The following is a 55647-nucleotide window of genomic DNA, read 5'->3' on the forward strand; positions in this document are numbered from 1 at the left end:
AACGTCAACGGCATCGAGGTCATCTACAACCACGTGATCCTGGTGCTCAAGGGCGTGTCGTTGCAGGTGCCCGAAGGCCAGGTGGTGGCGCTGCTGGGTGGCAACGGCGCGGGCAAGACGACGACGCTGCGTGCGGTGTCGAACCTGCTCGCGGGTGAGCGCGGCGAGGTCACCAAGGGCAGCATCGACCTGCGCGGCGAGCGCATCGAGAAGCTCAGCACCTCGGCGATGGTCGAGCGCGGCGTGATCCAGGTGATGGAGGGGCGGCACTGCTTTGCCCACCTGACGATCGAGGAAAACCTGCTGACCGGCGGCTACACGCGGCGCGACGGCAAGGCCGCGGTGGCCGAGACGCTGGAGAAGGTCTACACCTACTTTCCGCGGCTGAAGACGCGGCGCGGTTCGCAGGCGGCCTACACCTCGGGCGGCGAACAGCAGATGTGCGCGATCGGTCGCGCGCTGATGGCCAACCCGAAGATGGTGCTGCTGGACGAACCGTCGATGGGGCTGGCGCCGCAGATCGTCGAAGAGGTGTTCGAGATCGTGCGCGACCTGAACCAGCGCGAGAAGGTCACCTTTCTGCTGGCCGAGCAGAACACCAACATCGCGCTGAAGTACGCCGACTACGGCTACATCCTCGAGAACGGCCGCATCGTGATGGACGGCGAGGCCAAGGCGCTGCGCGAGAACGAGGACGTCAAGGAGTTCTACCTCGGCATGGGCGGCGGCGACCGCAAGAGCTTCCGCGACGTGAAAAGCTACAAGCGCCGCAAGAGGTGGCTGGCGTGATGGCCCACCCCCGAAGCGCCTTCGGCGCCTCCCCCTCAAGGGGGCGCCACTGGCGGACCGGCAAAGCCGGATCCGCGGTGGCCGCTTGGGGGCGTGGCGGCTGGCGCCGCACGCGCTCAATACATGGGGAGCGTTTTGATGAGCAATGACGATTTCGGTTTTGCGCCGCCGGCCTTCAAGCCGGCCGAGGCATTGGTGTCGCTGAAGCGTTCGTTGCGCGACCTGCGCACGCTGACCGAGCGCGGTGACGGCTTCGAACTGAAGGGCGCGCAGGTGCTGGCGTTGAGCGCCGGCGAGACGGCGATCGATGCCAAGCTGGCCAAGCGCCCGTCGCGCCAGGTGCCCGAGTGGGACCGCTTCGCGCTCGACAGCAGCGCGGCGGTGCGCAAGTTCAGCGACGAGGTGAAGAAGCGCCTGGCGCGCTGGACCGAGGAGGAACGATGAGCGATGCCTACTACGACCCGCTCGAGACCCGGCCGGCGGCGCAGCGCGAAGCGGCGCTGATGGCCGCGCTGCCGGGCCGGGTGGCGCATGCCCAAGCCCGCACCGACGCGTTCGCCGAGCTGCTGCACGGCATTGATGCGAGCGCCATCAACAGCCGCGCGGCGCTGGCGACGCTGCCGGTGATCCGCAAGGGCGAGTTGCTGGAGCGCCAGCAGCGCGACCGCGCCGACCCGGCCAGGCGCGACCCGTTCGGTGGCTTCTCGGCCATCGGCTGGCGTGGGCTGGTGCGCTCGCAGGGTGCGAAGCGGGTCTTCCAGTCGCCGGGGCCGATCTATGAGCCCGAGGGCGAAGCGGCCGACTATTGGCGCATGGCGCGCTCGATCCACGCCGCCGGTTTTCGCGCCGGCGACCTGGTGCACTGCAGCTTCAGCTACCACCTGACCCCCGCCGGCGCGATGATGGAATCGGGCGCCCACGCGGTCGGCTGCACAGTGTTTGCCGGCGGCATCGGCAACACCGAGCTGCAGTTGCAGGCGGTGGCAGAGCTGAGGCCGCACGGCTACATCGGCACACCCAGCTTCCTGCGCATCCTGCTCGAGAAGGCGGCCGAGACCGGCGTGTCGACCGCGTCGATCACCAAGGCGATGCTGGGCGGCGAAGCGTTCCCACCGTCGCTGCGGGCCTGGTTCCAGGAGCGTGGCATCGAGGCCTACCAGAGCTACGCGACCGCCGACCTCGGCCTGATCGCCTACGAGACCACGGCCCGCGAAGGCCTGGTGATCGACGAAGGCGTGATCGTCGAGATCGTGCGCCCCGGCACCGGTGACCCGGTGCCCGACGGCGAGGTCGGCGAGGTCGTCGTGACCACGCTGAACCCCGACTACCCGCTGGTACGTTTCGGCACCGGCGACCTGTCGGCGATCCTGCCCGGGCCCTGCCCGACCGGGCGCAGCAACGCGCGCATCCGCGGCTGGCTGGGGCGTGCCGACCAAACGGCCAAAGTCCGCGGCATGTTCGTCCACCCAGGCCAGGTGGCCGAGGTGCTGCGCCGCCACCCCGAGGCTGGCCGCGGCCGGCTGGTCGTCGAAGGCGAAATGGCCAACGACCGCATGACGCTGAAGGTCGAGATCGGCCAAGCGCCCGATGGCCTGGCCGCCCGGCTGGCCGAGACGATGCGCGACGTGACCAAGCTGCGCGGCGAGGTGCAGTTCGTCGCCCCCGGCGGCCTGCCCAATGATGGCAAGGTCATTGAGGACGCGCGCAAGTACGACTGAGGCCGATCTGACATCGTTGGGGCCGCCGTGAGCCGCCGCGCGCCGGTCTCCCCATGGAGGGTCGGGCCTCTTCGGGAGGCCCGGCAAGGCCCGGGCGGCATCACTAGACTGCCGCGATGAAAATCGATTTCGTCTCCGATGTGGCCTGCCCGTGGTGCGCCGTGGGCCTGAATTCGCTCGAACTGGCGCTGGCCAAGATCGGCCCAGACATCCCGGTCGACCTGCATTTCCACCCGTTCGAGCTGAACCCGCAGATGGGCCCCGAGGGCGAGGACGCAGCCGAGCACCTGTCGCGCAAGTACGGCCTGACGGCAGAGCAGCTGGACCGCAACCGGGCCGGCATCCGCGAGCGCGGCGCGGCGGTCGGGTTTCAGTTCGGTGACCGGTCCCGCGTCTGGAACACCTTCGACGCGCACCGGCTGATCCACTGGGCCGGGCTCGAGGGCAAGCAGCGCGAGATGAAGCACGCGCTGCTGAAGGCCTACCACGGCCGCAACGACAACCCCGGCGCGCTGGAGGTGCTGTTGCGCGCCGCCGGCGAGGTCGGGCTCGATGTCGAGCGTGCGCGCGAGGTGATCGAGTCGGGTCGCTATGCCGACGAGGTGCGGGCCGAAGAGCGCCGCTGGCAAGAGCTCGGCATCCACTCGGTGCCGTCGGTCATCGTCAACGACCGCCACCTGATCCAGGGCGGGCAACCGCCCGAGGTGTTCGAGCAGGCGCTGCGGCAGTTGGCGCAAGCCGCGGGCTGACGCGCAAGCCCGTCGCCGGCGGCCGGTTGCGCGTCAGCCCGCAGGGCTTCGACGCGCTCGGCCCGACGGGTTTGTTGCCGTCACCCGTCTTGCCCGGTCGGCTTGGCGATCGCGCCTTCGATCGACGGCCAGACGATGGCCTGCGCAACGATCACGTTTTGCCCATTGAACGTGGCCGACGGTGAGCCATACAGCTTGTAGCCCATCCCCAGCGCTTCGCTGACGCGGCGGCAGAAGCTCGCATCGTCAGGGCCGGTGAGCAGGCGGTAGGTGGGCAGGTTGTCGGGGGGCAGAGAAGAGGTCATGTGGGTGTCCTGAGTCGAAAGCGGCCACGGGTGGCCAATGGAAGCAGCCTCAACTGACCCACAGCCCTTGCTGATCGGTGACATGCCAACCGGCTGCCGTCTTGCGCGCCTGAATCAGCGCGCCGGCCCCGCAGAGGGGGCCGCACGTGATGCTGACAAAGAAGACCGCTTCGTCGAACTGCGGGTTGTAGCCGACTGCCGACAATCGCACCAGCGACTGGGCCGCCTTGAACCGTTGATCGAACTTCTTCCAGCGGCTGTCGAATGGCCCACGGTTCGCAAAGATCTCGTCGATGTCGCTGGCCTGCGGCTGGATCACATGAAGCCGGGCATCGAGCATGGTCAGGGCGAGGGCAATCGCCGTGGACTGAGCGAGTTTGCTCACCAGGTCGGCGGCCGCCAGCCGGTCGAGCCCCTGCATGATCTGCAAGACCTCTTCGACCGACGCGGGCATGTGGCTGCCGCGCTCGACGACCAGCGACTCAGGATGCACCACCAGCGTGACCGTGCGACCCGCGTCTTCGGCTTTGTCGCTGGACTGCACGATTGTGTTCAAGAAGGCCACGTAAACGGCTGCATCGTCCGGCCCGGCCGCGGGCTGTGCGCCGGCCCCCGGCACGATCGAGGCCAGCAGCGCCCCGTTCAACAGTTGACGTCGAGAAATCATGACCATGCCCCTGCCCTTCTTCCGCTACAGCTCATGCGCATAGACGATGAAGCCGCGATGCTCGGCCACCTGATCGTAAAGCGCGCGGCCGGGTGTGTTGGTGAGTTGGGTCTGCCAGTACACGCGCGAGCTGCCGGCGGCGCGGGCGGCGGTGTAGACCGCGTCGATCAGGCGGCGGCCGATGCCGCGGCCGCGGCAGGTCTCGTCGGTGAACAGGTCCTGCAGATAGCAGACGTCGTTCAGCCGGGTGGTGCTGCGGTGGTACAGGTAGTGCGCCAGGCCGACGACTCGGCCGGCCTGATCGGCCACCAGCGCATGCACCGGCTCGGCGGGGTCGAACAGGCGCGCCCAGGTGGCCGCGGTGATCGCCTCGGGCAGCGCTGTCGCGCCGGCGCGGCCGTAGAAGGCGTTGTAGCCGTCCCAGAGCCGGCGCCAGTCGGCCTGGTCGGTGGGCGCGAGCGGTCGAATCGAGGGGGCGACGGGCATCGCGGCAGTCTGCCAGACGCCGGGCGATGCCATCGCCCCCGCATGGTTGGTGCGGCTTACTGCGGCACGAACTTGAACGAGCGGATCACCATCTCGACCGACTGCCCGTCGGTCGGTGCCTGGCCCTTGAACAGCCACAGGTTCATGTGCACCGGCAAGGGATTCTGCGGGATGCGGCGCTGGGCATTGGCCGGCGCGAAGGCCTTCTTGCGGAACAGCCCCGTGTTGTCGCCGATGTCGTGCAGGCCGTTCAGGCTGGCATAGCGCACGCTGTCGGCAGACCAGGTGAAGCGGTGGGTCGACAGGTCGCTGTTCAGCGAGACCTCGAAGGTCGTCGACAAGGGCTTCGGGCCCACCACGGCGGGGTAGATGGTCCAGTTGCCGTTGGGCCACGACGCGTTGCCCCAGCGCGCGAACTCGATGTCGATCTCGTTGGTGCCGTCGGGGCCGATGTCGGGCGTGGTGTAGTTGAACAGGCCCAGCACCAGATTGCGGTCCATCTGGTCGGGCCGGCCCTGGACCTGGAACTGGTAGGTGCCGAAGCCCAGCGACTTGGTCATCGTGACCTCGGCGCAGGCCCAGTGACCGTCGAGCTTGGTCACGCGCAGGTGCATGGCCCCGTTGGCATCGACCCAGACGTTGCGCGCATCCCAGCTGTTGGGGCCGGGGCCGCCGCCGCCCTGGCGCACTTCCCAGGTGTAGCCCGAGAACTGCACGGTGGCCGCCGCGGCCACGGTCGGGCCGGCCAGCGCGGCAAGGATCAACAAGCCCAGCGCCGACCGGCGCGGCGCGTTTGACAAGGCATTCATCGAACGGTCTCCTCCTGCACGGCAGGTGTGTGTGCGCCGGCCAGCCTAGCGCGGGCCATGCGAAAGCGCTTGCACAAAACCCCCGCTGGCGCGTAAACGGCGCCACTCAGTGGTGACCGGATGTTTACGCCGGGCACCGGGGCGGTCAGCGCTCGACGATGACGAAGTGCTTGCGCATGCGCTCGACCACTTCGAACGAGCCCTTGAAGTTCGGCGGCAGGAACACCGCCTGGCCCGGGCCGAAGCTCTCGACGCGGCCGGCGGCGTCGTGCACGCGGCAAAGGCCGTCGAGCACGATGAAGTACTCGTGCTCGCGCGGGCCGAACTCGATCTTCCACTGGCCCGGGTCGCACTCCCAGATGCCGGTGGCCAGGCCTTCGGCGGCGTTGTCGTAGAGCACCCAGGTGCGGCGCTCGGGGTCGCCCACTTCGCGCCGCTCGGGGCGCGGGTGGTCGATCTCGGGCGCTGCGGCCGGGGCGGGGTCAAAGCGGATGACGGCGGGCGTGGCTTGGCTCATTTGAGGCAGCGCAAAGGCGGCTGGAAAACTGCGTGAAGGCCGTCATTCTCGCCACTTCAGGGCCCACCCTTACGTAGTTCCCGAGATGGCGCGCCGAACGGCCCCGCTAGCATGGGCCACCCTGCGATGACTCCTCCGGAGAGACGCCCATGAAACGCTTCGCCCTCACCCTCGTCGCCGCCACCCTGGCCGGCACCGCATTCGCCGAATACCCCGAAAAGCCGGTGACCATCGTCGTGCCGTTCGCGGCCGGCGGCCCGACCGACAAGGTGGCCCGCGACCTGGCCGAGGCGCTGCGCAAGCCGATGGGCGGCCAGGCCATCGTGATCGAGAACGTCGGCGGTGCCGGCGGCACGCTGGGCGCCACCAAGGTGGCCAAGGCCGCGCCCGATGGCTACACGCTGCTGCTGCACCACATCGGCATGGCCACTTCGCCGGCGCTGTACCGCACGATGCAGTACAAGACGCTCGAAGACTTCGAATACCTGGGCCTGATCAACGAAGTGCCGATGACGCTGATCGGCAAGACCGGCCTGCCGGCGGCCAACTACGCCGAGCTGTCGAAGTGGCTCGACGCGAACAAGGGCAAGATCAACCTGGCCAACGCCGGCCTGGGCTCGGCCTCGCACCTGTGCGGCCTGCTGCTGCAGCAAAGCCTGAAGATCGACATGACGACCGTGCCGTACAAGGGCACCGCGCCGGCCATGACCGACCTGCTGGGCGGCCAGGTCGACATCATGTGCGACCAGACCACCAACACGACGACGCAGATCGAAAGCGGCAAGGTCAAGGCCTTTGCGGTGACGACGACCAAGCGCCTGACGACCCCGGCGCTGGCCAAGCTGCCGACGCTGGACGAATCGGGCCTGAAGGGCTTCAACGTGACGATCTGGCACGGCCTGTACGCCCCCAAGGGCACCCCCAAGCCGGTGCTCGACAAGGTCAACGCCGCGCTGAAGGCCGCGCTGAAAGACGCCGAGTTCGACAAGCGCGAAGAGGCGCTGGGCGCGGTGATCGTGACCGACGCCCGCGTCAACCCGGTCGAGCACAAGAAGTTCGTCGAGGCCGAGATCAACAAGTGGGGCCCCGTCATCAAGGCCGCGGGCCAATACGCAGACTGAGGCGCCAGACCGACGCTGAGATTCCTGGGCGGCGGCCGACCATCGGCGGCCGTTCCCTCCAAGAGGCCATTCGGGGGAGTGGCCTCTTTTTTATTTCGCGATCAACAGCAGCAGCGAACGCGCCTCGATGCCGTAGACCGTGCCCTCGCCGCCGATGAAGGCCTCGCTGCCTGGCACGGCGAAGGTGTTGGCGCCGTCGTTCCAGGTCGCCGTGTCGGTCACGCGGTACCAGCTCTTGCCGGCACCCGGCCAGGGCAGCGTGAAGTTGACCTGCCCCGACCAGCCGTTGTAGCCGACGTAGAGCGCGCTCGCGCTGTCGCCGAATTCGCTGCCGTCCAGCCGCCAGACGATCGCATGGTTGCTCGAACTGTTGAAGTACGCGGCATCGGCCACGCCGCCGTCGGGCTTGAACCAGCGCAGTTGCTCCATCACGTTGCCGTTGTTGTCGACCGACGAATAGAAGTTCGCCGGGCGCAGCGCCGGGTGCGCCTTGCGGAAGGCGATCAGTCGCGTCGCAAAGGTCTTCTGGTTGGTCGCGTTGGTGTCGAGCGCCCAGTTGAGCCAGTTGGCCGATGAGTCGAGGTTGTAGGGGTTGTTGTTGCCGTTGACGCTGCGCAGCATCTCGTCGCCGCCAGTGATCATCGGCACGCCACCGCTGAGCATCATGAAGGCCAGGCCGGTGCGCACGGCGCGGCGCTGCGCGTAGGCGTCGCCGCCCTGGTCCCAGCTGTTGTTGTTGTCTTCGCCGCCGTCGGATGGGCCGTACGGCCAGGCCCGGTTGTTGACCTTGCTGTTGTAGGCGTACAGGTCGCGCAGCGTGAAGCCGTCGTGCGCGACCATGAAGTTGACCGAGTGCCAGGGCTTGCGGCCGTCGTCGCCGTACAGGTCCGACGAGCCGGCGAAACGCGAGGCCAGCTCACCGGTCGTCACCACGTCCACGCCGAGCTTGTTCTGCGCCTTGCGCAGCGCGTCGCGGAACTTGCCGTTCCACTCGGCCCAGCCGGTCGGGAAACCGCCGACCTGGTACGAGTTGCCGCCGATCGCCCACGGCTCGGCGATCAGGTCGGGGCCGCTGCCACCACCGGCCGGGCGCGGCGGCAGCTCGTTGACGATGCGGTTCAGCGCATTGCCGCTGTCCATCTTGTCGAAGTTGAAGCAGCCGTGTTCGCAGGTGTTGCCCAGCACCGAGGCGAGGTCGAAGCGAAAGCCGTCGACCCCCAGCGTGTTGCGCCAGTAGGCGAGCGAGTCGACGATCAGGTTCTGCGCGGTCGGGTTGTGGGTGTTGTAGTTGCCGCCGACGCCGGTGTTGTCCCACGGGTACTGGAAGTTGCTCGTGAGAGAGTAGTAGGTCGGGTTGTCGAGCCCACGGAAGCTCTGCACGTTGTAGACCGTCAGCCCATCGGTGCCGCCCCAGGCGCCGCCCTCGCCGGTGTGGTTGTAGACCACGTCGATGTAGACCTTGAGGCCGGCATCGTGAAAGGCCTTGACCATGGCCTTGAACTCGCGCGTCGGGCCGCCGGCGGTCTTGTCACTCGCATAGCGGCGGTCGGGGGCGAAAAAGGCCAGCGTCGAGTAGCCCCAGTAGTTGTCGCCGCTGTCGCTGTTGGGGTCGACGTCGTTGGTGTCGTTCTGCGTCTCTTGCACCGGCAGGAACTCGACCGCGGTGATGCCCAGCCCGGCCAGGTAAGAGGCCTTGGCCGCCGCGCCGGCGTAGGTGCCGCGCAGTGCCGAGGCGACGCTGCTGTCGTTCTTGGTCAGCCCACGCACGTGGACCTCGTAGACCACGTCGTCCTTGAAGGCCCGGGTCGGCTTGGTGCCGGTGGACTGCGTATCGGCCGCGAGCACGATGCCCTTGGGCGCGCAGGCGCCGCTGTCCTTGTTGCGGTGGGTTGCGCCCGAGGCGTAGAGGGTGCCGTCGGCGCAGCTGGGCGTGACCATGTCCTGGCTCACCTCGCGGGCATACGGGTCGAGCAGCAGCTTGTTCGGGTTGAAGCGGTTGCCGCTGCCGTCGACGTCGCTCAAGAAGCCGGTGCCGGTGCCCTTGGCCCAGCCGCTGTTGTAGGGCCAGTTGGGACCCCACGCGCGGTAGCCGTAGTAGACCGGGCCGGTGATGCCGTAGGTGGCCTGCAAGGTGGCGACCGACACCGTCTTGGACCAGACGTTGGTCCCGGCGTCCTTGGTCATCACGTACTTGACCTTCTCCTGCGCGCCCGAGGCGGTCTTGTAGATCCAGACCTCGATGCGCGTGGCGCGCGACGAGTAGACGCGGAAGTTGATGTTGGCCTGGGCACCGTCATAGCGGCCGCCCAAGGTCAATGCGTCGATCGCGGCGGCCGCTGGGTTGGCCCACAAGCCGGCCACCACGCCCCACGCCAGCGCGCAGGCGGCCGCCCAACGCCGCCACCCCGACCGACCACCTGGCTCACTGCACCCCATGCTGGACCTCGCCGACTCGATGTGCGCCGAACGCAAGCTGCCCCAGGTTGCGGCACGGGCGCACACGATGAAGGCATCGGCGGGCCGCAGGCAGGTAGTAAAACTAGCGGCGAATCGTAGTGAGCACCCGATCAGTGCACAACCCGCTCACCGTCCTGAGTTACCCGCTCTAGCGCTAACCCGCAGGTGACACCCTCTGCTTTGCGCGGTGCGCTGTAGTTTTTGTGTAGTCAGATTACGAGGTAATGAGCCACTGAGTACCTGCCGATCAGGCGCGGTTCGACAGCGCTTCCCAGCGCTCCAGCAAGCCCATCAGCTCGTCTTCGATCGCCGCGTGGCGGCCGGTGACCTCGGCAATACGCTGGGCCGATTCGGTGTACAGCGCGCTGCCGCCGATCTCACCGGCCAGCCGGGCCTGCTCGGCCTCGAGCGCCGCGATACGCGCGGGCAGCTCGTCCAGCTCGCGCTGCTCTTTGTAGCTGAGCTTGCGCTTCGCGGCGGCCGCCGGCGCGGCGGCCTCGGCTGTGGTGCGAGCCGGCGGCGGCGGCGCGGCGGCGCGGGCGGCCGCTTCGGCCATCGCGGCGCTGCGCGCAGCCTGGGCCTGCCAGTCGGCAATGCCGCCTTCGTATTCGCGCCAGCGGCCCTCGCCCTCGGCCACCACGGTGCTGGTGACCACGTTGTCGACGAAGCGGCGGTCATGGCTGACCAGGAACACGGTGCCGTCGTAGTCCTGCAGCAGCTCTTCGAGCAGCTCCAGCGTTTCGATGTCGAGGTCGTTGGTCGGCTCGTCGAGCACCAGCACATTCGCCGGCCGCGCGAACAGGCGCGCCAGCAGCAGCCGGTTGCGCTCGCCACCGGACAGGCTCTTGACCGGCGAGTTCGCCCGCGCCGGCGCGAACAGGAAGTCACCCAGATAACTCATCACATGCTTGCGCTGCGAGCCGATCTCGATCCACTCGCTGCCGGGGCTGATGGTGTCGGCCAGCGTCTTGTTCGGGTCCAGCGCTTCGCGCATCTGGTCGAAGTAGGCGATCTGCATGTTCGAGCCGGTGCGCACGGTGCCGCTGTCGGGCGCCAGCTGGCCGAGGATCATCTTCAGCAGCGTGGTCTTGCCGGCACCATTGGGGCCGACCAGGCCGACCTTGTCGCCACGCAGAAAGATGGCCGAGAAGTCGCGCACGATGGTCTTGTCGCCATAGGCTTTCGAGACGTTCTCCAGCTCGGCCACCAGCTTGCCCGAAGCGGCGCCGCGGTCGATGTCCAGCCGCACGCGGCCTTGCTGCTCGCGCCGCGCGGCATGCTCTTCACGCAGCTTGTGCAGGCGCTGCACACGGGCCACGCTGCGGGTGCGGCGGGCTTCGACGCCCTTGCGGATCCACACCTCTTCTTGCGCCAGCAGCTTGTCGAAGCGGGCGCTGGCCAGGGCCTCGGCCTCGAGTTCACGCTGCTTGGCCGCCTCGAAAGCAGCAAAGTTGCCGGGGTAGCCCCGCAGGTGGCCGCGGTCGAGCTCGACGATGCGCGTGGCTACCGCGTCGAGAAAGGCGCGGTCGTGGGTGATCAGGACCAGCGCGCCGCGAAAATTGTTCAACAGACCGGCCAGCCAGTCGATCGCGTCCAGGTCCAGGTGGTTGGTGGGCTCGTCGAGCAGCAGCACGTCGGGCGCGGCCACCAGCGCGCGGGCCAGGGCCACGCGCTTCTTCGTGCCGCCGGAGAGCTGCTCGATCGTGCCGGTGGCGTCCAGCCGCAGGCGCTGCAGGGTCTCGTCGACACGCTGCTCCCAGGTCCAGCCATCGAGCGCTTCGAGCCGGGTCTGCAGCGCATCGAGGTCTTCGTGCGGCTCATGGGCTTCGAAGCGGGCGCGCAACTCACGCGCCTCGGCCACGCCCTCGGCCACCGTGTCGAACACGGTCGAGGCATGATCGAAGACCGGCTCTTGCGGCACGTAGATGACCCGCACGCCGCTTTGCAGCTGCAGGCTGCCGTCGTCAGGCCGCTCCAGGCCGGCGAGGATCTTCAGCAGCGACGATTTGCCAGTGCCGTTGCGGCCGATCAGGCCGACGCGTTCGCCGGCTTCGAGAGAAAAATCGGCGCCATCGAGCAAGGGCACATGGCCGAAAGCGAGGTGGGCGTTGGTGAGGGTCAGCAGGGCCATGGGTGCATTGTCGGCGCTCGGCGCTCGGCGCTCGCCAGGGCTGTGGGGTGACTGCCTCCGCTCATGTCCCCCGCGCCAGGCGTTGCCTGACGCTCCTCCTTTACTTCGCTGCGCCAGTCACCCCACAGTCCCGGCAGTCACCGTTCCGGCTGTTTCACCCTTCAACAGCCACGACGGCGGACTTCAGGGGGATGGGGTGTCCCCCGCAGCGAAGTATTAGGAGGAGCCGGCGGCCGCAGGCCGATGGCGGGGGACATGAGCGGAGGGGGACTCCCCAGCGCCCTGGCGCACACACCTCAACCAGGCAGCGCGTTCTCCAACGCATCGACAAACATCGCCGCCACATCGAACCCCGCTTGGTCGGTGATCTCCTGGAAGCAGGTCGGGCTGGTGACGTTGATCTCGGTGAGCTGGTCGCCGATCACGTCCAGCCCGATCAGCAACAGGCCGCGCGCGGCGAGCTTGGGGCCGATGGTTTCGGCGATCTCGCGGTCGCGCGCCGTCAGCGGCTGCGCGACGCCCTTGCCGCCAGCCGCGAGGTTGCCGCGGATTTCGCTGCCCTGCGGGATGCGCGCCAGCGAGTGCGGCACCGGCTTGCCGCCGATCACCAGCACCCGCTTGTCACCGGCGCTGATGGCCGGCAGGTACTTTTGCACCATCACCGTCTGCGCGCCGTCGCGGTTCAGCGTCTCGATGATGCTGCCCAGGTTCAGGCCGTCTTCCTTGACCCGGAAGATGCCCATGCCCCCCATGCCATCGAGCGGCTTCAGGATGATGTCTTTCTGCTCATCGTGAAAGGCGCGGATGTCGGCCGCATTGCGGGTCACCAGCGTCGGCGTGATGAACTCGGGGAACTCGAGGATCGCGAGCTTTTCGGGGTGGTCGCGCAGCGCCTGCGGTGAGTTGAAGACGCGTGCGCCTTCGGCCTCAGCGCGGCCCAGCAGGTGCGTGGCGTAGAAGTATTCGCTGTCGAACGGCGGGTCCTGGCGCATCAGCACCGCGTCGAACTCGGCCAGCGCAGCCCGAGTTTCGTCTTCGACCTTGAACCAGTCCTTGACGCCGTAGCCGGACGCGCCGGTCAAGGTGATGTGGCGCACATGGGCCTCGACACGGCCACCGCGCCGCCACGACAGGTCGGTGGCCTCGCAAGCGTAGATCGCGTGGCCACGCCCGGCGGCCTCGCGCATCATCGCGAAGGTCGAATCCTTGTGGATCTTGAAACCCGTGAGCGGGTCGGCAACGAAGAGCAGCTTCATGGGCAGCGAGTGTGCCCTGAAGCCGTCGCCCTTCGCTGCGGTGGGCCTTAGCCCAGGCTCAGAGCTTGACCGGCTCGGTGCGGGTCATGAGCCAAGCCAACGCATCGCCGCTGAGCTTGGGCGCCAGGCGCTCGCGCACCGTGGCGTGGTAGCGGTTGAGCCAATCGGCCTCGTCCGCACGCAGCAGGCCCAGGTCGAGGCAGCGGGTGTCGATCGGGCAGAGCGTGAGCGTTTCGAATTCGAGGAACTCGCCGAACTCGCTGGCCGGCGCCTGCACGTTCAGCACCAGGTTCTCGATCCGCACACCCCAGCGGCCCGGCCGGTACAGGCCCGGCTCGATCGAGGTGATCATGCCCGGCTCCATCGCCATGTTGACGTCGGGGATCGCCTTGCTGATCGACTGCGGGCCCTCATGCACGTTGAGGAAGTAGCCGACACCGTGGCCGGTGCCGTGGCCGTATTCGAGGCTCTCGGCCCAGAGCGGGGCGCGGGCCAGCGCGTCGAGCATCGGGCTCAGCGTGCCGCGCGGGAAGCGGGCGCGGCTGAGCTGCAGCGTCCCCTTGAGCACCAGCGTGTAGTCGCGCTTCTGATCGGCGCTGGGCGTGCCGACGGGCCAGACGCGGGTGATGTCGGTGGTGCCGCCGGTGTACTGCGCGCCGGAGTCGATCAACAGCAGGCCGTTGCCTTCGATCACCGAGTGGTGCTCGGCCGTGGCGCGGTAGTGCGGCATCGCGCCGTTGGCGTTGTAGCCGGCAATCGTCGGGAAGCTCAGGCCGACATAACTCGGGCGCTTGGCGCGCTCGGCGGTCAGCTTCTCGTCGATCGTGATCTCGGTGACGCGCTCGCCGCGGGCGAAGGCCTGTTCGAGCCAGGCGTAGAACGCGCACATCGCGGCGCCGTCTTCTTCCATCGCCTGGCGCACGAACGCCGCTTCGGCCGCGGTCTTGCGGCTCTTCATCAAGGTGCTGGGGTTGATCGCCTCGATCACCGTCAGCCCCTCGGGCGCCGCCTCGCGCAGGCCCAGCGTGACGCGCTTCGGGTCGATCAGCAGGCGCGTGCCCGGGCCCAGCGCGGCCAGCGCCGCCGGCGCCTGGCCATAGTCGGCCAGCGTGATACCGTCGGCCGCCAACGTGGCGGCCAGCTCGGCGCTGACCTTGCCGGCGCCGACGAACAGCGTCGCGCCCTGGTGGCTGATCAGCAGGTGAGCCAGGAACACCGGGTTGTAGGCGACATCGGCGCCACGCAGGTTGGTGATCCACGCGATGTCGTCGACGGTCGAGACGAAGTGGTGGGTGGCGCCATGGCGCGACATCGCCTCGCGCACCAGCGCCAGCTTGGCCGGGCGGGCCACCGGGGCCTGCGGCGCCACGTGGTCGTAAACCGCGGCGGTCGGCAGGCTCGGGCGGTCGGCCCACGCCGCTTCGAGGAGGTCGACATGGCTCAGCAGCCGGATGCCGGCGCGCTCGGCCACACCGCGCAGCTGCTGCGCCGCGGCCAGCCCCAGCACCTGGCCATCGACGGCCAGCGCCTGGCCCGGGCGCACGCGCTCGGTGATCCAGTCCAGGTGGTGCGTGGCCGCGCCGGTCGGGATCTTGACCAGCGCAATGCCGCTGCCCTGCAGCTCGGCCTCGGCCTGTGTCCAGTAGCGGCTGTCGGCGAACAGCGCCGCCTCGCCGATCGTGACCACCAGCGTGGCCATCGAACCGGTGAAGCCCGAGAACCACTCGCGGCCTTGCCAGCGGCCGGGCAGGTATTCGGACAGGTGAGGGTCGCTCGACGGCACCAGCACGGCGTCCACATGGTTCGCGGCCATCACCTCGCGCAGGCGGGCGATGCGAAGGCGGGCGGGGGCGGTGCGGGTGTCCATGGTGCGGCTCCGTTGGGCAGTCGGCGTGCGGCGCAAACCGGGTCAGTCCACGCGCAGCAGCAGGGAAATTTGATCCCGGTCAAGAGGGCCGGGTGCGATCCATTCTAGGAGTCCCGCCACCGCAGGAAATCCAGAAAGCCCATGCTGGGAAGGCCGTCTGCCGAATGGTTCGCCATTTTCGCATTCGTAACCATATGTAGCAAACGTAATCGGACCTACGCAGCGCTTAAAGCAGCCTCGGCAAGGACGACGACACCGTCACAAACGGCAACGACGCACGTTTGTATTCATCAGGGAGCGCGTCATGCAGAGAAGATCCTTCGTGCAGGCTTTGTCTGCAGCTACGGCTGTGGGCGTGGGCACTTCGATGGGGGCATGGCCCCTGGTGAGCCGCGCGGACACCCGCGTCGTTCGATTCGGCCAATCGGCCTCACTCTCCGGTGGCCAGGCCACCTACGGGCAGGACATGCGCAGCGGCATCGCCGCCGCCTTCGCTGCCGCGAATGCGCAGAACAACGGCGTTCGCTTCGAGCTGAACTGCCTGGACGATGGCGGCCTGCGCGCCAGCTGCATGAAGAACGTGCTGGCGCTGGCGGAAACCGACACGATCGCATTGATCGGGCTGACCAGCGGCGTCGGCGCCGAGGCCAGCCTGCCGGTGTTCGAGGATTCGCGCCTGCCGCTGCTCGGCACGGCCAGCGGCAACCTGGGCCTGCGCGGCAGCAACGTCAAGAACGTCTACAACGTGCGCGTCGGCCACGACGCCGAGTACCGCCGCATGATTGGTTATGCGAAGGACTTCGGCCTGCAACGCGTGGGCATCGTCTACATGGCCGATGCGGCGGCCAGCAACCTGAATTCGCTGAAGCAGTCACTGGCCGATGTCGGCATGACGCCGAAGGTGATCGTGGCGATCGACCGCAACGCGAGCAACTTCGAGGCTGCGGCACGCGAGCTGCTGGCCAACCGGCCCGACTGCGTGATGTTCACGACCAATGCCGAGCCGATCGCCAAGATCATCGAGCTGATGTCGGCCGCCAAGTACCCCGGCCTGTACTACGCCTCGTCGTACTCGGGCCAGACGCTGATCGACAAGCTTGTCGCTCGCCAGCAAGGCTGCGTGATGAGCCTGGTGGTGCCGCGCCCGTCGAGCCTGGGCACGCCGGTGGTCAACCAGTGCCAGCGCGACCTGGCGTTGCTGAACAACGGGGCGCGCCTGGGCGTGACCACGCTCGAGGGCTACATCGTCGGCCGCATCGCCGTCGAGGCATCGCACTCGGCGATCAACAGCGGCCGGCTGAGCCGGGCCCGCTTCGGCGAAGTGCTGGCCGGGCTGCGCACCGACCTGGGTGGCTTCCGCGTCGATTTCGGCGGTGGCACGCAAGGCTCCAAGTTCGTCGACCTGATGGCCGTCGACCGTTATGGCCGCCTCGTCGGCTGATCTTTCGGACTGATCAAGGGAGCGCAGCATGCAACGCCGCCAATTCATGATCGCCGGCGCTGCAAGTTGCGCCACCCTGCCCCACCTGGGCTTTGCCGCCGGCAAGGCGGTGCGAATCGGCCAGTCGGCCTCGCTGACCGGCACGCAGACGCAGTACGGCAAGGACGTCAACCTCGGCCTCAATGCCGCCCTGATGGCGGCGAACAAGGCCGAAGGCGCCAACGGCCTGAGCTTCGAGCTGCTGGCGCTGGACGACGGTGGCGTCAAGGAGCGCGTGGTCGCCAATGCCAAGAGCCTGATCGACGTGGGCGCCGCGGCGCTGGTGGGCTTCACCAACGGCATCGGCGCCCAGGACTGCCTGCCGCTGCTGCAAGAGCACCAGATGGCGATGATCGGCACGGCCAGCGGCAACATGGGCATCCGCGGCAGTGGCCAGGTGGGCACGGCGCACGTGCGGGCCGGCTACGACATCGAGTACCGGCAGATGATCAATTACGTGAAGACCTTCGGCTTCAAGAAGGTCGGCTACGTGTACCTGCAAGACACCTCGAAGATCAACCTGGCGACGATGACGGCGGTGATGGACAGCGCCGGCATCAAGCCGCCGATCGCCCTGGGCGTCGATCGCAACATCAAGGGCATCGAGGTGGCGGCGAAGCAACTGCTCGACGCCAAGCTCGACTGCGTCTTCTTCACCACGAACGCGGCCCCTGTGCTGGCGATCATGAAGATCATGAACGACGGCGGGTTTCCCGGCATGTTCTTCGCCACCTCGCTGGCGGGGCAGGACCTGATCAACGGCGTGCCGTCGGTCGGCCGCAGCGTCGTGATGAGCCTGGTGGTGCCGCGGCCCACCGCGCTGGGCATCGGCGTGGTGTCGCAATGCACGCGCGACGTGGCGGCCATCAACGCCAGCGCGAAGATGGGTGTGACCGTGCTCGAAGGCTACATCGCCGGGCGCGTGGCCGTCGAGGCCGCGCGCCAGGCGGCCCAGCGCGGCGGCGACCCCAACCGCCAGCGCATCCGCGACGCACTGGCCAACCTGAAGGTCGACCTGGGCGGCTACCGCGTGGCCTACGAGTCGGGCAGCAGCCAGGGCTCGCAGTACGTGGACCTGGTGGTCGTCGACCGCTTCGGCCGGATAGCTGGTTGAAATTGGCCCCCACGCCCGCTCCGGCGGGCTGCCCCCCGTGGGGGCTCGCGCAGCGGACCGGCAAAGCCGGATCCGCGCACGCCACTGGAAGGTGAGCGGCGCTGCGCGCGCTCAGACCGTCTGGGCACGGCCGAGCGAAGCGGAACATCAAAGACTCGTGCGGAGTTTCCAGATTTCGGGGAACAGCACCGTGTCGAGCATCTTGCGCAGGTAGCTCACGCCACCGGTGCCACCGGTGCCACGCTTGAAGCCGATCACCCGCTCGACAGTGGTCACATGACGGAAGCGCCAGAGGCGGAACGCGTCTTCGAGGTCGGTCAACTCTTCGCCGAGCTGGTACAGGTCCCAGTTCGCCTCGGGCTGCCGATAGACCTGCAGCCAGGCCTGCTCGACACCATCGTCGGCCACGTAAGGCTGGGTCCAGTCGCGCTGCAGGTGGCTGGCCGGCACGGCGATGCCGCGGCGCGCCAGCAGGCGCAGCGATTCGTCGTACAGCGAGGGCGCCCGCCACGCCGCCTCGACGATGGCCAGCAGGTCGGGTCGGTGCGAATGCGGCTTCAGCATCGCGGCGTTCTTGTTGCCCAGGCTGAACTCGATGCAGCGGTACTGCCAGCTCTGAAAGCCGCTGGACTGCGCCAGGTACGGCCGGATCGCCGAGTACTCGGGGGGCGTCATCGTCGCCAGCACGTCCCAGGCATGGACCAGCTGTTCCATGATCTTCGAGACCCGGGCCAGCATCTTGAACGCGGGCGGCAACCGGTCGGCCGCGATCGCCGCCACCGCCGCATGCAGCTCGTGCAGCATCAGCTTCATCCACAGCTCGCTGGTCTGGTGCTGCACGATGAACAGCATCTCGTTGTGGTCGGGCGACAGTGGGTGCTGGGCGTTGAGCACCGCGTCGAGGTGCAGGTAGTCGCCATAGCTCATGTCGCGCGAGAAGTCGAGCTGGGCCCCCTCTTCGCGCACGATGGCCTCGCCGCCGCCGGCGGCGACTTCGCTCTTGTCATGCATCGGACAACTCATGTCACGGCCGCCTTTTGGTTGAAGCGCGCTTCGCGCCATTGCTCGGTCGACAGGATCTCGGCCAGCGCAGTGACCGCATCGAACACGTCGACGAAACGGGTGTACAGCGGCGTGAAGCCGAAGCGCAGCAGGTCGGGCTCGGCGTCCGAGCCGTCACCGGCGCGGAAGTCGCCGATCACGCCGCGCGCGATCAGCGCCTGCATCACCGCATAGCCCGACACGCCGGGGCAAGCCAGCGACACCTGGCTGCCGCGGCGTTGTCGATCGGCGGGTGTGACCGAGCGCAGGCCGTGGCCGGCGCAGCGCGCATCGACCTGGGCCAGGAACAGATCGGTCAGCGCGAGCGATTTGTCGCGCAGCGCCGCCATGCCGCCGATCGGCTCGGCCGCCAGCAACGTGTCGACACCACATTCGAGCACCGACATGCCGAGCACCGACGGCGTGCCGCACAGGTAGCGCGACACCCCCTCGGCCGGCCGGTAGTCGGTGTCGAAGGTGAAGGGCGACGCATGCCCCATCCAGCCCGACAGCGGTTGCCAGAAGCGGCTCGCATGACGAGGGTGCGCCCAGACGAATGCCGGTGCACCGGGGCCGCCGTTGAGGTATTTGTAGCCGCAGCCGATGGAGAAGTCGGCGTCGGCGCCGTTCAGGTCGACCGGCAGCGCGCCGGCCGAATGGGCCAGGTCCCACAGCGCCAACGCGCCCACGCGGTGCGCCTGCGCGGTCAGCGCCGCCATGTCGTGCAGCGCACCGGTACGGTAGTTGACCTGCGTCAGCATCAGCACCGCGACGCGCTCGTCCAGCCGCGCGGCGATCTGCTCGCCCGTGGCCAGCTCAAGCTCGAAACCGTGCTGCTGGGCCAGCGACTGCGCGATGTAGAGGTCGGTCGGAAAGTTGCTGCGCTCGGACAGGATCACCCGGCGGCCCGGGTGGTCCTGCCTGGCGATCTCGATCGCGGCGCTGAGCACCTTGTAGAGATTGATCGAGGTGGAATCGGCCACCACCAACTCGCCCGGCTTCGCGCCGACCAGGCGGCCGATCTTGTCGCCCACGCGCTGCGGCAGCGTGATCCAGCCGGCGGTGTTCCAGCTGCGAATCAGGCCTTCGCCCCACTCCTGCTGCACCACCTGCGCGGCCCGCGCCGGCGCGGTGGCGGGCATCACGCCGAGCGAGTTGCCGTCGAGGTAGTTCACGCCGTCGGGCAGCGTGAACAGCGCGCGCAGGTCGCGCAAGGGGTCGGCCGCGTCGAGCGCGGCGCAATCGGGTCGGGTCAGGGCTTCGGTCATCGTGGGCTCACAGCTCGCGTAGCACCGCGCGCACCGGCGAGGCGTCCGCAGTGGTCAGTTTCAAAGGCAAGGCGATCAGCTCGTAGTCGCCCTCGGGCACATCGTCGAGCACCAGGTTTTCGAGCACGCGAACCTGGCGCCGCCGCAGCACCTGGTGGCTGGGCAGGTCCTTGCTCGCCGCCGGGTCGACGCTGGACGAATCGATGCCGACGAGCAGCACGCCGCGCTCGGCAAACGCCTCGATCACCGCGGCGTCGAAGGCCGGCAGGTCGTTGTCGAAGTGGTCCTGCGGCGCCTGCTGGTAGGTGCGCAGCAGCACGCGCGGCGGCAGGTCGGCCAATGCATGCGCCACATGCTCGGCGCGCACCAGTGGGCCGCAGCCGATCGCATGGATCACGCGGCAGCGGCCCAGGTAAGGCAGCAGGTCGACGGCACCGATCGGCGCGCCTTCGGGGTCGTAGTGCAGCGGCGCATCGGCGTGCGCGCCGACATGCGGCGACATCGTGATCGCCGACACATTGACCGGGCACCCCGGCGCGATCGTCGCGACCCATTCCTGGCGGTAGGCGGTGTCGCCCGGGAACACCGGGGCACCGGCATGCACGGGAGGCGAAATGTCCCAGAGGCGTTTGCTCATCGGGCCAGCATAGGGCGAGGGGTCAGGCGGCGGCAAGGCGACGCAGGGTCGCATCAGGCCGGGTTCGGAAAAAGTATAGACCTGAATAGTTGACAAGTGAAGTAATTCGCCATAGATTTTGGTCAGCCCAACCTGGGAGCCCGTTCCATGCCGTTGCCGCTGCTGCCCAGCGCCCTTGCCGATTCGTTCGCACGCGACCGCCTGCCCCCGCTGGAGCAATGGCCCGAGCTGGTGTTCGACTTGCCCGAGCTGCGCTTTGCCGATCACCTCAACTGCGCAGCGGCCCTGCTCGACGCCCGCGTGGCGCAGGGTGATGGTGGGCGCCTGGCGATCCAGGGCGAGGGTGTGCGCTGGACCTATGCCGAGCTGCAAAGCCAGGTCAACCGCATCGCCAACGAGCTGGTCGACGGCCTCGGCCTGGTCAGCGGCAACCGCGTGCTGCTGCGCGGTGCGAACACGCCGATGCTGGCGGCCTGCTGGCTGGCCGTGGTCAAGGCCGGCGGCATTGCGGTCGGCTCGATGCCGCTGCTGCGCGCCAAGGAGCTGAAGCAGATCGTCGACAAGGCGCAGATCAGCCTTGCGCTGTGCGACGCGCGGCTGGCCGAAGAGCTGCAGCTGGCGCGTGCCGATGGCGGCGCGGCGAGCCTGCGCGAGGTCGTGCTATTCCACAGCGACGCCCCCGACGCGCTGGAGGCCCGCGCCGCGCGGCGGCCCGACCGTTTCGACGCCGTCGCCACCTCGGCCGACGACGTGTGCCTGATGGCCTTCACCTCGGGCACCACCGGCACGCCGAAGGCGACGATGCACTTCCACCGCGACGTGATGGCGGCCTGCGCCTGCTGGCCGGCGCATGTGCTGCGCGCCACGCGCGACGATGTCTTCATCGGCAGCCCGCCGCTGGCCTTCACCTTCGGGCTGGGCGGCCTGCTGCTGTTCCCGATGTCGGTCGGCGCCTCGACGGTGCTGATCGAGAAGGCCACGCCGGACACGCTGCCGGCGGCGGTCGAGCGCTACCGCGCGACCGTGTGCTTCACTGCCCCCACCTCGTACCGCGCGATCGCCATGGCCAGGGCCAACGGCGGGCCGAAGCACGACCTGGGCACGCTGCGCAAGTGTGTCTCGGCCGGCGAAGCGCTGCCCGCCGCCACCCGCCAGCTCTGGCGCGACGCCACCGGCATCGAGATCATCGACGGCATCGGCTCGACCGAGATGCTGCACATCTTCATCTCGGCCGACGAGGCCCATGCGCGCCCCGGCGCAACGGGCACGCCGGTGCCCGGCTACCGCGCCTGCATCGTCGACGACGAAGGGCGCCCCCTGCCACCGGGCCAAGTCGGCCGGCTCGCCGTCAAAGGCCCGACGGGCTGCAAATACCTGGCCGACGAGCGCCAGCGCCAGTATGTGCAGAACGGCTGGAACCTGACCGGCGACGCCTACCTGGTCGACACCGACGGGCAGTACGTCTACCAGGCCCGCACCGACGACATGATCATCAGCGGCGGCTACAACATTGCCGGGCCCGAAGTCGAAAGCGCGCTGCTGCTGCACCCCGCCGTGGCCGAATGCGGCGTGATCGGCCTGGCCGACGCCGACCGCGGCCAGATTGTCAAGGCCTTCGTCGTGCTGAAGCCCGGCCACCAGGGCGACGAGGCGATGACCAAGACGCTGCAGGACTTCGTCAAGCAGTCGATCGCGCCGTACAAGTACCCGCGGGCGATCGAATACCTCGCACAACTGCCCCGCACCGAAACCGGCAAGCTGCAGCGCTTCCGCCTGCGCGCGACATGATGCCCCCACGCTTCCTCCGGTCGCTGCCCCCATGGAGGCTTCTGCAGCGGCCCGGCAAAGCCGGATCCGCGCAAACCCCTTGATCGGGTTGGAGTGCCGCACCGCCCCGCCGCGAATTCGCCCGCGAAGCCATTGAACAAAGGAACAACGATGCACAAGGTTCTTCAGCCGGCGCACTGGGCGCCGCCACGCGGCTACGTCAACGGCGTGGCCGCCCGCGGCACGCAGGTCTTCGTCGCCGGCCAGATCGGCTGGAACGCCGACTGCGCGTTCGACAGCGACGACCTGGTCGAGCAGACCCGGCAGGCGTTGCTGAACGTGATCGCGGTGCTGGCCGAGGCTGGCGCCACGCCCGACCACATCGTGCGCATGACCTGGTACCTGGTCGACCGCAGCGAGTACCTGGCCCGCGGCAAGGAGATCGGCGCGGTGTTCCGCGACACGATCGGCTCTTACGCGATCGCGATGACCGCGGTGCAGGTGGCGGCGCTGATCGAGTCGCGGGCGAAGGTCGAGATCGAGGTGACGGCGGTCATCCCGGGCTGAGAAACCCCAAGGGGAAATGACAACGGCCACCCAAAGGTGGCCGTTGTCGTGTGCAGGGGCTGATCAGACCGAGAAGCTCGACCCGCAGCCGCAGGTCGTCGACGCGTTCGGGTTCTTGATCACGAACTGGGCACCCTGCAGGTCTTCCTTGTAGTCGATCTCGGCGCCCATCAGATACTGCAGGCTCATCGCATCGATCAGCAAGGTGACACCGTTCTTGCTCATCTGGGTGTCGTCTTCATTGACGATCTCGTCGAAGGTGAAGCCGTACTGGAAGCCCGAGCAGCCGCCCCCCTGCACGAACACGCGCAGCTTCAGGTCGGGGTTGCCCTCTTCGGCCACCAGGTCGGCCACCTTGGCGGCGGCGCTGTCGGTGAACAGGATCGGGGCGGGCATCACGCCGGCGTCAAGGGTGGTGGATTCGGCCAGGGCGCTCATAGGACTTCCTTCGGGAACAGGTCAATTCTTCAGCTCGGGATCAGGGCAATCATCATGCGTCGTTCGAAGCCGCCAGGATCAGCGCGGGTTTTTCGCCCTGGCTCGAATGGTGACGCAGTTCACCATCGATGGTGGCGCCCTGGTGCATTTCAAGGGTTTCGTAGCGAACTTCGCCGGCAATTCGTGCCTTGGGCTGGATTTCCAGCAACTCGGTCGAATGCACAGGGCCCACGATCTGCCCGTTGATGATCACATGCCCGGCGATCACCTTGCCGTGCACCCGGGCATTTTCGCTGATCACGAGCAAGGTCGGGCGGTCGCCGGCGGCGATCACGTCGCCGTGGACCTCACCATCGATGCGCAGGCCGTCGCCAAAACGCAGTTCGCCATGAACGGCCGTGCCTTCACCGATCAGGCTGCGGATGGGGGGTTGTTTCTTGCTGAACCACATGGGTGTGTCCTTTGCTGCTTTCCCAACTCGTCGCGTGCCTTCGTCGCGCCGCGTGCACCGGCGCTGGGCCGCCTCAAAGCTTGGCCATCTGCGTGGCCATGACGGCACCTGAGCCGTTCAACACCCTCACTTGCACGGTTTTTACCACGGCCCCCTCGGGGTGGTCGATGCGCCCTTCGACGCGTGCATACTGTTTCACCTGCAGCGGTTTGGCACCGCCCGGCAGGCTGGCCGACCAAGGCTCGCCGTTGAGCTGGCCATTCATCGTCAACTCGTATCGCCCCTCGAAGGGCACCGCCGGCCGGCCGTTCTGCATCACCAGCAACTGGTAGCGCAACTGGCCCGCCGTGGCCGGCTCGACCTGGAAGCCCCGCACCGCCAGCGCGCTGCCCGACGCGGCGCCCCCGGCAACCGGCAGCAGGCGCTCGAAGAAGCCCAGATCGGCCTTCAACGCCAGGTTTTCGGCCTCGGCCTGCTTCAGCTGCGCGGCCAGCCGCTCTTGCGCCACCTTTTCAGCCTTCAGCAGGCTGTCTGCGGTGTTGGCGATCGCCTGGGCACGCTCCGACTCGTCCTTCAGGCCGTCCAGCTCGGCCTTGAGCCGGGCCACTTCTGCCTTCGAACCACGGTCCAGGCCGGCGATGTCCTTGCCGAACTCGAAGGCCCACAAGGCGATGGCGGCCGAGAAACCCAGCGCGACCGCGTACAGGGCCCAGCGCAGCGGCCAGGGCAGATGGCTGCGCACGATCATGCGCGGAGCACTGATCGACAGGCGGCGACGCAACAGCTTGAAGCGCATCGTGTCCGGAGGTGAACGGGGCCTGAAGACGCGAAAGGCCGCATGAGCGGCCTTTCGTTGGTACAACGAACGTGTCGTTGAGGCGGAGATTACCGCTTGCTGAACTGCTTGCGGCGACGAGCGCCGTGCAGACCGACCTTCTTACGTTCGACTTCACGCGCGTCACGCGTCACGAAGCCAGCACGGCTCAGGTCAGGCTTCAGCGCCGCGTCGTAGTCGATCAGCGCGCGGGTGATGCCGTGGCGGACGGCGCCGGCCTGGCCGGATTCACCGCCACCGTGCACGTTCACCTTGATGTCGAAGGCCTCGCCATTGCCCGTCAGCAGCAGCGGCTGCTTGACGATCATGATCGAGGTCTGACGGCCGAAATATTCGTCGACGGCCTTGCCGTTGACGACGATCTGGCCGGTGCCCTTCTTGATGAACACGCGGGCGACCGAAGACTTGCGGCGGCCGGTGCCATAGTTCCAATTACCGATCATCACCGCTCCTTAGATTTCCAGCGCCTTGGGCTGCTGGGCGGCGTGCGGGTGCGTGTCGCCCGCGTACACCTTCAGCTTCTTGATCATCGCGTAGCCGAGCGGGCCCTTGGGCAGCATGCCCTTGACGGCCTTCTCCAGGGCGCGGCCCGGATGCTTGGCTTGCATGTCCTTGAACTTCGTGGCGTAGATGCCGCCGGGGAAGCCCGAGTGACGGTAGTAGATCTTGTCATTGGCCTTGTTGCCAGTGACGCGGATCTTGTCGGCGTTCAGGACGATGATGAAATCACCGGTGTCGACGTGAGGCGTGTAGATGGCCTTGTGCTTGCCGCGCAAACGGAGTGCCACTTCGCTGGCAACACGTCCGAGCACCTTGTCGGTGGCGTCAATCACAAGCCACTCGTGCGTCACTTCGGCCGGCTTGGCGCTGAAGGTCTTCATGAGGGTCTCTTGATGAGAGAAAAAACGGCTGTCTGAACGGCTCGTCCGGCTTCCTTCGGCGCCGCTTGGAGGCCCGGCCCGCTTCAACAGCAGGCCCGGCCGGCGACCTCTCAGGCACACCGGGTACCTTGGCCGCGCGGCGCGCATGGCCCGAAGGCCCACACCACACGGGCAAAGCCCGTTCTCCCCGCCGAATAACGGGAAAGCCCGCGAGTATACCGCAGTCGACCGGTTCGCCAAGCGGGCGGGTCGTCACCATCGCAGGGCATTGGAGCCCGCTCCTTAATGGACCCCGATAGACTAGGGTTATCACCAAGATCCTGGAGGGCCATTCATGGGCCAACCCGAAGATCGCCCCGAGCCTGCCGCCGTGCCCACCCCGCACACCACGCAGCCCCCGGGCAGCCATACGGCCACCACCGCGGCCACTCCCCCGGCCACCACCGCGCCAGACGTTTTCCGGTGGATTCCGATCCGCTCCCTGGCGCAACGCCATCGGCCGAGAGTGCTTGCTCACTTGCTGTCGCTGGCCCCGGAGGACCGCTACCTGCGCTTTGGCTATGCGGCCAGCGACGTCCAGGTCAGCCGCTATGTCGACCTGCTCGACTTCGATCGCGACGAGGTGTTCGGCATCTTCAACCGCCGGCTGGAGCTGATCGCGCAGGCCCACCTGGCCTACCTGCCGAATTCGAACCGGCTGCGCCAGGCGGCCGAATTCGGCGTGTCGGTGCTGCCCAAGGCCCGCGGCCGCGGCTACGGCGCGCGGCTGTTCGACCACGCGATGCTGCACGCCCGCAACCGCGGGGTCGACACGATGATCATCCATGCGCTGAGCGAAAACGCCGCCATGCTGAAGATCGTGCGCAAGGCCGGCGCCACGGTCGAGCGTGAAGGCGGCGAGGCCGAAGCCCGGCTGCGGCTGCCGCCCGAGACCCTGGGCTCGGTGATCGAGGAAATGGTCGAGAGCCAGGCGGCCGAGATCGACTACCAGCTCAAGAGCAACGCCCAGCGGGTGGACCAGCTGCGCCACCTGTTCGGCGAAATCAAGGCCGGCATCCGCAAGGTGCGCGATTCGACGATCGAATAGCACTCGAATAACCCTCGGGCACGCGGCGCTTACCATGCGCCGATGTCCGAGCACCGCACCGAAGCGCCCTACGCCGACCTGGACCCCGCCACCGTGCTGGGGGCACTGCAGGACGCCGGCTTTCCCTGCGACGGTCGGCTGCTGCAGCTGAACTCGTACGAAAACCGGGTCTACCAGGTGCCGCTGGACGATGGCCGCGTGGTCGTCGCCAAGTTCTACCGCCCCGGCCGCTGGAGCGACGCGCAGATCGCCGAAGAACACCGCTTCGCGGCCGAGCTGGCCGAGGCCGAGCTGCCGATCGTGCCGCCGCTGCCCTTGGTGGCGGCCGGCCCGGCGATGACGGTGTCGGCCGAGACGCCGACGCTCGGCCACTACGAGGCCGCCCCGGGCCGCGTCTTCCGGCTCGCGGTCAGCGAACGCTGGGCCGGCCGCGCCCCCGAGCTGGAACGGCCCGACACCCTGGCCTGGACCGGCCGTCTGCTGGCCCGCATGCACCAGGTGGGCGCCCGCGGCCGGTTCAGCCACCGCCGCACGCTCGACGCCCAGACCTTCGGCCACCAGCCGCGCCAGCGCCTGATCGAGCTGGGCTTCGTCGACCCCGAGATCGACCGCGGCTGGATCAACGCCAGCGCCACGGCCCTGGAAGAGGTCGACCGTGCGTTCGAGCGCCTGGGCACGATCCGCCACCTGCGCCTGCACGGCGACTGCCACGCTGGCAACGTGCTGTGGCGCGACGAAGGCGTGGGCGCCGGCCCGCATTTCGTCGACCTCGACGACTGCTGCACCGGCCCGGCGATCCAGGACCTGTGGATGCTGCTGCCCGGGGAGCGCAGCGCCGTCGACGCCGCGCTGCACCACCTGCTCGACGGCTACCGCGACTTCATGGATTTCGACGACCGCGAGCTGCTGCTGATCGAGCCGCTGCGCACACTGCGCATGGTCCACCACAGCGCCTGGCTGGCCGAACGCTGGCGCGACCCGGCCTTCCCGATCGCATTCCCGTGGTTCGCCAGCCCGTCGTACTGGAGCCAGCAGGCCGCCGACCTGCGCGAGCAGGTCGAGCGGATGCAGGACTCGTCAGGTTAGGACGCCAGCAGCTTCGTCACCCGCTGCACATACGCCGCCGGGTTCTCGAGTTGCCCACCCTCGGCCAGCAGCGCCTGGTCGAACAGGATCTGCGCCAGGTCGTCGAAGCGCGGGTCGCTGTCCAGGCGCTTGACCAGCGCGTGTTCGGGGTTCACTTCGAGCACCGGCTTGGACGACGGTGCGTCCTGGCCGGCCTGCTTCAGCAGGCGCGCCAGGTGGGCGCTCATGTCGCCCTCTTCGACGACCAGGCAGGCGGGTGAGTCGACCAGGCGGGTCGTCACGCGCACGTCCTTGGCGCGGTCCTTCAGCGTCTCTTTCAAGCGCTCCAGCACCGGCTTGAAGGCTTCGGCCACCGCCTCGGCCTGCTTCTTCTCTTCTTCGTCCTGCAGCTTGCCGAGGTCGAACGCGCCCTTGGCCACGCTTTGCAGCGTGTGGCCGTCGAACTCGTGCAGGTGCGACAGCAGCCACTCGTCGACGCGGTCGGTCAGCAGCAGCACCTCCAGGCCCTTCTTTCGGAAGATCTCGAGCTGCGGGCTGGACTTGGCGGCGGCCAGCGTGTCGGCGGTGATCACGTAGATCACCTCCTGGCCTTCCTTCATGCGCTTGACGTAGTCGGCCAGCGACACGCCTTCGTCGGCGTGGGTCGAGGCGAAGCGGAACAGCTTGGCCAGGCGCTCCTGGTTCTGGTGGTCTTCGCCGATGCCTTCTTTCAGCACCGCGCCGAACTCGTTCCAGAACGCCTGGTACTTGGCCTTGTCGTCGGCCGAGTCGCTGTCGGCCAGGCTTTCGAGCATGCCCAGCACGCGCTTGGTCGAGCCTTCGCGGATCGCCTTCACGTCGCGGCTTTCCTGCAGCAGCTCGCGGCTGACGTTCAGCGGCAGGTCGGCCGAGTCGATCACGCCCTTCACGAAGCGCAGGTAGACCGGCATCAGCGCCTCGGCGTCGTCCATGATGAAGACGCGCTTGACGTAGAGCTTGACGCCGCCGCGCTTGTCGCGGTTCCACAGGTCGTACGGCGCCTTGGCCGGGATGTACAGCAGCTGGGTGTATTCGCTGCGGCCCTCGACCCGGTTGTGGGTGTAGGCCAGCGGCGCTTGCGCGTCGTAGCTCAGCTGCTTGTAGAACTCCTGGTACTCGGCGTCGGTGACCTCGCTCTTGGGCCGGGCCCACAGCGCCGCGGCCTTGTTGACGGTTTCCCACTCGTCCTTGGCGACGTACTTGGCGGCGTCCTTGTCCCACTCCTCCTTGCGCATCAGGATCGGCAGCGAGATGTGGTCGGAGTACTTCGAGATGATCGAACGCAACTTCCAAGCAGCCAGGAACTCGGCCTCTTCGTCGCGCAGGTGCAGGATCACGTCGGTGCCGCGCACGGGCTTGTCGATCGTCTCCAGGTCGTACTCGCCGGTGCCTTCCGAGCTCCAGCGCACGCCTTCGCTGGCGGGCAGGCCGGCGCGGCGCGATTCGACCGTGATGCGGTCGGCGACGATGAAGCCCGAGTAGAAGCCGACGCCGAACTGGCCGATCAGGTTGGCGTCTTTCTTCTTGTCGCCTTCGAGCTTGGCCATGAACTCGCGCGTGCCGCTCTTGGCGATCGTGCCCAGGTGGGCCGCGGCTTCTTCCGCGCTCATGCCGACGCCGTTGTCACGGATCGTGACCGTCTTCGCCTCGGCGTCGAACAGCACCCGGATCTCGAGGTTGGGCTGGTCTTCGAACAGCTCGGGCTTGTCGAGCGCCTCGAAGCGCAGCTTGTCGCAGGCGTCGGACGCATTGGACACCAGCTCGCGCAGGAAGATCTCCTTGTTGGAGTACAGCGAGTGGGTGACGAGGTGCAGGATCTGCTTGACTTCGGCCTGGAAGGCGTGGGTGTGCTTGCTCATGGTGGTTGGCGACAGGGTTGGCGGGTCAGGCGCGCCAGCAACGCAACACAACGGCAAGCGGCGCGCACCGGCGGGACATGGGGCCGGCCCGGCAGGCTTTCAAGCCCCCACCGAGCCCGCAACGACAGCGGGGCGCGAGTCTAGCCCACGCACATGGTGGGTGGTGGGCTCACCAGCGTTTCCACCACGGCTTGGGCGCCTCGGCGGGCTTGGGCAGCACCGGCCCGTCGTGCAGCTCGGCCCAGCGCGCCTCGGCGCCGGCGTCGCCCTCGTCGTGCTTGAAGCCGGTCACGCGCTGCGCCAGCTTCGGCGGCACCTGGAACAGGTGGTCGATCGCCGCCTTGGCGCCGCCGGCCGCGGCTTGCAACCGGCGGTGGTCGACCGCGATGCCGGCAAAGGGCGGCGGCGGCTGGCCGACGATGCGCAGGTGGTCGTACCCTTGCTGGCCGTCGTGCAACACCTGCCAGACCTGCTCGCCGGCGCGCCACAGCTCGGCGCTGGTGAACAGCCGGTGCTCGTCGACCGTGCAGGCCAGCAACTCGGCGCTGGCCGACAGCAGGCCCAGCGTGTCGGGATCCATCCACGCGTGGTCGGTCTGCTTGGCGAAGACGGCGTACCAGCCGCTGCGCAGCCGGCACCCGCCCAGGCGCCGCTCGGCGAAGTCGATCTCGGCGCCGGTCGGCGTGGCGTTCAGGTCGGCCAGCACCTGCTCGGGCAACCTGCCGCGCACTGCTAACCAGGACAAGGCATAACCCACGGTCGTGTTCCTCGTTTCAACGCTCGGCGCTCAGGGCGCCGGCCATGCATGCGTCATCAGGTGCTTGGTGATGCCGTCGCCAAAACCTTCGATCGTGGCCACGGCCTCGTAGCCGAGCGAACGGTACAACGCCGGTGCCTGGAAGCTGAAGGTCTCCAGGTAACACAGCCGGCACCCACGCTCGGACGCCCGTTGCTCGAACGCGCGCACCAGCCGCGCGCCCAGCCCCTGGCGGCGCAGCGCAGGCGAGACCCACAGCTGCTGCAGCTCGGCGCAGCGGCCCCAGGTGCGGCCGACGGCGCCGCCCACCACCTCGCCCGCGGGCGTGCAGACGAAACACTGCAAGGCCTGCACCTCGTGCAAGGGCGCGGCCTGTTCGTTGGCCTGGCCCAGGCCCTCGTCGACGACCCGCGCAGCCTCGCGCCAGGGCTGGTCGTGAACCGTGAGCGCCAAGGGGCTCGTCATTCGCGCTTGGGGCTGGCCGCCACCCGCTGCGCCACGCAGCCGCCGCCGCTCATGCGCGGGCCTCTTGCCGCCAATGCCAGAGCCCGGCCTCACGGGCGGCGCGGCCGTCTTGCTCGAGCTTGATCAGGTGGGCCGTCAGCGAGCGCGCCGCGATCGCATGGCGCGAGCTCGGCACGTCGCCGTACACGGTCGGCACCAGCTCCTCTGCGGTGCTGCTGGCGGCCGCCTGCAGCGCGGCCGCGACCTTGGCCTCGCGCGCCAGGCGGTGCAGCACCAGCCTGCGCACCTCGGCCTGCGGCTCTGCCATCAGGAAACCGTGGCCGGGCGCGAACCACTGCAGGCCGTCGATCGCCAGCAGCTTTTCCAGCGACGCGAGGTAGGTCGCCATGTCGCCGTCCGGCGGGTTGATGACGACGGTCGAGCCCTGCATCACATGGTCGCCGGTGAACAGCAGCCCTTCTTCTTCGAGCAGCCAGCAGACATGGTTCGACGCATGGCCCGGCGTGGCCACCGCGCGCAACGTGGCGCCAGGGCCCAGCGCCAGGCGCTCGCCGTCGACCGGCGTGTGCTGCGGGTGGAAGGTGGTGTCCTGCCATTCGGGGTGCGCGGCGACGCGGCCGATCAGCGGCGCACCGGTCAAGGCCGCCAGCCGCAGCGCGGCCGGCGAATGGTCTTTGTGGGTGTGGGTGACGACGATGCGCACGATCTTGCCCGGTGCCGCGGCTGCCACCACCGCCTGCAGGTGGTCGTCGGTGTGGGCGTCGGCAGGGCCGGGGTCGAGCACTGTCACCTCCTGGCTGCCGGGCGAGCGAACCAGGTAGGTGTTGGTGCCGGGGCCGGTCATCACCGAGCCGTTGGCACAGGTGATGCGGGTGACCCGGTCGGACAGGCGCACCGGCTGCAGCGCCGGCAGCTCGAAACAGACGTTGCCCAGGCCCGGCGGGTCGAGCCGCGCGATCTCGGCATAGGCCCATTCGCCGGGCAGCACGGGCCGCACCTTGCCGGCGGCGTCGCGGCCCAGGCGCGGCATCATGCGCGGCGGCTGGCGGCGGGCGCGGGCATCGGCCAGGCAGTCAGCCACGCTGGCGAAGCGGGCCAGGTCTTTCAGCGTTTCGCGGGTCACCGGCAGCAGCTTCAGGGCCCGCTGTTTTTCCAACGCCTGCGCCGGCGTCAACCAGGCCGCCTCGAGCGCCTCGCCCGCGTCGACGACCGGCGCCTGGCCTTGCGGTGCGCGGGCGACGAAGAAGCGGGTGTCGAAACGCTTGGGCATGCCCGGCGGTGTGAGCCAGTGGCTGTGGTAGGCCAAGGCGCCGGCGTCCAGCCGCAGGTGGTGGCGCTCGCACAGCGCGACGAAATCTTCGCCGCGGCGCACCAGCGCGCGCTCACGCGCGGCGCCGTCGACATCGCCGGCACTGGCATACAGCAGGCCGACCTCTTCGAAGCACTCGCGCAGCGCCGCCACGCTGTAGGCCAGCGCGCCAGTGTCCAGGCCCAGCCGCTCGTTCGCGTGGGCCTCGGTGTCGCCATCACAACGGGCCGCCAAGGTTTCGTCTTCGGCATCGAGCACGCCGCCGGGGAAGACCCAGACCCCACTGCGCATGTCGTCGGCGCGCTCGGCGCGGCGCAGCAGCAGCACCTCGGGCGCGCCGTCGGCGCCGTCACGCAGCACGATCACGCTGGCGGCGCGGCGGGCGCCCTCGGCGTCGCGATCGTCGGGGCGGGCGGGCTTGTCAACAGCGGCGATGGCACTCATGCCGGCATTGTCTGCCTGGCGCTTCCTGCTGCCAGCAGCGTGGCGATCTCGGCCTCGCTGTAGCCGGCCTCGGCCAGCAGCTCGCGGGTGTGCTGGCCGATCGCCGGCGCCGGCCGCGGCGCGCCGGGCCGGCTGCGGCCAAAGCGCGGCGCCGGGGCCGGCTGCGCCACACCGTCGACCTCGACGAACGACTGGCGCTGCTGCGCCTGCGGGTGCTGCATGGCCTCGGTCATCGACAGCACCGGCGTGACGCAGGCATCGCTGCCGTCGAACACCGCCGCCCACTCGTCACGGGTTCGCCCGCGCAGCAGGGTGGCCAGCGCTTCGCGCATCTCGGGCCACAGCCGGCGGTCGTATTGGCGCTGCACGAAACGTGCGTCCAGCCCGATGCGCTGCGCCAGCTCGGCAAAGAACTTCGGCTCCAGCGCACCGACCGCCAGCCAGCCGCCATCGGCCGTCTCGTAGGTGGCGTAGAACGGCGCGCCGCCGTCCAGCAGGTTGGCGGCGCGCTGCTTCTCGTCCCACAGCCCGCCGGCGGCCAGGCCGTGGAACAGCGCCATCAGCGAGCCGACGCCGTCGACCATCGCCGCATCGACCACCTGGCCGCGGCCCGAGCGCTGGCGCTCGAACAGCGCCGCCAGCACGCCGACCGCGAGGTACAGCGCACCGCCACCATAGTCGCCGACCAGGTTCAGCGGCGGCACCGGCGCCTTCGGGCCCTCGTGGCCGCCGATGGCGTGCAGCGCACCGGTCAGCGCGATGTAGTTGATGTCGTGGCCGGCCGTCTGCGCCAGCGGGCCGCTCTGGCCGTAGCCGGTCATGCGGCCGTAGACGAGGCCGGGGTGGCGGGCGTGGCAGTCTTCGGGCCCCAGCCCCAGGCGCTCGGCCACGCCGGGGCGCCAGCCTTCGATCAGCACATCGGCCGAGCCGATCAGCCGGCGCGCGGCCTCGCGGCCACCGTCGCTCTTGAGGTCGAGCGCGATCGAGCGCCGGCTGCGACCGGGCACGTCGAAGCGGGTGTCGACCGGCACGCCCAGCCCGCTCGGCTCGAGCCGGTCGATTCGCACCACCTCGGCGCCGAGGTCGGCCAACAGCATCGCGCACATCGGGCCCGGCCCGATGCTGGCCAGCTCGATCACCCGCAGTCCATGCAAAGGGCCCATGGCTCCTGCGCCTTGTCGTCATTTCGGGATGGGAAGGCTAGCATCGGGCCGGTGCAAGCGCGCTCCCCCTCCCCTAGTTTGCTCATCGCGCCGCAAGGCTGGGTGGTGCCCATCGCCCCAGGCCAGAGCCTGCTCGAAGCGGCTCAGGCCGCGGGGGTGCGCCTGCCGCGCTCGTGCCGCAACGGCAGCTGCCGCGCCTGCCGATGCAAACTGCTGCAAGGCGCCGTGCACTACCGCATTGACTGGCCCGGCCTGCTGGCCGAAGAAAAGGCCGAGGGCTGGATCCTGCCCTGCGTGGCGCTGCCCGACGGCGACGTGACGATCGACGCGCCGTTCGCCAGCAGGGCACCGCAATTGCCACCGGAGATGACCTGATGTTCAAAGCCCTGATGCTGACCCAGCAAGACAAGCAGACCCACGCGGCGTTCGTCGCGCTGGACGAGGCCGAGCTGCCGCCGGGCGATGTGCGGGTGCGCGTCGACTATTCGAGCCTCAACTACAAGGACGCGCTGGCGGTGACCGGGCGCGGTGCGATCGTGCGCAGCTGGCCGATGGTGCCGGGCATCGACCTGGCCGGCGTGGTCGAGCACAGCACCGACGCGGCCTGGCAGGTGGGTGACCGCGTGGTCGTCAATGGCTGGGGCATGGGCGAAACCGTCTGGGGTGGGTTGGCCGAGAAAGCCAGCCTGAAGGCCGGCTGGCTGCTGCGCCTGCCCGAACCGTTCACCACGCGCGACTCGATGGTGGTGGCCACCGCCGGCTACACCGCCGCGCTGTGCGTGATGGCACTGCAAAAACACGGCCTGAAGCCCGGCGACGGCGACGTGCTGGTCACCGGCGCGACCGGCGGCGTCGGCTCGGTGGCGGTGGCGCTGCTGGCCGGCCTGGGCTACGCCGTCACCGCGTCCACCGGCCGCCCGCAGGAAGCCGACTACCTGCGGCTGATGGGGGCGCGCCACATCGTCGACCGCCACGAACTGTCGTCACCCGGCAAGCCGCTGCAGAGCGAGCGCTGGGCCGGCGTGGTCGACTCGGTGGGCAGCCACACGCTGGTCAATGCGCTGGCGCAGACCCGCTGGAACGGCGCCGTCGCCGGCTGCGGCCTGGCCGGCGGCAGCGACCTGCCGGGCACGGTGATGCCGTTCATCCTGCGCGGCGTCACGTTGTATGGCGTCAACTGCGTGTTCCAGCCCAACCCGGCGCGCGAGCAGGCCTGGGCGCTGCTGGCCGCCCACCTGAAGCCGGCTCAGCTGGCACAGATGACGCACGAGGTGGCGCTGAGCGACATCGTGCAGGCCAGCAACGACCTGCTCGCCGGCCGCATCCGCGGGCGCACCGTGGTGGACGTGCACCGATGAGCGACACCGCCGACCGCAGCGACGACGACGAGACCCGCATCGTCGTGATCGACGACTACCCGGACGCGGTCGCCTCGCTGGTCGCCGCGCTGGAAGACCACGGCTGCGTGGTGCGCTCGGCCAGCGACGGCCTGAGCGCGCTGGACCTGATCGAAAGCTTCGAGCCGCACTGCGTGCTGCTGGACATCCAGATGCCGGGCCTCGACGGCCTGACCCTGGCCCAGCGCCTGCGCGACCGCCACGGCAACGACATCGTGCTGATCGCGATCACCGGCGGCAGCCCGGCCGACAAGACCGTGGCCGCGACCTTCGACCTGGTCGACCACTGGTTCACCAAGCCGATCGACATCCGCAAGCTGATGCAGCTCGTCAGGGCGGGGTGAATTAGCCCCCACGGCCCCTCTGGGGGCCTGCCCCCCGAGGGGGCTCGCGCAGCGGACCAGCAAAGCTGGATCCGCGCACGCCACTTGACGGACGGCGGCGCTGCGCGCGCCTGGAACAAGGCTTCTGCGCGAGCCTGGAACATAGCCTCTCTGGCACGCATCCCGACCGGGGTCAGAGGAATCGTTCGAGCAGCCGCTTCGAGTGCCGGTCCAGCGCCAGCAGGTCCGGCACCTTGAAGACGATGCCGTGGCCGCTGGTGATCAGCAGCGCGGCGCGGCTGCCCGGCAGGCGGCGGATGTCTTCTTCGCCTTTCAGCACCAGCTGGGTCGGGCCGCGGTCGGTGTCGACGTCCCAGGTGCTGGGGGTGGAGAAGGTCGACACCGCCAGCAGGCGCTTGATCTCGGGCGTGAACTCGCGGCTGGCCAGCTCTTCGCTCAGCAGCGTGCGCAGGGCCGGCGGCAGAGCCGCCAGGCGCGGCACCCAGGCCAGCTCGCGGCCCTCGGCGCTGACCAGCGACAGGCCGTCGTCTGGTGCGCCGATCGGGAAGGCGCGCACCGGCGTGACGCCCTCGTGCACGGCCCCGTCGGCCCCGGTGAAGACCAGCCGGCCCAGCGCGTCGCGCGCCAGCTGAAAGGTCGCCATGTCCGATCCGGTGGCACTCATGGGGTCACCTCCACATGCGCCGACGGCTGCGGCAAGGTGCTGGCGATCAGCACCGCGTCGTGGTCGCTGCCCTCGGCCTCGGCCTTGCGGGCCTGGGCTTCGTACAGCCGCCAGTAGGCGCCCTGCCGGGCCATCAGCTCGTCGTGCGGGCCGACCTCGACCACCTCGCCGCGGTCCATCACGACCAGCCGGTCAGCCTTGCGCAGCGTCGACAAGCGGTGCGCGATCGCGATCGTGGTGCGGCCCTTGACCAGGTTGTCGAGCGCCTTCTGGATCTCTTTCTCGGTCTCGGTGTCGACCGCCGAGGTGGCCTCGTCGAGGATCAGCAGGCGCGGGTCGATCAGCAGCGCACGGGCGATCGAGATGCGCTGGCGCTCGCCGCCCGACAGACCCTGGCCCCGCTCGCCGACCAGCGAGTCGTAGCCCTGCGGCAGCCGCAGGATGAACTCGTGCGCGTGCGCAGCGCGTGCGGCGGCGACGATCTCGTCGCGGGTCGCTTCGGGCTTGCCGTAGGCGATGTTCTCGGCCACGGTGCCGAAGAACAGGAAAGGCTCTTGCAGCACCAGGCCGATGTGGCGCCGGTAGTCGGACACCGCGAAGCGCCGGATGTCGACCCCGTCGACCAGGATGCGGCCATCGGTCACGTCGTAGAAGCGGCAGATCAGGTTGACCAGCGTGCTCTTGCCCGAGCCGCTGTGGCCGACCAGGCCGATCATCTCGCCCGGCTTGATCTCGAGGTTCAGCCCGCGGATCACCGAGCGGTTGCCGTAGCGAAAGCCGATGCCGTCCATCGTCACGCCGCCCTGCAGCGCGCCGCCGGGCAGCTCGGTCAGCCGCACCGGGTTGGCCGGTTCGGGCACGTTCGAGACATGGTCGAGGATGTCGAAGATGCGCTTGGCACCGGCAGCGGCCTTTTGCGTGACCGAGACGATGCGGCTCATCGAGTCGAGCCGGCCGTAGAAGCGGCCGATGTAGGCGATGAACGCGGTCAGCACACCGACGGTGATCTGGCCCTTGCTGACCTGCCAGATGCCGAAGCCCCAGACGACCAGCAGGCCGATGTCGGTCAGCAGCGACACGGTCGGCCCGAACAGGCTCCAGGTCTTGTTCAGCCGGTCGTTGACGACCAGGTTCTGCTTGTTGGCGTCGCGAAAGCGCCCGGCCTCGCGCGCCTCCTGTGCAAAGGCCTTGACCACCCGGATGCCGGGGATGGTGTCGGCCAGCACGTTGGTCACGTCGCCCCAGACGCGGTCGATCTTCTCGAAGCCGGTGCGCAGGCGGTCGCGCACCATGTGGATCATCCAGGCGATGAACGGCAGCGGCAGCAAGGTCACCAGCGCCAGCCACGGGTTGATCGAGAACAGGATCGCCGAGGTCATGCCCAGCAGCAGCACGTCGGTCGCGAAATCGAGCGCATGCAGCGACAGGAACACTGAAATCCGATCCGTTTCGGAGCCAATCCGGCTCATCAGATCGCCGGTGCGCTTGGCGCCAAAGTAGTCGAGCGACAGCTGCAGCAGGTGCTCGAACGCGCCCACGCGCAGGTCGGCCGCGATACGCTCAGAGACGATCGCCAGCAGCCAGGTCCGCGCCCAGCCCAGGCTCCAGGCCACCAGCGCCGAGCCCAGCAGGCCCAACAGCAGCAGCATCACGTAGTTCGGATCGATCTTCTGCCCGTTCTGGAACGGGATCAGCACCTCGTCCATCAGCGGAATGGTCAGGTAAGGCGGCACCAGGTGCGCACCGGTCGAGGCCAGCGTCAGCAGGAAACCGGCCAGCAGCTTCCACTGGTAGGGCCTGGCAAAGCGCCACAGCCGCAGCAGCACCCAGGTCGATGGCGGCTCGGTCAGCTCGCGGGTGCACATCGGGCACTCGTCGCTGTCGGGCGGCAGCGGGGCGCGGCAGGTCGGGCAGCGGGTCGGGTCGTCGCCCTCGGGTGCCACGCCCAGGGCGCGGGCTTGTTGCAACTGTTCGAAACGCTTGACCAGCCGCAGCGCCTGGACATTCACCCCCAGCGTGAAACGCCAGCGGGCGATCAGCCGGTGCTCGTCGGCCAGTTCCAGCGTGCCGACGCCCGCGTGGTCGTGGTGGCGCAGCGTCAGGCCGGGCGCCAGCTCGTGGCGCTGCCAGCTGCCGGCCGGCCCCAGGCGCGCCAACAATGCACGCTCGCTGAGCACCAGCTGGCCGGTGGAAAAGTGCAGGCCCTCGTCGAGGTCAACCTGGAGGCTGGCGAGCACGTTGTCCCCGGCAGCCAGGGGCGCTGCCTCAGGGGCAGCCGGGGTGTTTTGTGGGTGTTGCATGCTGAGCGCGGCATTTTCCTTGAAAGCGCGGCGGCCGCCTCCCCCGTGCCAGCCCCAGGCAGCCCTCAGGGCGCGGCGGGCGCAAAATTCGCTCTTCGCGCAACGGTTGGCAACTTGCGCTCCCCGGCCTGCCCCATCTGCAATCCCATCCATGACCGCCCAGAAGAACGACATCCAGCTCCAGCGCATCACCTACCTGCGCGGCCCCAATATCTGGACCTACCGCTCGGTGCTCGAAGTCTGGCTCGACCTGGGCGAGCTCGAAGACCATCCGTCCGACAAGCTGCCCGGCTTCACTGACCGGCTGCTGACGCTGCTGCCGGCGTTGGCCGAGCACCACTGCGGCGTGGGCGAACGCGGCGGCTTCCTGCAGCGCCTGCGTGAGGGCACCTGGGCCGGCCACGTGCTGGAACACTGCGTGATCGAGCTGCTGAACCTGGCCGGCATGCCAACCGGCTTCGGCCAGACCCGCAGCACCAGCCAGCACGGCGTCTACCGCATGGTGTTCCGTTCGCGCAACGAACAGGTCGGCCGCACGGCGCTGGCCGAGGGCCATGCGCTGCTGATGGCGGCGATCAACGACAAGCCGTTCGACGTGACCGCCGCGGTCGCCAAGGTGCGCGACGCGATCGACGACTGCTACCTCGGCCCCTCCACCGCCTGCATCGTTGCCGCCGCCACCGACCGCCGCATCCCGCACATCCGCCTGAACGACGGCAACCTGGTGCAACTGGGCTACGGCGCCCGCCAGCGCCGCATCTGGACGGCCGAGACCGACCTGACCGGCGCGATCGCCGAGACCATCGCCTGCGACAAGGACCTGACCAAGAGCCTGCTGACCGCCTGCGGCGTGCCGGTGCCCGAAGGTGAGATCGTCACCAGCCCGGCCGATGCCTGGCGCGCGGCACAAGACTTCGACCAGCCGGTGGTCGTCAAGCCGACCGACGGCAACCACGGCCGCGGCGTGACGCTCGACCTGACGCAGGAAGCCGACGTGCACGCCGCCTACGAGGTGGCCGCGCGCCACGGCAGCGAGGTGATGGTCGAGCGCTTCATCCCCGGCCAGGAGCACCGCCTGCTGGTGGTCGGCGGCCGCGTCGTCGCCGCGGCGCGCGGCGAAACCGCCTGGATCACCGGCGACGGCCAGCACAACGTGGCCGACCTGGTCGACCAGCAGATCAACAACGACCCGCGCCGCGGCACCACCGAAGACCACCCGCTGAACCGGCTGAACCCGCGTGAAGACGGCGTGATGCTGCTCGACCTGCAGCGCCAGGGCCTGACGCCCGATTCGGTGCCGCCGGCCGGCAAGCGCGTGCTGGTGCAGCGCAACGGCAATGTCGCGATCGACTGCACCGACGATGTCCACCCCGAGGTCGACCACTACGTGTCGCTGGCCGCGCAGGCCGTGGGGCTCGACATCGCCGGCATCGACGTGGTGGCCGAAGACATCGGCCGCCCGCTGCACGAGCAAGGCGGCGCGGTGGTCGAGGTCAACGCCGGCCCCGGCCTGCTGAGCCACCTGAAGCCGGCCGTCGGCAAGCCACGCCCGGTCGGCCAGGCGATCGTCGAACAGCTGTTCCCGAGCGACGAACATGACGCGCACCCGGGCCGCATCCCGATCGTCGGCGTGGCCGGCACCCGCAACACCCACGTGATCGCCCGTGCGATCGCCTGGCTGGTGCACCTGTCGGGCCGCCACACGGCGCTGGCCTGCCGAGACGGCCTGTTCGTCGGCCAGCGCCGCACCGAGCCGGCGGTCGCCAAGAGCGCGGCCTACTGGGAGGCCAGCCACCGCCTGCTGATGAACCGCGACGCACAGGCCGCGGTGTTCGAGAACGGCCCGGCGCTGATCCTCGACGAAGGCCTGCCGTACGACCGCTGCCATGTCGGCGTGGTGACCGATTTCGACGGCGCGCACGACCTGAAGCGGCACGACATCAGCGAGTCCGACCAGCTCTACAAGGTGCTGCGCACGCAGATCGACGTGGTGCTGGACGACGGCGTCGCGGTGCTGAACGCCAACGACCCGCGCATCACCGAGCTGGCCGACCTGAGCGACGGCGAGGTGCTGTACTACGCGGTCGACGGCGGCGGCGATGACCCGCAGCTGCTGCGCGACCACAGCCTGGACGGCGGCCGCGCGGCGATCCTGCGCAACGGCCGCGTGATGCTGATGACCGGCGCCAGCGAACATGCCGGGCCCGATCTGCACGGCATCCTGCAACGCCACGGCCATGGCGACCCGGCCGAGATCGCGCCACTGTCCGAGGCGCTGCTGGCCGCCGTGGCCGCAGCCTGGGCCTTCGGCATCTCGCCCGAGCTGATCGCCGCCGGCGTCGAAACCTTCGACCTCGGCCCGACCCGCGCCTGACGCCACCGCCGCCCACGACACCAAGACCGCCCCATGGAAATCTCCCGCATCCGCACCCTGCGTGGCCCCAACCTCTGGAGCCGCCACACCGCCGTCGAGGCGATCGTCTCGTGCACCGAGCCCGAGCGGGCGCTGAGCACGCTGCCCGGCTTCGAGGCCCGGCTGCGCGCCCTGTTCCCCGGCCTGGGCGCGCTGCGCCGCCGGCCCGAAGAGGCCTCGCTGGCCCATGTGCTCGAAGCCGCGACGCTGGCGCTGCAGACGCAGGCCGGCTGCCCGGTGACCTTCAGCCGCTGCACCGCGACCGTCGACGCCGGCGTGTACCAGGTCGTCGTCGAGTACAGCGAAGAAAAGGTCGGCCGCCAGGCGCTCGAAGCGGCCGAGGCCTTGATCCGCTCGGCGCTGGCCGAAGAAGGCGTGGCACCGTTCGATGGCGACGCCACGATCCACGCGCTGCGCGAGCTGGACGAAGACATCCGCCTGGGCCCCTCGACCGGCTCGATCGTCAACGCCGCGGTGGCCCGCGGCATCCCGTTCCGCCGCCTGACCAGCGGCAGCCTGGTGCAGTTCGGCTGGGGCGCCAAGCAGCGCCGCATCTGGGCCGCCGAGGTCGACTCGACCAGCGCGGTGTCCGAATCGATCGCGCAAGACAAGGACCTGTGCAAGACCCTGCTGCGCGCCGCCGGTGTGCCGGTGCCGCTGGGCCGGCCGGTCGACAGCATCGAAGACGCGGTCGCCGCGGCCGAAGAGATCGGCTGGCCGGTGGTCTGCAAGCCGCAGGACGGCAACCAGGGCAAGGGCGTCACGGTCAACATCGTCGACCCCGCAGCGCTGGCGGCCGCCTACAAGACGGCCGAGGAGATCGGCCACCCGATGGTCGAGAAGTTCCTGCCCGGCAGCGACTTCCGCATGCTGGTGGTCGGCAACAAGCTGATCGCGGCAGCGCGGCGCGACCCGCCGCAGGTGTCGGGCGATGGCGTGCACACCGTGCGCCAGCTGGTCGACCAGGTCAACGCCGACCCCAAGCGCGGCGACGGCCACGCCACCTCGCTGACCAGGATCCGCTTCGACGACATCGCCGTCGCGCGGCTGGCGATGCAGGGCCTGACGCCCGAATCGATCCCGCCCAAGGGCCAGCGCGTGGTCTTGCGCAACAACGCCAACCTGTCGACCGGCGGCACCGCGACTGATGTCACCGACGACGTGCACCCCGAGGTCGCCGCGCGGGCAGTGGCCGCGGCGCGCATGGTGGGGCTGGACATCTGCGGCGTCGACGTGGTCTGCGAGACCGTCATCCGCCCGCTCGAAGAGCAGCACGGCGGCGTGGTCGAGGTCAACGCCGCGCCGGGCCTGCGCATGCACCTGTCGCCGTCGTACGGCAAGGGCCGCGCGGTTGGCGAAGCCATCATCAACCACCTGTACCCGCCGGGTGACGACGGCCGCATCCCGGTCATCGCCGTCACCGGCACCAACGGCAAGACGACGACGACGCGGCTGATCGCTCACCTGTTCGGTGCCGGCGGGCTGCGCGTGGGCATGACCAACACCGACGGCGTGCACGTCAACGGCCGCCAGATCGACTCGGGCGACTGCTCGGGGCCCAAGAGCGCGCGCAACGTGCTGATGAACCCGCAGGTCGATGCGGCGGTGTTCGAAACGGCGCGCGGCGGCATCCTGCGCGAGGGCCTGGGCTACGACCGCTGCCAGGTCGCGGTGGTGACCAACATCGGCGCCGGCGACCACCTGGGCCTGAACTACATCACCACGGTCGAAGACCTGGCGGTGTTGAAGCGCGTGATCGTGCAGAACGTGGCCCCCACCGGCTACGCGGTGCTGAACGCGACCGACGCCCACTGCGTCAACATGGCGCCCACCTGCCCCGGCGGCATCATCTATTTCGCGCAAGACCGCCACCACCCGGTGCTGGCCACGCACCGCGCGCAGGGCCAGCGCTGCGTCTATGTCGAGGGTGACCAGATCGTCGTCGCCGAAGGCAACTGGCGCGAGTTCGTCGCGCTGCGCGACATCCCGCTGACGCGCCACGGCACGATCGGCTTCCAGATCGACAACGCGATGGCCGCGATCGCCGCCGCCTGGGGCGTGGGGCTGAGCTGGGACGCGATCCGATCGGGCCTGGCCAGCTTCGTCAACGACGCCGACAACGCGCCCGGCCGCTTCAACGTGATGGACTACCGCGGCGCGACGCTGATCGCCGACTACGGCCACAACCCGGACGCGATGCGTGCGCTGGTGGCCGCGGTCAGCGCGATGCCTGCCAAGCGCCGCTCGGTCGTGATCTCGGGCGCCGGCGACCGGCGCGACGAAGACATCCGCGAGCAGACGCAGATCCTGGGCACCGCGTTCGACGAGGTGATCCTGTACCAGGACGCCTGCCAGCGTGGCCGTGAAGACGGCGAGGTGCTGGCGCTGCTGCGCCAGGGCCTCGAAGGGGCCCAACGCACCCGCCACATCCAGGAGATCACCGGCGAGTTCATCGCCATCGACACCGCGCTGGCGCGGCTGGAGCCGGGCGACCTGTGCCTGGTGTTGGTCGACCAGGTCGAAGAGGCGCTGGCGCACCTGGCCAAACGGGTGGCGGAATAGGGCCCCCACGGGCCCTTCCGGGCCCTGCCCCCCAAGGGGGCTCGCGCAGCGGACCGGCCAAGCCGGATCCGCGCACGCCACTTGACGGGCGGCGACGCTTCGCGCGCCTTTGACAGGGCGCGGGTGCTTCCCTTCCCCGAGCTTGTCGAAAGCCCAGGCCACCGCCCCACGGCAACACGTCGGCATTTCATCCGGGTTTTCGGCGCTTCACCCCGCCGATCGGTCGCTTCGTCCTTTCCCGGATCGCGTTGGTAACGGCTTGCAGTTAAGGTGCCCATCGCCCGTCGAGCGCCCACCGGCGCCCACCGGGTTTGCCCCTGGCGCCGCCATCCCCGGCGCCTTTCGCTTGTTGGAAAGCCGCTGCTGATGAAAACCCTGAGACTGTCGACGCTCGCCGTCCTCGTTCACCTGGCCACGGCCAGCTTCGCCGCCGCCCCTGTGGCGGGCCTGGACCGCCCGGGCTTCGACCCTGCCGTGCGTGCGCAGGACGACCTGTTCCACGCCGCCAACGGCGGCTGGATGAAGACCACCGAGATCCCGGCCGACAAGCCCGAGTACGGCAGCTTCATCCAGCTGCGCGACCTGTCCGACCAGCGCGCCCGCGCGATCGTCGAAGAACTGGCCAAGCAGCAGCTCAAGCCCGGCAGCGTCGAGCAGAAGGTCGGCGCCTTCTACGCCACCTACCTGGACACCGCGGCCATCGACAAGGCCGGGCTGGCCCCGATCAAGCCGGCGCTGGCCGAAATCGACGCGATCAAGACACCGAAGGAGCTGGCCACCTGGCTGGGCAAGGTGCAGGGCCGCATCGAGACGCCGGTCCAGCTGTGGGTGATGGCCGACTTCAAGAACCCGACGATGAACCAGGCGCTGACCTGGCAAGGCGGGTTGGGCCTGCCTGACCGCGACTACTACCTGAAGAAGGAAGAAGAGCGCTTCGTCAAGGCCCGCGCCGCCTACGAAACCTACCTGACCACGCTGGCCACGCTGGCCGGCCTGAAAGACCCGAGCGACGCCGCCAAGCGCGTGATGGCGATCGAATACCGCATCGCCGAAGCGCACTGGGACAAGGTCGAGAACCGCAACCCGGTCAAGATCTACAACCCGATGACGGTGACCGAGCTGGCCAAGGCCGCGCCGGGCCTGGACTGGGCCACCTTCCTGCAGGCCGCCCATCTGGGTCAGGTCGAACGCCTGTCGGTGTCGCAGCCCAGCGCCGCCACCGCCATCGCCAAGCTCTACGGCGAGGTGCCGCTGGCCGACTGGAAGCTGTACTTCAAGCTGCACAGCCTGGACGACGCCGCGCCGGTGCTGCCCCAGGCCTTCCGCGACGCGCGCTTCGCCTTCCGCGGCACTGCGCTGACCGGCGCCAAGGAGCAGAAGCCGCGCTGGCAGCAAGGCATCACCGAGGTCAACGGCGCGCTCGGCGAAGCGGTCGGCCAGCTCTACGTGGCCAAGCACTTCCCGCCCGAGTACAAGGCCCGCATGCAAGAGCTGGTGGGCAACCTGCTGGCCTCGTACAAGGAGTCGATCGACGGCCTCGCCTGGATGACGCCGGCCACCAAGGCGCAGGCGCAGGACAAGCTGTCCAAGTACATGACCAAGATCGGCTACCCCGACCAGTGGCGCGACTACAGCAAGCTCGAGGTACGCTCGGGTGACGCGCTGGGCAATGCGCAACGCTCGTCACGCTTCGAGTGGGACCGCATCGCCGCCAAGGCCGGCAAGAAGGTCGACCGCGCCGAGTGGGGCATGACCCCGCAGACGGTCAACGCCTACTACAACCCGAGCCTGAACGAGATCGTCTTCCCGGCCGCGATCCTGCAGCCGCCGTTCTTCGACATGGCCGCCGACGACGCGGTCAACTACGGCGCCATCGGCGCGGTGATCGGCCACGAGATCAGCCATGGCTTCGATGACCAGGGCAGCCAGTTCGACGGCGAAGGCGTGCTGCGCAACTGGTGGACCGACGACGACCGCAAGGCCTTCGAAGCGGTCGGCAGCAAGCTGGTCGCGCAGTACGAGAGCTACGAGCCGCTGCCGGGCAAGCACCTGAACGGCAAGCTGACGCTGGGCGAGAACATCGCCGACCTGTCGGGCCTGCAGATCGCCTACAAGGCCTACCAGCGCTCACTCAAGGGCCAGCCGGCCCCGGTGATCGAGGGCTACACCGGCACCCAGCGCTTCTTCCTCGGCTGGTCGCAGGCCTGGCGCGAGAAGGTGCGTGAAGAGCGCGCGATGCAGTTGCTGACGACCGACCCGCACTCACCGCCCGAATTCCGCGCCAACGGCGCGGCGGTGAACCACGACGGCTTCCACGAAGCCTTCGGCACCAAGGTGGGCGACAAGATGTTCAAGGCGCCGGAAGATCGCATCCGCATCTGGTGATGCCAGCGCGGCGGGCCGGCCGTGAGGTCGGGCCCGTCGGCGTAGTGAGTCATGCGGATGCGTGATGCGTGGGCCGCTCAGGCCCCGCGCAGGCCGAACAGGTTGCCCCAGGGGTCCTTGAACTGGGCCATGGTGCGGCCGGCGTCGATGCGCATCGGCCCCCGGTACAGCTGCGCGCCCAGCGCTTCGGCATGCGTGCGCATCGCCTCGAAATCGTCGACCGGCCAATAGACCACCGAGCCGGCGGCGCCGCTGGCCACCTTGGCATCGGCGGGCACGAATTCGAGTTGCACGCCGTCGTGCAGCAGCAGGTCGAACGGCTGGGGCTCGGCCACGTGCACGGCTTGCGCCTGCGGCCACAGGCGCTGGTACCAGGCGCGTGCACCTTCGGGGTCGGCGCTGTGGATCATCACCGCCAGCGCCGGACGGGCAGCCGCTGCGCTGGTGGCGGCGGGCGGCTCGGCCAAGGCACAGACCATCCAGGTTTCATCGAACGCGCGGCCGTCGGCCCATGTGGCTGCGGGCTCGGTGCCCCAGGCGACGAAACCGAGCGAGGCGTAGAGCGCACGCGCCGCGGTGTTGCCAGACTCCACCCCCAGCGTCACCTGGCGCACGCCCGCCAGGCGCCGCGCCTGGGCCAGCACCTCGGCCACCAGCCGGCCGGCCAGGCCTTGCCGGCGCGCAGCCGGCTCGACATACATGCCCCACAGCACCGCCTTGTGCGCCAGCTTGGCCATCGATTCGCGTCCCAGGCAGGCCACGCCGACCAGGCGGCCCGTGGCGTCGAACGCCCCGTAGACACCCAGCGGCCCGTCGCCGGCCAGGCGCTCGGCCACCGTGGCCATCGGCAGCGTCACCTCTTCGGCGTGGCTGGACGCAAAGGCCGACGGGCATTCGAGCAGCCCCTGCAGGCGCAGCGCCTGGAAGGCTGCGGCATCGTCGGGGCCGAGGCGGCGGACGGTCGGCGCCGTCATGCCAGCACCTGCGGCTGGCACCACTGCGTGATCTGCGCCGGCGCGTCGAGCAGGTAGCGCGGCGACTCGGCCTGCAGTTCTTCGCGGCTGCCGTGGCCCCACAGCACGCCGGCGGCGCTCAGGCCGTTGCGGTGCGCGGCGATCAGGTCGACCGCGCGGTCACCGACCATCAGGCTGCGTGGGCCGACCCGGCCGGCGGCGCGCAGCGCTTCGATCTGCTGCCACTTGTGCACGCCGATCTCGCCCCCGTCGACGAAACGGAACAGGTGATCGAGCCCGAACAAGGCCAGGATCTTGCACGCGAAGTCGCGCCGCTTCGAGGTGCACAGCCCCAGCGGCAGGCCACTGTCAACCAGCGCTGCCAAGGCCTCGGGGATGCCGTCGTAGAGCCGGTTCTCGGCGTAGCCGACGTCACCATAACGCTCACGGTACGCCGCCACCAGCGCCAGGATCGTGACGTCGTCGTCACGCCCGGTGATGACGCGAAAACTCTCGTCCAGCGGCGGCCCGATGTAACGCGAAACCGCGCCCGCCGCCAACGGCTCAAAACCGTGGCGCACGAGCGCGTGATTGATCGAGCGGCCAATGCCGAGCTGCGGATCACTCAGCGTGCCATCGAGGTCGAACAGAATGAAGTCATGCGGCATGCGCCGGCAGTATGCCCGTCATGCCTCGACTTGCCCCCAGGCGCGCGCAGCGTCGCCGCCCATCAAGTGGCGTGCGCGGATCCGGCTTCGCCGGTCCGCTGCGCGAGCCCCCTCGGGGGGCAGGGCCCGGAAGGGCCCGTGGGGGCTCAAGGCTTATACAGCTTGATTTCCTTGTTCCAACGGTACAGCGTGGTCGCCTGGGTCGAGTAGACGTGCATCTCGACCGTGTGGCTGCCCAGCGCGACGCTGGAGAAGGTCTGGTAGTTCATGACCTGGAAGCCGCTGCCGGCGCGGATGATGCCGTTGAACGGGCAGTTGATGTAGCCACCGTCGATCATCAGGCAGATCGCGGCCGCGTTCTCGGTCGCCACGGCGCCCAGTTGCGCGTTCATGTCGGCGGCGATCGTGCAGCCGGCGGTGTTGGCGCAGTTCACCGTCAGCTGGGTGCCGACGACGTTGAAGCCCGGGTTGATCGTGACGGCGGCGCTGTCGGTGTCGAAGTAGGTCTTCTGCAGCTTGTGCGCGGTGCTGATCGCTTCAGCCGAGACCTTCTTGGCAGAGTTGACGCCCGGGGGCTCGCCACCGGCGTAGGCGCTGAAGGCGAAGGCGGCCGCGGCGGCAGCCAGGGAGAGCTTGGCAAGGTACGACATGGAATCTCCTGATGTGCTGGGTGGGACGCGGTGGGCTTCAAGCCCTTCTGGCGCCACCGGCCGACACGAATGCGGCAGGCGAGGCGGATTGTTGAGACCAAGCGGGCGACGCGACACCCTTCATTCGCAGGGGATGCGTCCCACACTCGTGGGGCCCCTGTCCAAGGGGGTCTACAGCTTGTGCTCCCAGCTCAGGCGCACGGCCACCCCGGTGCGCAGTGTCTCGGTCTGACGGTAGCCGAGGCCGTCGGCTTCGACCCGCGCCGGGGTCACCTCGGCCTGGTGCAGCAGGTTGTTGAAGGCCAGCCGCCACTGGTTCGTGCTGTCTGGCTTCCACAAGGCGTAGACATCGAGCAAGCGCTTGGTGGGGGTGCCGCCCCAGCGCGTGGCCGACTGGCGCACCGGCCCGCCGCCTTGCAGGTTGAAGTTGCCGCCCGCCGCCCACAGGCCGCCGTCGCTGCGCCAGTCGGCGCCCAGGTTCAATGTGTACGGCGTCTGCCGCGCGAGCCGGTTGTCCGGGCCGGGCACCGCGTCGACGCGCGACTGGTTCCAGCCCAGGTTCGCGCGCAGCTCGACCGGCGGCGCCGCGGCCCAGCGCTTGCGCAGGTCGAGCTTGGTCTCCAGCTCGACACCCCAGACCCGCGCGACGCCCTGGTTCGAGCGCCGCTGCACCCAGTGCGGCTGGTCGTCGTCGGGGTCGTGCACGAGGATCAGCTCATCGAGGATCACGTCCTGGATGCGCTTGGCGTAGGCCGACAGGCTGACCATGCCGGCCGGGCCGAGGTAGTGCTCGTAGGCCGCGTCCAGCCCCCACGCCAGCTCGGGCCGCAGGTTCGGGTTGCCCTGCAGGTCGGGCGTGGTCGGGCTGTTCTCGTTGGCGACGAAGCGGCGCGGCATCAGCTCGCGCGGCGTCGGCGCCTTGTAGGTGCGGGCCAGGCCGAAGCGAACCTGGTCCTTGGTCTCGGGCAGTTTCCACACCGTGCGCAGCACCGGGCTGAAGACGCCGCTCTGCCGGGTCACACCATCGAACACGTTACCGTCACTGACCGAGCGCAGACCTTCTCAGCGCACGCCGAGCGAGGCGTTCCACTGCGCGTCGATCGCCCACTCGTCCTGCGCGAACAGCGCCAGGCGGGTGACCTGGGCCCGGTAGACCTCGTCGAGGTTTTCCACCGGCAGGCCTTGCGGCAGCTGCTTTTCGCGTTGGATGCGGTCTTCGTCGCGCTGGCCGTACTCGCCGTCCCAGCCCAGCGTCAGCGCGTGCGCTTCGCCCAGCGCGCGGCGGTACTTGCCGGCGGCGCTGGCGCCTTGGTCGACCGCCAGCGAGTGCACGTGTGCGTCGCGGATCGGCGTGCCGCCGGTGTCCCAACCGTCGAACTCGGCCTCGGACGCGCGCCGCGCGTAGGTGCCGCCCAGCTTCGCGTCGATCTTGGCGCCGTCGTCGAGCTGGCGTGTCCAGCTCAGGCGGCCGCGCCACTGAAAGATGTCGGCCACGAGGTACAGGTCGTTGCGGCCAAAGACCGGGTCGTCGCCGGCCTGCGGGTGGCGCCGATCGAGCGCACCGCCGGTGCTGCGGCGCACGCGCAGCAGGTGGTCGGTGCTGAAGCTGTCGTGCTCGTTGGGCGCATAGCTCAGCCGCGGCGTCAGGTTCAGGCTGTCGCTGCGGTCGAACTCGCGCTTGTCGGTCGTGTAGGCCTGCACCAGCCGGTCGCCGGCATCGGTGGCGCGCAGCGTCAGCCGCATCGGCCAGACCTGGTCTTCACTGGCCAGCCCCACGCCCAGCCCCCATGCCCAAGGGCCGTCGCGGTCGGCGATGTTGCCGTCGACCGCGGCGGTCGGCCGGTCCAGCACGCGCGCGCCGGCCAGCTTGATGTCGCGCTGGGCCGTGCGGGCGCTGCGGCGCAACACGATGTTGACGCTGCCGGCGATGGCCTGCGCGCTCTGCTCGACGCTCGGGCTGCGCGACACCTCGACGCGCTCGATCAGCTCAGGCGACAGGCTTTCGAGCGAGAAGCCGGGCGGCACCGGCTCGCCGTTCAGCAGCACCTGGGTGTAGCCGCCGCCCAGCCCCGACATGCGGATCTCGGCGCCGCGGCCACCGGTGGTGCTGACGGTGATGCCCGGCACGCGGCGCAGTGCGTCGGCCAGGTTGCTGTCGCCCTGGCGCAGCAGTTCGTCGCGGCCGACGACGATGCGCGCCTCCAGCGCATCGCGCCGGGCTTGCAGTTCACCCGCACCACGCACCTCGACCCGTTGGGCCGGTGCCGCCTCGGCGGCGGGTTCGGCGTGGGCCGGCAAGGCGGCGCACAACAGGCTGGTGGTCAGGGCGGACAGGCGACGGCAGGCAGGCAGCGAGACAGCGGTATTCGGCACGTGAAAACCCTGAGCGGGTGTGGAAGGAACCGCGATTGAATCCACCCCTGTTGATTCCGTCAATCTTGATCAACTTCATCAATATATGAAGCACCGCACCGGCTTGACTCCCTACAGCACCGAGCTGCTGTCGGCCGACGACGCGGCCCGCCGGCTCGGCGTCAGCAAGGCCACGCTGTATGCCTACGTCAGCCGCAACCAGCTCAGCGCACTGGCCGATCCGGCCGACCCCCGCGCCAGCCGCTACTCCAGCTTCGAGATCGACCAGCTGGCGCAGCGCCGCGGCCAGGGCCGGCGCGGCGAGCAGCAGATCAAGGGCGCGTTGACGCAGGGGCTGCCGGTGCTCGATTCGGCGGTCTCGGGCATCGTCGATGGGCAACTGGTCTACCGCGGCCGGCCGGCGGCCGAGATGGCACGCGATGGCGCCAGCCTTGAGGACGTGGCGCGCTGGCTGTGGCAGTTCGACACGCACGACCCGTTCGCTGGCGCGGTGCCGGCGCTTGGTGACGATTGGGTGGCCAGCGTGCAGGCCACCGCCGGCTGGCCGCTGGCCGAGCGCACCCTGGCGCGCTGGGCGATGGCCCAGAGTGCGTTGCACGGGCCGGCCTGGTTGCCCGACGGCGAGGCGCTGGCGCGGGCCTGCGGCCAGCACCTGCGGGTCGCGCTGGCATGCTTTCTGGGCGAAGCGCCGTCGGCCCGGCCGGCGCATGATCTGCTGGCCGCCCACTGGGGCCTGCCGGATGGGGGCGCCGAGCTGGTACGGCAGGCGCTGGTGCTGTCGGCCGAGCACGAGATGAACCTGATCGCGCTGACGGCGCGCCAGCTCAGCTCGGTCGGCGCGTCACTCGGCGCGTCGGTGATGGGCGCGCTGTGTTACCTCGGCGCCGCCTTCAACGGCGGCGACAGCGCCCGCGTCGAAGCCTTGTGGGACGAGGTGATGGCGCAGCCGGACGAGGCCGCCGCCTTGGGCGCCCGGCTCGACCGCGGCGAGACACTGCCCGGTTTCGACCACCTGTACTACCCGGCCGGCGACCCACGGGCAGTGGCGCTGCTGGCGCTGGTCGAGCAATGGGGCGCGCCGGTGCCGATGGCCGCGGCGGTCGAGCGGCTGACGGGCTGGAAGCCCTCGCTCGACTTCGGCCTGGTGGCGTTGCGCCGCGCGCTGGGCGCGCCGCGCGAAGCGTCGACGGTGATGCTGATGGCGCCGCGCTGCGTGGGCTTCATTGCCCATGCGCTCGAGCAGCGCCTCAGCGGCGAGCGCATGTGGGTGCGCTCGCGCTACATCGGGCCGTGAAGGCGAGCGCGCCGCGGTGTTCGCGCCGGCCTCAGGCCGCGTGGGCCACCGCCGGTGCCGGCGTGCGCATCAGGTGGTCGAACGCCCCCAGCGCCGCCTTCGCGCCGTCGCCGGCGGCGATGATGATCTGCTTGAACGGCACCGTCGTCACGTCGCCGGCGGCGAACACGCCCGGCACGCTGGTCTGGCCCTTGGCATCGACGACGATCTCGCCGTGGCGGCTCAGCTCGACCACACCCTTCAGCCACTCGGTGTTGGGCACCAGGCCGATCTGCACGAAGACACCTTCGAGCACCACCCGGTGCGACTGGCCGCTGGCGCGGTCGGTGTAGACCAGGCCATTGACCTTCTGGCCGTCGCCGGTGATCTCGGTCGTCTGCGCCTGGGTGTGGATGGCCACGTTCGGCAGGCTCTTCAGCTTGTTGACCAGCACCGCGTCGGCACGCAGCTGATCGGCGAATTCGAGCAGCGTCACGTGCTGCACCACGCCCGCCAGGTCGATCGCCGCCTCGACCCCCGAGTTGCCGCCGCCGATCACCGCCACCCGCTTGCCCTTGAACAGCGGGCCGTCACAGTGCGGGCAGTAGGCCACGCCCTTGTTGCGGTACTCGGCCTCGCCGGGCACGTTGACGTTGCGCCAGCGCGCGCCGGTCGAGATGACGATCGTGCGGCCCTTCAGCGACGCGCCGTTGGCCATCCGCACCTCGATCAGCCCACCGGGCTGGCTGGCCGGCACCAGCTGTTCGGCGCGCTGGTTGTTGGTGATCTCGACCTCGTAGGTCCGCACATGCTGCTCCAGTGCCGCGGCGAACTTCGGCCCCTCGGTCTCGGTCACCGAAACGAAGTTCTCGATCGCCAGCGTGTCGAGCACCTGGCCGCCGAAACGCTCGGCCACCACCCCGGTGCGGATGCCCTTGCGCGCCGCGTAGATCGCGGCTGCCGCGCCGGCCGGGCCACCGCCGACCACCAGCATGTCGTAGGGCGCCTTGTCCGCCAGCTTGGCGGCTTCGCGCTCGGCGGCGCCGCTGTCGACCTTGGCCAGGATCTCGGCCAGCTCCATGCGGCCGGTGCCGAAGGGTTGGCCATTCAAGTAGACCGACGGCACGACCATCACCTGCCGCTCGTCGACCTCACGCTGGAACAGGCCACCGTCGATCGCCACATGGCGCACGCGCGGGTTCAGCACCGCCATCAGGTTCAGCGCCTGCACGACATCGGGGCAGTTGTGACAGGTCAGCGACATGTAGGTCTCGAAGACGAAATCGCCTTCGAGACCGCGGATCTGCTCGATCACCTCGGGCTCGACCTTGGGCGGGTGGCCACCGGCCTGCAGCAGCGCCAGCACCAGCGAGGTGAACTCGTGGCCCATCGGGATCGCGGCGAAGCGCACGCCGATGTCGGCACCAACGCGGTTGATCGCAAACGACGGCCGGCGCGCATCGTCGCCGTCGTAGCGCACGCTGATCTGGCCGGTCGGCGCCAGTTGGGCCAACTCACCGAGCAGTTCGCGCATCTCGGCCGAGGCCGGCCGGTCGTCGAGGCTCGCCACCAGTTCGATCGGCTGGGTGATGCGCTCGAAATAGGCCCGCAGCTGGGCTTGGGTGGCGGTGTCCAACATGGTCGATTCCTCGTGATCGGGCAAGGCTGCGCCCACTCGGCTTGGCAAATGCCAGCCTCTGCGCAGCTGAGAGAGGGGAAAGTGAGTAGGCGGAACGAAGTAGCCTGGATCCCGTTGCGAGCCCGTCAAGGTCGGAGCCGAGCCGCACAGCCGTACTCCCGTACGGCGAGCAGCGCAGGCCCGAGATTGGCGGGCGCAGCAGGGAGACGGGCTGCTTCGTTAGATCTTGCCGACCAGGTCCAGCGACGGGGTCAGCGCCTTGGCACCTTCGTTCCACTTGGCCGGGCAGACCTGGTTCGGGTTCTTGGCCACGAACTGGGCCGCGCGCAGCTTGCGCAGCGTTTCCTTCACGTCGCGGGCGATCGCGTTGTCATGCACTTCCATCGTCTTGATCGTGCCTTCGGGATCGATCACGAAGGTGCCGCGCAGCGCCAGGCCTTCTTCGGGGATGTGCACGCCGAAGGCGTTGGTCAGCGCGTGGGTCGGGTCGCCCACCAGCGGGAACTTGGCCTTGCTGACGGCCGGCGAGGTCTCGTGCCACACCTTGTGCGCGAAGTGGGTGTCGGTCGTGACGATGTAGACCTCGGCGCCGGCCTTCTGGAATTCGGCATAGTTGTCGGCCGCGTCTTCGACCTCGGTCGGGCAGTTGAAGGTGAACGCGGCCGGCATGAAGATCAGGACCGACCACTTGCCCTTGAGCGACTCCTCGGTGAGCGCAATGAACTTGCCGTTGTGGAAAGCTTCGGCCTTGAACGGTTGGACCTTGGTGTTGATCAGCGACATGACGAGATTCCTTCTGTAAAGCAGAGGTTGAACGGGATGGGACGAATGTTAGGTGCGCCGCAGCATTTGCATGATTGATTGATCTGATTCGACTTATAGGAAAGTTCTATTGATGACCGCTCCCCTGCCCGCTTCCGACCGCTGCCCACGCTGCGGCGGCGGGTTTCACTGCGGCGCGGCCGATGCCGAACCTTGCGCGTGCGGCACACTCCAGCTGAGTGAGGGCTTACAGTCGGCGCTCCGTTCCCGTTTCACGGGTTGCCTGTGCCTGCCTTGCCTGCGGGCGCTCAGCGAAGGCGCGCCGCTCGACCTGGTGCGGGATTCGGCCCCAAGCCGGCCTTCCGCACGGTAAGCGGGGTCAAGCGCCCGGGTACCGGACCGATATGCCGACGAGTACCACCCGCACGCGTGGTGCCTGTCCGCCATTTCTCGGCCCGCCCGCTTGATGACCCGTTCGCCCTCGTCCACCGACGACGCCACCCCTGGCGCCACCGCCTCCCGCAGCGAAGCGCTGGCGGCGGCGCTGGAGCGCCTGCCGCACGCCGGCGAGGCGGTCTGGCTGCGCGGCCTGCTGGGCGTGGTGGTCACGGTGCTGGTGCTGGCAGCGTGGGCCTTCGTCGTCGCGGCCAACAACCTGGCCGTGTCCAGCGCCGGCGACGCCGAGGCGCTGAACCTGGCCGGGCGCCAGGTCTTCCTGGCCGAGCACATGGCCGCCAACGCGCTGGCGGCGGGCAACGGCATCGACAGCGCACAGCCGCTGGCCGCCACGCTCGGCGAGATGATGGACGACGCGGTGCGGCTGTACGAGCTGCGGGGCGTCTGGGGCGACCACAACGAAGAGCCCGACCACTGGACCACCCGGCGCGAGCGCCTGTGGGCCGCGGCCCAATCGCTGCAGATGGCCCGCGAGCGCGGCGACACCCGGCTCGAGCCCTATGTGGCGCGGGTGCAGGGCGAAGCGCGCCAGTTCATCGACACGATGGAACGCGCCGTCGGCGAGCTGCAGAAGCTGGCCGAAGACCGCCACCGCGAAACCCGCCACGCCCATGCGGTTCTGGTGGCGGTGCTCGTGCTGGGCATGGTCACGCTGGTGCTCGGCCTGGGCGAGCCGCTGGCGCGCCGCATCCAGCGCCACCACGCCCGGCTGGCCGAACAGGCGCAGCAGCTGCAGCGGCTGGCGCTGGTGGCCGACCGCACGCAAAACGCGGTCGTGATCGCCGATGCGCAGGCCCAGGTCATCTGGGCCAATGCGGCCTTCACCCGTGTCAGCGGCTACAGCCTCGACGAAGCACGCGGCCAGCGCCTGGGCGCGTTGACGCAGCCCGCCGCGGCCGACGATGGCGAGCCAAGCCGCACCCACGCCGCCCTGCAGCGCGCACTCGCGCTGGGCCAGCCCTTGCGGGTCGAGTTGCTCAACCGCGGCAAGCAGGGCCACAGCTACTGGGTCGACCTGGACATCCAGCCGCTGCGCGACGAGGCCGGCGCGCTGACCGGTTTCGTCGCGGTCGAGACCGACATCACCGCGCAGGTCGAGCGGCGCGAGTACCTGAACGCGATCCTGCGCGCCCTGCCCGCCGGCCTGGTGGTGCAGGACGCGCGAGGCCACATCGTCGATGCCAACCAGAAGGCCGAAGCGCTGACCGGCGTGCCGCGCGACCAGTTGATCGGGCGCGACAGCATCGACCCGCGCTGGGCCATGGTCAA

49 protein-coding genes and 1 pseudogene (1 of these 50 only partly in view) are annotated in these 55647 nt (G+C 69.2%); 20 read left to right on the forward strand and 30 right to left on the reverse strand.

Going from position 1 to position 55647, the window contains the following annotated elements:
• The 4 genes from ACE3SG_RS25085 to ACE3SG_RS25100 all read left to right on the forward strand — a co-directional run.
• On the forward strand, window positions 1-789 hold a 789-nt coding region (locus tag ACE3SG_RS25085), incomplete at its 5' end, for an ABC transporter ATP-binding protein (protein WP_374568974.1).
• 138 nt (window positions 790-927) lie between these two features.
• Window positions 928-1233, forward strand: coding sequence for a hypothetical protein (locus ACE3SG_RS25090; RefSeq protein ID WP_374568975.1), 306 nt, complete (start codon window positions 928-930; stop codon window positions 1231-1233).
• Window positions 1230-2507: a phenylacetate--CoA ligase family protein gene (locus tag ACE3SG_RS25095; RefSeq protein ID WP_374568976.1), complete on the forward strand. Its 1278-nt coding sequence runs from the start codon at window positions 1230-1232 to the stop codon at window positions 2505-2507. The genes ACE3SG_RS25090 and ACE3SG_RS25095 overlap by 4 nt, the downstream gene beginning before the upstream one ends.
• Window positions 2508-2623: 116 nt before the next feature.
• Window positions 2624-3256 (forward strand): DsbA family oxidoreductase, encoded by a 633-nt coding sequence (locus tag ACE3SG_RS25100; protein WP_374568977.1) that lies wholly within the window; start codon window positions 2624-2626, stop codon window positions 3254-3256.
• An 80-nt stretch (window positions 3257-3336) separates the two neighbouring features.
• Here the strand turns inward: ACE3SG_RS25100 and ACE3SG_RS25105 are convergent, their stop codons facing one another.
• From ACE3SG_RS25105 to ACE3SG_RS25125, 5 genes are all read right to left on the reverse strand, one after another.
• Window positions 3337-3561, reverse strand: a complete 225-nt coding sequence (locus tag ACE3SG_RS25105) for a DUF1737 domain-containing protein (RefSeq protein ID WP_374568978.1) — start codon at window positions 3559-3561, stop codon at window positions 3337-3339.
• Between the two features lie 49 nt (window positions 3562-3610).
• Window positions 3611-4234 (reverse strand): hypothetical protein, encoded by a 624-nt coding sequence (locus ACE3SG_RS25110; protein WP_374568979.1) that lies wholly within the window; start codon window positions 4232-4234, stop codon window positions 3611-3613.
• Window positions 4235-4252: 18 nt separating this feature from the next.
• Window positions 4253-4714 carry an N-acetyltransferase family protein gene (locus tag ACE3SG_RS25115; RefSeq protein WP_374568980.1) on the reverse strand — a complete coding sequence of 154 codons (462 nt, stop codon included), beginning with the start codon at window positions 4712-4714 and terminating at the stop codon, window positions 4253-4255.
• Window positions 4715-4770: 56 nt separating this feature from the next.
• A complete protein-coding gene (locus tag ACE3SG_RS25120) occupies window positions 4771-5523 on the reverse strand; it encodes a glycoside hydrolase family 16 protein (RefSeq protein ID WP_374568981.1) in 753 nt (250 codons plus the stop codon).
• Between the two features lie 145 nt (window positions 5524-5668).
• Window positions 5669-6040 carry a cupin domain-containing protein gene (locus ACE3SG_RS25125; RefSeq protein WP_374568982.1) on the reverse strand — a complete coding sequence of 124 codons (372 nt, stop codon included), beginning with the start codon at window positions 6038-6040 and terminating at the stop codon, window positions 5669-5671.
• Window positions 6041-6189: 149 nt separating this feature from the next.
• Between ACE3SG_RS25125 and ACE3SG_RS25130 the strand changes: the two genes are divergently transcribed.
• The gene (locus ACE3SG_RS25130; RefSeq protein WP_374568983.1) at window positions 6190-7161 is read left to right on the forward strand and encodes a tripartite tricarboxylate transporter substrate-binding protein; all 972 of its coding nucleotides are present in this window, start codon (window positions 6190-6192) and stop codon (window positions 7159-7161) included.
• Between the two features lie 90 nt (window positions 7162-7251).
• Here ACE3SG_RS25130 and ACE3SG_RS25135 read toward each other — a convergent pair whose 3' ends face one another.
• The 4 genes from ACE3SG_RS25135 to ACE3SG_RS25150 all read right to left on the reverse strand — a co-directional run bounded on the left by ACE3SG_RS25135 (window position 7252) and on the right by ACE3SG_RS25150 (window position 14872).
• Window positions 7252-9513, reverse strand: coding sequence for a glycogen-debranching protein (locus ACE3SG_RS25135; RefSeq protein ID WP_374568984.1), 2262 nt, complete (start codon window positions 9511-9513; stop codon window positions 7252-7254).
• A 352-nt stretch (window positions 9514-9865) separates the two neighbouring features.
• Window positions 9866-11749, reverse strand: a complete 1884-nt coding sequence (locus tag ACE3SG_RS25140) for an ATP-binding cassette domain-containing protein (RefSeq protein ID WP_374568985.1) — start codon at window positions 11747-11749, stop codon at window positions 9866-9868.
• 296 nt (window positions 11750-12045) lie between these two features.
• Window positions 12046-13005, reverse strand: coding sequence for a glutathione synthase (gene gshB / locus ACE3SG_RS25145; RefSeq protein ID WP_374568986.1), 960 nt, complete (start codon window positions 13003-13005; stop codon window positions 12046-12048).
• A 58-nt stretch (window positions 13006-13063) separates the two neighbouring features.
• Window positions 13064-14872: an aminopeptidase P family protein gene (locus ACE3SG_RS25150; protein ID WP_374568987.1), complete on the reverse strand. Its 1809-nt coding sequence runs from the start codon at window positions 14870-14872 to the stop codon at window positions 13064-13066.
• Window positions 14873-15257: 385 nt separating this feature from the next.
• Between ACE3SG_RS25150 and ACE3SG_RS25155 the strand changes: the two genes are divergently transcribed.
• Both ACE3SG_RS25155 and ACE3SG_RS25160 read left to right on the forward strand, forming a co-directional pair.
• Window positions 15258-16313: an ABC transporter substrate-binding protein gene (locus ACE3SG_RS25155; RefSeq protein ID WP_374568988.1), complete on the forward strand. Its 1056-nt coding sequence runs from the start codon at window positions 15258-15260 to the stop codon at window positions 16311-16313.
• A 28-nt stretch (window positions 16314-16341) separates the two neighbouring features.
• Window positions 16342-17466 carry an ABC transporter substrate-binding protein gene (locus ACE3SG_RS25160; RefSeq protein ID WP_374568989.1) on the forward strand — a complete coding sequence of 375 codons (1125 nt, stop codon included), beginning with the start codon at window positions 16342-16344 and terminating at the stop codon, window positions 17464-17466.
• Between the two features lie 147 nt (window positions 17467-17613).
• On the opposite strand, the gene kynA is transcribed toward ACE3SG_RS25160, so the two are convergent.
• From kynA to kynB, 3 genes are read right to left on the reverse strand one after another with little or no spacing between them, the layout of a single operon-like run.
• Window positions 17614-18489, reverse strand: a complete 876-nt coding sequence (gene kynA / locus ACE3SG_RS25165) for a tryptophan 2,3-dioxygenase (RefSeq protein ID WP_374568990.1) — start codon at window positions 18487-18489, stop codon at window positions 17614-17616.
• Window positions 18486-19775: a kynureninase gene (gene kynU, locus ACE3SG_RS25170; protein ID WP_374568991.1), complete on the reverse strand. Its 1290-nt coding sequence runs from the start codon at window positions 19773-19775 to the stop codon at window positions 18486-18488. The genes kynA and kynU overlap by 4 nt, the downstream gene beginning before the upstream one ends.
• Window positions 19776-19782: 7 nt before the next feature.
• A complete protein-coding gene (kynB, locus tag ACE3SG_RS25175; RefSeq protein WP_374568992.1) occupies window positions 19783-20412 on the reverse strand; it encodes an arylformamidase in 630 nt (209 codons plus the stop codon).
• Between the two features lie 147 nt (window positions 20413-20559).
• On the opposite strand from kynB, the gene ACE3SG_RS25180 reads away from it, so the two are divergent.
• The gene (locus ACE3SG_RS25180; RefSeq protein WP_374568993.1) at window positions 20560-22200 is read left to right on the forward strand and encodes a benzoate-CoA ligase family protein; all 1641 of its coding nucleotides are present in this window, start codon (window positions 20560-20562) and stop codon (window positions 22198-22200) included.
• Window positions 22201-22350: 150 nt separating this feature from the next.
• A complete protein-coding gene (locus tag ACE3SG_RS25185; protein ID WP_374568994.1) occupies window positions 22351-22746 on the forward strand; it encodes a RidA family protein in 396 nt (131 codons plus the stop codon).
• Between the two features lie 63 nt (window positions 22747-22809).
• On the opposite strand, the gene erpA is transcribed toward ACE3SG_RS25185, so the two are convergent.
• The 5 genes from erpA to rplM form a co-directional block, all read right to left on the reverse strand.
• A complete protein-coding gene (gene erpA / locus ACE3SG_RS25190; protein WP_374568995.1) occupies window positions 22810-23184 on the reverse strand; it encodes an iron-sulfur cluster insertion protein ErpA in 375 nt (124 codons plus the stop codon).
• 52 nt (window positions 23185-23236) lie between these two features.
• Window positions 23237-23635 carry a polymer-forming cytoskeletal protein gene (locus tag ACE3SG_RS25195; RefSeq protein ID WP_374568996.1) on the reverse strand — a complete coding sequence of 133 codons (399 nt, stop codon included), beginning with the start codon at window positions 23633-23635 and terminating at the stop codon, window positions 23237-23239.
• 73 nt (window positions 23636-23708) lie between these two features.
• Complete coding sequence (locus ACE3SG_RS25200; RefSeq protein WP_374568997.1) at window positions 23709-24431, reverse strand: DUF6776 family protein; 723 nt, start codon at window positions 24429-24431, stop codon at window positions 23709-23711.
• Between the two features lie 89 nt (window positions 24432-24520).
• Window positions 24521-24913, reverse strand: coding sequence for a 30S ribosomal protein S9 (gene rpsI, locus ACE3SG_RS25205; RefSeq protein WP_374568998.1), 393 nt, complete (start codon window positions 24911-24913; stop codon window positions 24521-24523).
• A 9-nt stretch (window positions 24914-24922) separates the two neighbouring features.
• Window positions 24923-25351, reverse strand: a complete 429-nt coding sequence (gene rplM, locus ACE3SG_RS25210; RefSeq protein ID WP_341426655.1) for a 50S ribosomal protein L13 — start codon at window positions 25349-25351, stop codon at window positions 24923-24925.
• 505 nt (window positions 25352-25856) lie between these two features.
• On the opposite strand from rplM, the gene ACE3SG_RS25215 reads away from it, so the two are divergent.
• On the forward strand, window positions 25857-26438 hold the full coding sequence (locus tag ACE3SG_RS25215; RefSeq protein ID WP_374568999.1) for an N-acetyltransferase family protein: 582 nt from the start codon (window positions 25857-25859) through the stop codon (window positions 26436-26438).
• Window positions 26439-26480: 42 nt separating this feature from the next.
• Window positions 26481-27524 (forward strand): serine/threonine protein kinase, encoded by a 1044-nt coding sequence (locus tag ACE3SG_RS25220; RefSeq protein WP_374569000.1) that lies wholly within the window; start codon window positions 26481-26483, stop codon window positions 27522-27524.
• On the opposite strand, the gene htpG is transcribed toward ACE3SG_RS25220, so the two are convergent.
• From htpG to ACE3SG_RS25245, 5 genes are all read right to left on the reverse strand, one after another.
• A complete protein-coding gene (htpG, locus tag ACE3SG_RS25225; protein WP_374569001.1) occupies window positions 27521-29401 on the reverse strand; it encodes a molecular chaperone HtpG in 1881 nt (626 codons plus the stop codon). The genes ACE3SG_RS25220 and htpG overlap by 4 nt on opposite strands.
• A gap of 169 nt (window positions 29402-29570) precedes the next feature.
• Complete coding sequence (locus tag ACE3SG_RS25230) at window positions 29571-30146, reverse strand: hypothetical protein (protein ID WP_374569002.1); 576 nt, start codon at window positions 30144-30146, stop codon at window positions 29571-29573.
• A gap of 42 nt (window positions 30147-30188) precedes the next feature.
• Window positions 30189-30623 carry a GNAT family N-acetyltransferase gene (locus tag ACE3SG_RS25235; RefSeq protein ID WP_374569003.1) on the reverse strand — a complete coding sequence of 145 codons (435 nt, stop codon included), beginning with the start codon at window positions 30621-30623 and terminating at the stop codon, window positions 30189-30191.
• A gap of 49 nt (window positions 30624-30672) precedes the next feature.
• Window positions 30673-32376: an MBL fold metallo-hydrolase gene (locus tag ACE3SG_RS25240; protein ID WP_374569004.1), complete on the reverse strand. Its 1704-nt coding sequence runs from the start codon at window positions 32374-32376 to the stop codon at window positions 30673-30675.
• Window positions 32373-33539, reverse strand: coding sequence for a CaiB/BaiF CoA transferase family protein (locus ACE3SG_RS25245; protein ID WP_374569005.1), 1167 nt, complete (start codon window positions 33537-33539; stop codon window positions 32373-32375). The genes ACE3SG_RS25240 and ACE3SG_RS25245 overlap by 4 nt, the downstream gene beginning before the upstream one ends.
• A 51-nt stretch (window positions 33540-33590) precedes the next feature.
• Between ACE3SG_RS25245 and ACE3SG_RS25250 the strand changes: the two genes are divergently transcribed.
• Genes ACE3SG_RS25250 through ACE3SG_RS25260 form a run of 3 tightly spaced genes read left to right on the forward strand, consistent with a single transcriptional unit; the run spans window position 33591 to window position 35280 of the window.
• A complete protein-coding gene (locus tag ACE3SG_RS25250; protein ID WP_374569006.1) occupies window positions 33591-33914 on the forward strand; it encodes a 2Fe-2S iron-sulfur cluster-binding protein in 324 nt (107 codons plus the stop codon).
• A complete protein-coding gene (locus ACE3SG_RS25255) occupies window positions 33914-34897 on the forward strand; it encodes an MDR family oxidoreductase (protein WP_374569007.1) in 984 nt (327 codons plus the stop codon). Before ACE3SG_RS25250 ends, ACE3SG_RS25255 begins: the two co-directional genes overlap by 1 nt.
• Window positions 34894-35280: a response regulator gene (locus ACE3SG_RS25260; protein ID WP_374569008.1), complete on the forward strand. Its 387-nt coding sequence runs from the start codon at window positions 34894-34896 to the stop codon at window positions 35278-35280. The genes ACE3SG_RS25255 and ACE3SG_RS25260 overlap by 4 nt, the downstream gene beginning before the upstream one ends.
• A 172-nt stretch (window positions 35281-35452) precedes the next feature.
• Here the strand turns inward: ACE3SG_RS25260 and ACE3SG_RS25265 are convergent, their stop codons facing one another.
• Together ACE3SG_RS25265 and ACE3SG_RS25270 are read right to left on the reverse strand one after the other, a co-directional pair.
• A complete protein-coding gene (locus ACE3SG_RS25265; RefSeq protein WP_374569009.1) occupies window positions 35453-35944 on the reverse strand; it encodes a DUF1854 domain-containing protein in 492 nt (163 codons plus the stop codon).
• Window positions 35941-38244: an ABC transporter ATP-binding protein gene (locus ACE3SG_RS25270; RefSeq protein WP_374569010.1), complete on the reverse strand. Its 2304-nt coding sequence runs from the start codon at window positions 38242-38244 to the stop codon at window positions 35941-35943. The genes ACE3SG_RS25265 and ACE3SG_RS25270 overlap by 4 nt, the downstream gene beginning before the upstream one ends.
• A gap of 151 nt (window positions 38245-38395) precedes the next feature.
• On the opposite strand from ACE3SG_RS25270, the gene cphA (ACE3SG_RS25275) reads away from it, so the two are divergent.
• The 3 genes from cphA (ACE3SG_RS25275) (at window position 38396) to ACE3SG_RS25285 (ending at window position 45604) form a co-directional block, all read left to right on the forward strand.
• Complete coding sequence (gene cphA / locus ACE3SG_RS25275; RefSeq protein ID WP_374569011.1) at window positions 38396-40618, forward strand: cyanophycin synthetase; 2223 nt, start codon at window positions 38396-38398, stop codon at window positions 40616-40618.
• Window positions 40619-40651: 33 nt separating this feature from the next.
• Entirely contained in the window at window positions 40652-43219 is a 2568-nt protein-coding gene (gene cphA / locus ACE3SG_RS25280) for a cyanophycin synthetase (RefSeq protein ID WP_374569012.1), read from the forward strand.
• Window positions 43220-43585: 366 nt separating this feature from the next.
• Window positions 43586-45604, forward strand: coding sequence for a M13 family metallopeptidase (locus ACE3SG_RS25285; RefSeq protein ID WP_374569013.1), 2019 nt, complete (start codon window positions 43586-43588; stop codon window positions 45602-45604).
• 77 nt (window positions 45605-45681) lie between these two features.
• Here ACE3SG_RS25285 and ACE3SG_RS25290 read toward each other — a convergent pair whose 3' ends face one another.
• The 4 genes and pseudogenes from ACE3SG_RS25290 to ACE3SG_RS25305 form a co-directional block, all read right to left on the reverse strand.
• Complete coding sequence (locus ACE3SG_RS25290; protein WP_374569014.1) at window positions 45682-46578, reverse strand: GNAT family N-acetyltransferase; 897 nt, start codon at window positions 46576-46578, stop codon at window positions 45682-45684.
• The gene (locus ACE3SG_RS25295) at window positions 46575-47225 is read right to left on the reverse strand and encodes an HAD hydrolase-like protein (protein WP_374569015.1); all 651 of its coding nucleotides are present in this window, start codon (window positions 47223-47225) and stop codon (window positions 46575-46577) included. The genes ACE3SG_RS25290 and ACE3SG_RS25295 overlap by 4 nt, the downstream gene beginning before the upstream one ends.
• 146 nt (window positions 47226-47371) lie before the next feature.
• Window positions 47372-47875 carry a hypothetical protein gene (locus tag ACE3SG_RS25300; protein ID WP_374569016.1) on the reverse strand — a complete coding sequence of 168 codons (504 nt, stop codon included), beginning with the start codon at window positions 47873-47875 and terminating at the stop codon, window positions 47372-47374.
• A 171-nt stretch (window positions 47876-48046) separates the two neighbouring features.
• Window positions 48047-50293, reverse strand: a pseudogene (locus tag ACE3SG_RS25305) (TonB-dependent receptor plug domain-containing protein).
• 40 nt (window positions 50294-50333) lie between these two features.
• On the opposite strand from ACE3SG_RS25305, the gene ACE3SG_RS25310 reads away from it, so the two are divergent.
• Window positions 50334-51542 (forward strand): citrate/2-methylcitrate synthase, encoded by a 1209-nt coding sequence (locus ACE3SG_RS25310; RefSeq protein WP_374569017.1) that lies wholly within the window; start codon window positions 50334-50336, stop codon window positions 51540-51542.
• A gap of 31 nt (window positions 51543-51573) precedes the next feature.
• On the opposite strand, the gene ahpF is transcribed toward ACE3SG_RS25310, so the two are convergent.
• Window positions 51574-53160 carry an alkyl hydroperoxide reductase subunit F gene (gene ahpF / locus ACE3SG_RS25315; protein ID WP_374569018.1) on the reverse strand — a complete coding sequence of 529 codons (1587 nt, stop codon included), beginning with the start codon at window positions 53158-53160 and terminating at the stop codon, window positions 51574-51576.
• Window positions 53161-53379: 219 nt separating this feature from the next.
• Entirely contained in the window at window positions 53380-53943 is a 564-nt protein-coding gene (gene ahpC / locus ACE3SG_RS25320; RefSeq protein ID WP_374569019.1) for an alkyl hydroperoxide reductase subunit C, read from the reverse strand.
• A gap of 112 nt (window positions 53944-54055) precedes the next feature.
• On the opposite strand from ahpC, the gene ACE3SG_RS25325 reads away from it, so the two are divergent.
• A complete protein-coding gene (locus tag ACE3SG_RS25325) occupies window positions 54056-54295 on the forward strand; it encodes a cysteine-rich CWC family protein (protein ID WP_374569020.1) in 240 nt (79 codons plus the stop codon).
• Window positions 54296-54388: 93 nt separating this feature from the next.
• On the forward strand, window positions 54389-55647 hold the beginning of the coding sequence (locus ACE3SG_RS25330) for an EAL domain-containing protein (RefSeq protein ID WP_374569021.1). 2047 nt of this gene lie beyond the right edge of the window; 1259 of the gene's 3306 nt are visible here — the first part of the coding sequence; the start codon lies at window positions 54389-54391; its stop codon lies off the right edge, out of view.

Source organism: Ideonella sp., assembly GCF_041914305.1.
In the GTDB taxonomy this organism is placed as follows: Bacteria; Pseudomonadota; Gammaproteobacteria; order Burkholderiales; family Burkholderiaceae_C; genus Ideonella.

What these genes read in the sequence shown, in the direction of transcription:
- ACE3SG_RS25090 (WP_374568975.1), top strand. Translation starts at nt 928, where the DNA reads ATGAGCAATGACGATTTCGGTTTTGCGCCGCCGGCCTTCAAGCCGGCC.
- ACE3SG_RS25095 (WP_374568976.1), top strand. Translation starts at nt 1,230, where the DNA reads ATGAGCGATGCCTACTACGACCCGCTCGAGACCCGGCCGGCGGCGCAG.
- ACE3SG_RS25100 (WP_374568977.1), top strand. Translation starts at nt 2,624, where the DNA reads ATGAAAATCGATTTCGTCTCCGATGTGGCCTGCCCGTGGTGCGCCGTG.
- ACE3SG_RS25105 (WP_374568978.1), bottom strand. Translation starts at nt 3,561, where the DNA reads ATGACCTCTTCTCTGCCCCCCGACAACCTGCCCACCTACCGCCTGCTC.
- ACE3SG_RS25110 (WP_374568979.1), bottom strand. Translation starts at nt 4,234, where the DNA reads ATGGTCATGATTTCTCGACGTCAACTGTTGAACGGGGCGCTGCTGGCC.
- ACE3SG_RS25115 (WP_374568980.1), bottom strand. Translation starts at nt 4,714, where the DNA reads ATGCCCGTCGCCCCCTCGATTCGACCGCTCGCGCCCACCGACCAGGCC.
- ACE3SG_RS25120 (WP_374568981.1), bottom strand. Translation starts at nt 5,523, where the DNA reads ATGAATGCCTTGTCAAACGCGCCGCGCCGGTCGGCGCTGGGCTTGTTG.
- ACE3SG_RS25125 (WP_374568982.1), bottom strand. Translation starts at nt 6,040, where the DNA reads ATGAGCCAAGCCACGCCCGCCGTCATCCGCTTTGACCCCGCCCCGGCC.
- ACE3SG_RS25130 (WP_374568983.1), top strand. Translation starts at nt 6,190, where the DNA reads ATGAAACGCTTCGCCCTCACCCTCGTCGCCGCCACCCTGGCCGGCACC.
- ACE3SG_RS25140 (WP_374568985.1), bottom strand. Translation starts at nt 11,749, where the DNA reads ATGGCCCTGCTGACCCTCACCAACGCCCACCTCGCTTTCGGCCATGTG.
- gshB (WP_374568986.1), bottom strand. Translation starts at nt 13,005, where the DNA reads ATGAAGCTGCTCTTCGTTGCCGACCCGCTCACGGGTTTCAAGATCCAC.
- ACE3SG_RS25150 (WP_374568987.1), bottom strand. Translation starts at nt 14,872, where the DNA reads ATGGACACCCGCACCGCCCCCGCCCGCCTTCGCATCGCCCGCCTGCGC.
- ACE3SG_RS25160 (WP_374568989.1), top strand. Translation starts at nt 16,342, where the DNA reads ATGCAACGCCGCCAATTCATGATCGCCGGCGCTGCAAGTTGCGCCACC.
- kynA (WP_374568990.1), bottom strand. Translation starts at nt 18,489, where the DNA reads ATGAGTTGTCCGATGCATGACAAGAGCGAAGTCGCCGCCGGCGGCGGC.
- kynU (WP_374568991.1), bottom strand. Translation starts at nt 19,775, where the DNA reads ATGACCGAAGCCCTGACCCGACCCGATTGCGCCGCGCTCGACGCGGCC.
- kynB (WP_374568992.1), bottom strand. Translation starts at nt 20,412, where the DNA reads ATGAGCAAACGCCTCTGGGACATTTCGCCTCCCGTGCATGCCGGTGCC.
- ACE3SG_RS25180 (WP_374568993.1), top strand. Translation starts at nt 20,560, where the DNA reads ATGCCGTTGCCGCTGCTGCCCAGCGCCCTTGCCGATTCGTTCGCACGC.
- ACE3SG_RS25185 (WP_374568994.1), top strand. Translation starts at nt 22,351, where the DNA reads ATGCACAAGGTTCTTCAGCCGGCGCACTGGGCGCCGCCACGCGGCTAC.
- erpA (WP_374568995.1), bottom strand. Translation starts at nt 23,184, where the DNA reads ATGAGCGCCCTGGCCGAATCCACCACCCTTGACGCCGGCGTGATGCCC.
- ACE3SG_RS25195 (WP_374568996.1), bottom strand. Translation starts at nt 23,635, where the DNA reads ATGTGGTTCAGCAAGAAACAACCCCCCATCCGCAGCCTGATCGGTGAA.
- ACE3SG_RS25200 (WP_374568997.1), bottom strand. Translation starts at nt 24,431, where the DNA reads ATGCGCTTCAAGCTGTTGCGTCGCCGCCTGTCGATCAGTGCTCCGCGC.
- rpsI (WP_374568998.1), bottom strand. Translation starts at nt 24,913, where the DNA reads ATGATCGGTAATTGGAACTATGGCACCGGCCGCCGCAAGTCTTCGGTC.
- rplM (WP_341426655.1), bottom strand. Translation starts at nt 25,351, where the DNA reads ATGAAGACCTTCAGCGCCAAGCCGGCCGAAGTGACGCACGAGTGGCTT.
- ACE3SG_RS25220 (WP_374569000.1), top strand. Translation starts at nt 26,481, where the DNA reads ATGTCCGAGCACCGCACCGAAGCGCCCTACGCCGACCTGGACCCCGCC.
- htpG (WP_374569001.1), bottom strand. Translation starts at nt 29,401, where the DNA reads ATGAGCAAGCACACCCACGCCTTCCAGGCCGAAGTCAAGCAGATCCTG.
- ACE3SG_RS25235 (WP_374569003.1), bottom strand. Translation starts at nt 30,623, where the DNA reads ATGACGAGCCCCTTGGCGCTCACGGTTCACGACCAGCCCTGGCGCGAG.
- ACE3SG_RS25240 (WP_374569004.1), bottom strand. Translation starts at nt 32,376, where the DNA reads ATGAGTGCCATCGCCGCTGTTGACAAGCCCGCCCGCCCCGACGATCGC.
- ACE3SG_RS25245 (WP_374569005.1), bottom strand. Translation starts at nt 33,539, where the DNA reads ATGGGCCCTTTGCATGGACTGCGGGTGATCGAGCTGGCCAGCATCGGG.
- ACE3SG_RS25255 (WP_374569007.1), top strand. Translation starts at nt 33,914, where the DNA reads ATGTTCAAAGCCCTGATGCTGACCCAGCAAGACAAGCAGACCCACGCG.
- ACE3SG_RS25260 (WP_374569008.1), top strand. Translation starts at nt 34,894, where the DNA reads ATGAGCGACACCGCCGACCGCAGCGACGACGACGAGACCCGCATCGTC.
- ACE3SG_RS25265 (WP_374569009.1), bottom strand. Translation starts at nt 35,944, where the DNA reads ATGAGTGCCACCGGATCGGACATGGCGACCTTTCAGCTGGCGCGCGAC.
- ACE3SG_RS25270 (WP_374569010.1), bottom strand. Translation starts at nt 38,244, where the DNA reads ATGCAACACCCACAAAACACCCCGGCTGCCCCTGAGGCAGCGCCCCTG.
- cphA (WP_374569011.1), top strand. Translation starts at nt 38,396, where the DNA reads ATGACCGCCCAGAAGAACGACATCCAGCTCCAGCGCATCACCTACCTG.
- cphA (WP_374569012.1), top strand. Translation starts at nt 40,652, where the DNA reads ATGGAAATCTCCCGCATCCGCACCCTGCGTGGCCCCAACCTCTGGAGC.
- ACE3SG_RS25285 (WP_374569013.1), top strand. Translation starts at nt 43,586, where the DNA reads ATGAAAACCCTGAGACTGTCGACGCTCGCCGTCCTCGTTCACCTGGCC.
- ACE3SG_RS25290 (WP_374569014.1), bottom strand. Translation starts at nt 46,578, where the DNA reads ATGACGGCGCCGACCGTCCGCCGCCTCGGCCCCGACGATGCCGCAGCC.
- ACE3SG_RS25295 (WP_374569015.1), bottom strand. Translation starts at nt 47,225, where the DNA reads ATGCCGCATGACTTCATTCTGTTCGACCTCGATGGCACGCTGAGTGAT.
- ACE3SG_RS25300 (WP_374569016.1), bottom strand. Translation starts at nt 47,875, where the DNA reads ATGTCGTACCTTGCCAAGCTCTCCCTGGCTGCCGCCGCGGCCGCCTTC.
- ACE3SG_RS25310 (WP_374569017.1), top strand. Translation starts at nt 50,334, where the DNA reads ATGAAGCACCGCACCGGCTTGACTCCCTACAGCACCGAGCTGCTGTCG.
- ahpF (WP_374569018.1), bottom strand. Translation starts at nt 53,160, where the DNA reads ATGTTGGACACCGCCACCCAAGCCCAGCTGCGGGCCTATTTCGAGCGC.
- ahpC (WP_374569019.1), bottom strand. Translation starts at nt 53,943, where the DNA reads ATGTCGCTGATCAACACCAAGGTCCAACCGTTCAAGGCCGAAGCTTTC.
- ACE3SG_RS25325 (WP_374569020.1), top strand. Translation starts at nt 54,056, where the DNA reads ATGACCGCTCCCCTGCCCGCTTCCGACCGCTGCCCACGCTGCGGCGGC.